The 43859-nt window shown below is 62.5% G+C and carries 44 protein-coding genes and 1 pseudogene; 26 read left to right on the top strand and 19 right to left on the bottom strand.

Annotated features, from left to right (window positions below; genetic code table 11):
- Positions 1–152: 152 nt before the first annotated feature.
- The 3 genes from ACSHZY_RS16860 to ACSHZY_RS16850 are packed head-to-tail and all read right to left on the bottom strand — an operon-like array spanning position 153 to position 4954.
- Entirely contained in the window at positions 153–611 is a 459-nt protein-coding gene (locus ACSHZY_RS16860) for a hypothetical protein (protein ID WP_435171119.1), read from the bottom strand.
- 56 nt (positions 612–667) lie between these two features.
- Entirely contained in the window at positions 668–3814 is a 3147-nt protein-coding gene (locus ACSHZY_RS16855) for an efflux RND transporter permease subunit (RefSeq protein WP_435171118.1), read from the bottom strand.
- Between the two features lie 3 nt (positions 3815–3817).
- Positions 3818–4954, bottom strand: a complete 1137-nt coding sequence (locus ACSHZY_RS16850) for an efflux RND transporter periplasmic adaptor subunit (RefSeq protein WP_435171115.1) — start codon at positions 4952–4954, stop codon at positions 3818–3820.
- Between the two features lie 93 nt (positions 4955–5047).
- Here ACSHZY_RS16850 and ACSHZY_RS16845 point away from each other — a divergent pair, with 93 nt between their 5' ends.
- Positions 5048–5311 carry a hypothetical protein gene (locus ACSHZY_RS16845; protein ID WP_435171114.1) on the top strand — a complete coding sequence of 88 codons (264 nt, stop codon included), beginning with the start codon at positions 5048–5050 and terminating at the stop codon, positions 5309–5311.
- On the opposite strand, the gene ACSHZY_RS16840 is transcribed toward ACSHZY_RS16845, so the two are convergent.
- Both ACSHZY_RS16840 and ACSHZY_RS16835 read right to left on the bottom strand, forming a co-directional pair.
- Positions 5289–5627, bottom strand: a complete 339-nt coding sequence (locus tag ACSHZY_RS16840) for a TetR family transcriptional regulator (protein ID WP_435171112.1) — start codon at positions 5625–5627, stop codon at positions 5289–5291. The two genes, ACSHZY_RS16845 and ACSHZY_RS16840, sit on opposite strands and share 23 nt — an antisense overlap.
- Before the next feature lie 117 nt (positions 5628–5744).
- On the bottom strand, positions 5745–6380 hold the full coding sequence (locus ACSHZY_RS16835) for a TetR/AcrR family transcriptional regulator (RefSeq protein WP_435171110.1): 636 nt from the start codon (positions 6378–6380) through the stop codon (positions 5745–5747).
- Between the two features lie 264 nt (positions 6381–6644).
- On the opposite strand from ACSHZY_RS16835, the gene ACSHZY_RS16830 reads away from it, so the two are divergent.
- From ACSHZY_RS16830 to ACSHZY_RS16810, 5 genes are all read left to right on the top strand, one after another.
- Positions 6645–7622, top strand: a complete 978-nt coding sequence (locus ACSHZY_RS16830; RefSeq protein WP_435171109.1) for an efflux RND transporter periplasmic adaptor subunit — start codon at positions 6645–6647, stop codon at positions 7620–7622.
- Positions 7619–8677 (top strand): efflux RND transporter periplasmic adaptor subunit, encoded by a 1059-nt coding sequence (locus ACSHZY_RS16825; RefSeq protein WP_435171107.1) that lies wholly within the window; start codon positions 7619–7621, stop codon positions 8675–8677. The genes ACSHZY_RS16830 and ACSHZY_RS16825 overlap by 4 nt, the downstream gene beginning before the upstream one ends.
- On the top strand, positions 8677–11748 hold the full coding sequence (locus ACSHZY_RS16820) for an efflux RND transporter permease subunit (RefSeq protein ID WP_435171105.1): 3072 nt from the start codon (positions 8677–8679) through the stop codon (positions 11746–11748). The genes ACSHZY_RS16825 and ACSHZY_RS16820 overlap by 1 nt, the downstream gene beginning before the upstream one ends.
- An 80-nt stretch (positions 11749–11828) precedes the next feature.
- Entirely contained in the window at positions 11829–12926 is a 1098-nt protein-coding gene (locus ACSHZY_RS16815) for an alpha/beta hydrolase (protein WP_435171103.1), read from the top strand.
- A 3-nt stretch (positions 12927–12929) separates the two neighbouring features.
- Positions 12930–13946: an Lnb N-terminal periplasmic domain-containing protein gene (locus ACSHZY_RS16810; RefSeq protein WP_435171102.1), complete on the top strand. Its 1017-nt coding sequence runs from the start codon at positions 12930–12932 to the stop codon at positions 13944–13946.
- 274 nt (positions 13947–14220) lie between these two features.
- On the opposite strand, the pseudogene ACSHZY_RS16805 reads toward ACSHZY_RS16810, so the two are convergent.
- Together ACSHZY_RS16805 and ACSHZY_RS16800 are read right to left on the bottom strand one after the other, a co-directional pair.
- A pseudogene (locus ACSHZY_RS16805) lies at positions 14221–14965 on the bottom strand (IS5 family transposase).
- A gap of 129 nt (positions 14966–15094) precedes the next feature.
- On the bottom strand, positions 15095–15988 hold the full coding sequence (locus ACSHZY_RS16800) for a LysR family transcriptional regulator ArgP (protein WP_435171100.1): 894 nt from the start codon (positions 15986–15988) through the stop codon (positions 15095–15097).
- A gap of 89 nt (positions 15989–16077) precedes the next feature.
- Between ACSHZY_RS16800 and ACSHZY_RS16795 the strand changes: the two genes are divergently transcribed.
- Positions 16078–16689, top strand: a complete 612-nt coding sequence (locus tag ACSHZY_RS16795; RefSeq protein ID WP_435171097.1) for a LysE/ArgO family amino acid transporter — start codon at positions 16078–16080, stop codon at positions 16687–16689.
- 668 nt (positions 16690–17357) lie between these two features.
- Positions 17358–17807 carry a hypothetical protein gene (locus tag ACSHZY_RS16790; RefSeq protein ID WP_435171122.1) on the top strand — a complete coding sequence of 150 codons (450 nt, stop codon included), beginning with the start codon at positions 17358–17360 and terminating at the stop codon, positions 17805–17807.
- Positions 17808–17939: 132 nt separating this feature from the next.
- On the opposite strand, the gene ACSHZY_RS16785 is transcribed toward ACSHZY_RS16790, so the two are convergent.
- Positions 17940–18860 carry a DMT family transporter gene (locus ACSHZY_RS16785; protein WP_435171094.1) on the bottom strand — a complete coding sequence of 307 codons (921 nt, stop codon included), beginning with the start codon at positions 18858–18860 and terminating at the stop codon, positions 17940–17942.
- Between the two features lie 168 nt (positions 18861–19028).
- Between ACSHZY_RS16785 and ACSHZY_RS16780 the strand changes: the two genes are divergently transcribed.
- Genes ACSHZY_RS16780 through ACSHZY_RS16755 form a run of 6 tightly spaced genes read left to right on the top strand, consistent with a single transcriptional unit; the run spans position 19029 to position 23552 of the window.
- A complete protein-coding gene (locus ACSHZY_RS16780; protein ID WP_435171093.1) occupies positions 19029–19415 on the top strand; it encodes an acetyl-CoA carboxylase biotin carboxyl carrier protein in 387 nt (128 codons plus the stop codon).
- On the top strand, positions 19412–20767 hold the full coding sequence (locus tag ACSHZY_RS16775) for an acetyl-CoA carboxylase biotin carboxylase subunit (RefSeq protein WP_435171090.1): 1356 nt from the start codon (positions 19412–19414) through the stop codon (positions 20765–20767). The genes ACSHZY_RS16780 and ACSHZY_RS16775 overlap by 4 nt, the downstream gene beginning before the upstream one ends.
- Positions 20764–21123, top strand: a complete 360-nt coding sequence (locus tag ACSHZY_RS16770) for a hypothetical protein (protein ID WP_435171088.1) — start codon at positions 20764–20766, stop codon at positions 21121–21123. Before ACSHZY_RS16775 ends, ACSHZY_RS16770 begins: the two co-directional genes overlap by 4 nt.
- On the top strand, positions 21120–21791 hold the full coding sequence (gene pxpB, locus ACSHZY_RS16765; protein WP_435171085.1) for a 5-oxoprolinase subunit PxpB: 672 nt from the start codon (positions 21120–21122) through the stop codon (positions 21789–21791). The genes ACSHZY_RS16770 and pxpB overlap by 4 nt, the downstream gene beginning before the upstream one ends.
- Positions 21788–22774, top strand: coding sequence for a biotin-dependent carboxyltransferase family protein (locus ACSHZY_RS16760; RefSeq protein WP_435171082.1), 987 nt, complete (start codon positions 21788–21790; stop codon positions 22772–22774). Before pxpB ends, ACSHZY_RS16760 begins: the two co-directional genes overlap by 4 nt.
- A 13-nt stretch (positions 22775–22787) precedes the next feature.
- A complete protein-coding gene (locus ACSHZY_RS16755; protein ID WP_435171080.1) occupies positions 22788–23552 on the top strand; it encodes a 5-oxoprolinase subunit PxpA in 765 nt (254 codons plus the stop codon).
- A gap of 105 nt (positions 23553–23657) precedes the next feature.
- Here ACSHZY_RS16755 and ACSHZY_RS16750 read toward each other — a convergent pair whose 3' ends face one another.
- From ACSHZY_RS16750 to ACSHZY_RS16735, 4 genes are read right to left on the bottom strand one after another with little or no spacing between them, the layout of a single operon-like run.
- Positions 23658–24767: an ABC transporter ATP-binding protein gene (locus ACSHZY_RS16750; protein ID WP_435171077.1), complete on the bottom strand. Its 1110-nt coding sequence runs from the start codon at positions 24765–24767 to the stop codon at positions 23658–23660.
- 9 nt (positions 24768–24776) lie between these two features.
- Positions 24777–25844, bottom strand: coding sequence for an ABC transporter substrate-binding protein (locus ACSHZY_RS16745; RefSeq protein WP_435171075.1), 1068 nt, complete (start codon positions 25842–25844; stop codon positions 24777–24779).
- A 22-nt stretch (positions 25845–25866) separates the two neighbouring features.
- Complete coding sequence (locus ACSHZY_RS16740; RefSeq protein ID WP_435171073.1) at positions 25867–26670, bottom strand: ABC transporter permease; 804 nt, start codon at positions 26668–26670, stop codon at positions 25867–25869.
- A complete protein-coding gene (locus ACSHZY_RS16735; protein ID WP_435171071.1) occupies positions 26667–27578 on the bottom strand; it encodes an ABC transporter permease in 912 nt (303 codons plus the stop codon). Before ACSHZY_RS16735 ends, ACSHZY_RS16740 begins: the two co-directional genes overlap by 4 nt.
- A gap of 407 nt (positions 27579–27985) precedes the next feature.
- Here ACSHZY_RS16735 and ACSHZY_RS16730 point away from each other — a divergent pair, with 407 nt between their 5' ends.
- Genes ACSHZY_RS16730 through ACSHZY_RS16720 form a run of 3 tightly spaced genes read left to right on the top strand, consistent with a single transcriptional unit; the run spans position 27986 to position 30638 of the window.
- Positions 27986–28732, top strand: a complete 747-nt coding sequence (locus tag ACSHZY_RS16730; protein WP_435171070.1) for an SDR family oxidoreductase — start codon at positions 27986–27988, stop codon at positions 28730–28732.
- Between the two features lie 11 nt (positions 28733–28743).
- Complete coding sequence (locus ACSHZY_RS16725) at positions 28744–29946, top strand: pyridoxal phosphate-dependent aminotransferase (protein ID WP_435171068.1); 1203 nt, start codon at positions 28744–28746, stop codon at positions 29944–29946.
- Complete coding sequence (locus tag ACSHZY_RS16720; protein ID WP_435171065.1) at positions 29946–30638, top strand: SDR family NAD(P)-dependent oxidoreductase; 693 nt, start codon at positions 29946–29948, stop codon at positions 30636–30638. The genes ACSHZY_RS16725 and ACSHZY_RS16720 overlap by 1 nt, the downstream gene beginning before the upstream one ends.
- Here ACSHZY_RS16720 and ACSHZY_RS16715 read toward each other — a convergent pair.
- Positions 30635–31537: a LysR substrate-binding domain-containing protein gene (locus ACSHZY_RS16715; protein ID WP_435171063.1), complete on the bottom strand. Its 903-nt coding sequence runs from the start codon at positions 31535–31537 to the stop codon at positions 30635–30637. The genes ACSHZY_RS16720 and ACSHZY_RS16715 overlap by 4 nt on opposite strands.
- Positions 31538–31698: 161 nt before the next feature.
- On the opposite strand from ACSHZY_RS16715, the gene ACSHZY_RS16710 reads away from it, so the two are divergent.
- The 6 genes from ACSHZY_RS16710 (at position 31699) to ACSHZY_RS16685 (ending at position 36720) form a co-directional block, all read left to right on the top strand.
- Positions 31699–32184: a LamB/YcsF family protein gene (locus ACSHZY_RS16710; RefSeq protein ID WP_435171061.1), complete on the top strand. Its 486-nt coding sequence runs from the start codon at positions 31699–31701 to the stop codon at positions 32182–32184.
- Positions 32181–32351, top strand: coding sequence for a hypothetical protein (locus ACSHZY_RS16705; RefSeq protein ID WP_435171060.1), 171 nt, complete (start codon positions 32181–32183; stop codon positions 32349–32351). The genes ACSHZY_RS16710 and ACSHZY_RS16705 overlap by 4 nt, the downstream gene beginning before the upstream one ends.
- 739 nt (positions 32352–33090) lie before the next feature.
- The gene (locus tag ACSHZY_RS16700) at positions 33091–33495 is read left to right on the top strand and encodes a hypothetical protein (protein WP_435171057.1); all 405 of its coding nucleotides are present in this window, start codon (positions 33091–33093) and stop codon (positions 33493–33495) included.
- Between the two features lie 509 nt (positions 33496–34004).
- Entirely contained in the window at positions 34005–34820 is an 816-nt protein-coding gene (locus ACSHZY_RS16695) for an NAD-dependent epimerase/dehydratase family protein (RefSeq protein ID WP_435171055.1), read from the top strand.
- Entirely contained in the window at positions 34817–35905 is a 1089-nt protein-coding gene (locus tag ACSHZY_RS16690) for a mandelate racemase/muconate lactonizing enzyme family protein (protein ID WP_435171054.1), read from the top strand. The genes ACSHZY_RS16695 and ACSHZY_RS16690 overlap by 4 nt, the downstream gene beginning before the upstream one ends.
- A complete protein-coding gene (locus tag ACSHZY_RS16685) occupies positions 35902–36720 on the top strand; it encodes a hypothetical protein (RefSeq protein WP_435171052.1) in 819 nt (272 codons plus the stop codon). Before ACSHZY_RS16690 ends, ACSHZY_RS16685 begins: the two co-directional genes overlap by 4 nt.
- On the opposite strand, the gene ACSHZY_RS16680 is transcribed toward ACSHZY_RS16685, so the two are convergent.
- Genes ACSHZY_RS16680 through ACSHZY_RS16655 form a run of 6 tightly spaced genes read right to left on the bottom strand, consistent with a single transcriptional unit; the run spans position 36717 to position 41996 of the window.
- Positions 36717–38309 (bottom strand): IclR family transcriptional regulator domain-containing protein, encoded by a 1593-nt coding sequence (locus ACSHZY_RS16680; RefSeq protein ID WP_435171050.1) that lies wholly within the window; start codon positions 38307–38309, stop codon positions 36717–36719. The genes ACSHZY_RS16685 and ACSHZY_RS16680 overlap by 4 nt on opposite strands.
- A gap of 26 nt (positions 38310–38335) precedes the next feature.
- Positions 38336–39100, bottom strand: coding sequence for an esterase (gene yjfP, locus ACSHZY_RS16675; RefSeq protein ID WP_435171049.1), 765 nt, complete (start codon positions 39098–39100; stop codon positions 38336–38338).
- Positions 39101–39113: 13 nt separating this feature from the next.
- Positions 39114–39917, bottom strand: a complete 804-nt coding sequence (locus ACSHZY_RS16670; protein WP_435171048.1) for a transporter substrate-binding domain-containing protein — start codon at positions 39915–39917, stop codon at positions 39114–39116.
- Between the two features lie 28 nt (positions 39918–39945).
- Positions 39946–40671 carry an amino acid ABC transporter ATP-binding protein gene (locus tag ACSHZY_RS16665; protein WP_435171046.1) on the bottom strand — a complete coding sequence of 242 codons (726 nt, stop codon included), beginning with the start codon at positions 40669–40671 and terminating at the stop codon, positions 39946–39948.
- Positions 40655–41302: an amino acid ABC transporter permease gene (locus tag ACSHZY_RS16660; protein WP_435171044.1), complete on the bottom strand. Its 648-nt coding sequence runs from the start codon at positions 41300–41302 to the stop codon at positions 40655–40657. Before ACSHZY_RS16660 ends, ACSHZY_RS16665 begins: the two co-directional genes overlap by 17 nt.
- 10 nt (positions 41303–41312) lie before the next feature.
- Positions 41313–41996, bottom strand: a complete 684-nt coding sequence (locus ACSHZY_RS16655) for an amino acid ABC transporter permease (protein ID WP_435171042.1) — start codon at positions 41994–41996, stop codon at positions 41313–41315.
- 293 nt (positions 41997–42289) lie between these two features.
- Between ACSHZY_RS16655 and ACSHZY_RS16650 the strand changes: the two genes are divergently transcribed.
- Genes ACSHZY_RS16650 through ACSHZY_RS16640 form a run of 3 tightly spaced genes read left to right on the top strand, consistent with a single transcriptional unit; the run spans position 42290 to position 43787 of the window.
- The gene (locus ACSHZY_RS16650) at positions 42290–43027 is read left to right on the top strand and encodes a ribonuclease activity regulator RraA (protein WP_435171041.1); all 738 of its coding nucleotides are present in this window, start codon (positions 42290–42292) and stop codon (positions 43025–43027) included.
- On the top strand, positions 43024–43482 hold the full coding sequence (locus ACSHZY_RS16645; protein WP_435171040.1) for a nuclear transport factor 2 family protein: 459 nt from the start codon (positions 43024–43026) through the stop codon (positions 43480–43482). The genes ACSHZY_RS16650 and ACSHZY_RS16645 overlap by 4 nt, the downstream gene beginning before the upstream one ends.
- A complete protein-coding gene (locus ACSHZY_RS16640; protein WP_435171038.1) occupies positions 43482–43787 on the top strand; it encodes a YciI family protein in 306 nt (101 codons plus the stop codon). The genes ACSHZY_RS16645 and ACSHZY_RS16640 overlap by 1 nt, the downstream gene beginning before the upstream one ends.
- The last annotated feature ends 72 nt before the right edge of the window (positions 43788–43859 follow it).

Here is a 43859-nt window from a genome sequence, read left to right as displayed (position 1 = left end):
CAGACGTGCCATCTGCTCATCCGTCAGCCAGAAAGGATCGCTCATGTCACCGCTCCGCTTTCGGAGCCGTGAATCACACAGCGCAACGCAAATCAATGCATCATGACCCTAGATCTGACCCACGCCTGAGAAGTCTCCGGTTTATATACCATCTAAACGCATATATCACGGCCCGATATGGCGCCTTCAACACCTTCAAGTTGCTGCGAATTGAAAGATGGTAATGAAAAGCCCATAAGAGAGAGGATGAAATATCCTTCATCAATGCAGAACTTCAGGCGATCATGTCGACCAGCGTCGGTATTCGGATCCATCGTTGCCAGCTTCGTCTCATACCAATCTTGGACCAACTTCCTCTCTACCGGTGGTTTAAGAAGGATGAGAGAAAATGCGACGCGTCGACGGTCAGCGTCGGATGTATCGGCTGTCAGCGCAGCAGCGCAGACAGCATCTATCATCCTCTCGCGTGTCTTGAATACGACCTGAACACGAGACTTGGTCGTATTGGCAGCGAGGGCGATGCTGTCAAACGTCAACGACATAGCGCCCCGGTCCTTAACGACGGTGATGGCCGCTTCGATCAATATGTCACGATCGATTAGAGCGCTCATTCCCACCTCCTTCTCAGATGCCCCCTCCGGCGAGCCGGAGGGAGTTCTGCAGAAGATCATCCTTCCAACGTCGCCGGTGCCGCGTTCATCTTCCGGCCTCGCCTAGAAAGCCGGTTGATCAACACGAAGAAAATCGGAACGAAAATCAGCGTCAGGGTCGTGCCGACGATGGTACCCATAAACGTAGCATAGCCGATCGCCTGTCGTGCCCCCGAACCCGCACCCGTGGACAGCACGAGTGGCACGACCCCCAGCCCGAATGCGAGAGAGGTCATGAGGATGGGGCGGAAGCGGAGGCGCAATGCCTCGCGAGCCGCATCCACGGCGCTCTCGCCCAGCGTCTGCATGCGTTCACGTGCGAACTCCACGATCAGGATACCGTTCTTGCCGGTCAGGCCGATTACGGTCAGCAGACCCACCTGGAAATACACGCCGTTGGATTGCCCCCCGATCAAGGCGCCCAAAAGGGCCCCCAAGGCACCCACTGGCATCGCGAGGATCACTGCCAGCGGGATGGACCAACTTTCGTAAAGCGCGGCAAGGCACAGGAACACCGCTGTCAACGCCAGTGCGTACAGCATCATCGCGCCCGATCCGGAATCTTTCTCCTCCAACGACATGCCCGTCCATTGCAGGCTGAAGCCGGAAGGCAACTGGGTTGCTAGCTTCTCCATCTCGGCAAGAGCTTCCCCGGAGGTATGGCCGGCGGCGGGACTTCCCTCCAGCGCCATGGCGGGCAAGGCGTTGTAGCGCGTCACCTGCTGTGGGCCGAATACCCATTCCTGCGTGGAGAAGGTGGAGAAATCCACAAAATCTCCGTTGCTGTTCTGAACCCGCCATTGCGAAAGATCCTCCGGGCCCGACCGCGCTGCCGGTTCGCCTTGCACCCAGACCTGTTTGATGCGGCCTTCGTAGATGAAGTCGTTGACATAGCTGCCCGACCAGATCGTGGACATGAAGTTGCCCACGGAATCTGCAGTCACCCCTACTGCACCGGCTTTGGCCCAATCGATGTTCAGCCGAAACTGAGCCGCATCCTCGACCCCGCTCGGACGCACTGCCGTGAGGATCGGGCTTTGGGCCGCCATCCCGAGCAATTGATTCCGCGCGTTCAGCAGATCCTCGTGGGTTTGACCTGCCGACGCTTGCAGGTAGGCCGTGAAACCATTGGAATTGCCAAGTTCCGTCACCGGAGGCGGCACGATGGGAATTACAATCCCTTCGCGGATGCCACCCATGAGCGGCCCGAAAGCCCGCGCCGCGATGCTCTGGGCGGTATTCTCGTCACCCTCGCGCTGTTCCCAGTCCTTCAGCTTGACGAACATCATCGCCATGTTCTGGCCCTGTCCCGCGAAGGAGAACCCGCTGACGGAAAAGATCGAGTCCACGTTCGCGGCTTCGGCGTTCTGGTAGTATTGCTCGACCTTGCGGATGACCTTGGTCGTCTGCTCAGCCGTGGTTCCCGATGGCGTCTGGATGATCGTGATGAGCGAGCCCTGATCTTCGTCCGGCAGGAACGAGGTTGGAGTGCGTTGATAGAGCACGATCATGGACGCAAGGATGACGGCGAAGATGATCATCATACGCAGCGGCCGGGTGATCAAACCACCAACGATACCTGTGAAGCCTCCGGTCACACGACCGAAGCGATCGTCGAACCAGACACCGAAGCGTGCAAGTAGTCCCTTGCGGCCGTCCTTCACTGGCGGCTTGAGCAGGGTGGCGCATAAGGCGGGCGTGAATATCAGCGCCACCATGACCGAGATGGCCATCGCCGAGACGATCGTCACCGCGAACTGCTTGTACATCTCCCCTGTGGATCCGCCGAAAAAGGCCATCGGAACGAACACAGCCGAGATGACGAGCCCGATGCCGACCAGCGCACCCGATATCTCTCCCATGGATTTGCGCGTGGCTTCCACTGGGCCGATATGTTCCTCGTGCATGATGCGCTCGACGTTTTCGACAACGACGATCGCATCGTCGACAAGCAGGCCGATCGCCAGCACCATGGCCAGCATGGTCAGCGTGTTGATGGTGAAACCTAGGGCCGCGATGACGCCGAGCGTGCCCAGAAGCACGACCGGAACCGCAAGCGTGGGGATCAGAGTTGCACGGATGTTGTGAAGGAACAGCAGCATCACGAAGAACACGAGGACGATGGCCTCTATGAGCGTATGCAGGACCGCCTCGATCGACAAAGACACGAAGGGAGTGGTGTCGTAGGGAACGACATAGCTCACGCCCGCAGGAAGGTTGGCACTCAACTCTTCCGTCTTTGCCTTGACCAATTCGGCCGTGTCCAGAGCGTTGGCTCCCGACGCGAGCTGGACCGCCAGGCCGCTGGCCGGCTTGCCGTTCATGAAGCTGGAAATTTCGTAGTTTTCGCTGCCCAGCTCGGCCCGAGCGACGTCGCGCAGCAGAACAAGGCCGCCATCAGTGTCGGCCCGCAGGACGATACTCTCGAAATCCTCAGGCGTCTTCAGCAAGGATTGGGCCGTGATGGTGGCGTTCAGCAACTGGCCCGCCGGCGCGGGGGCCGCACCGAAGCTGCCTGCGGAAATCTGTGCATTCTGCCCTTGGATCGCGGCGATCACCGCGTCCGGCGACAGGTCGTAATATTTCAGCTTCTGTGGATCCAGCCAGATGCGCATGGCGTATTCCGATCCGAAGACCTGCACCTTGCCGACACCCGCCAGCCGTGAAATGGGTTCCACCATGTAGGAGTTGAGGTAATCCGCCAGATCGACCGCCGTCCGTGATCCGTCGTCGGACACAAGCGCCACGACCATCAGGAAACCGACCGCGGATTTCTCCACCGTCACGCCCTGACGCGTCACTGCCGACGGAAGACCTGCCTCGGCTTGAGACAACTTGTTCTGGACCTGAACCTGCGCAATGTCGGGGTCAGTCCCGATCTGGAAGGTCAGAGTGATCGTCGCACTGCCGGTCGAGGTCGTGTCGGAGTCGATGTAGCGAAGGCCGTCAAGCCCTGTCATTTCCTTTTCGATGATCTGGACCACGGTGTCCGCGACGGTTTCCGCCGACGCTCCCGGATAGCGAGCCCCGATGACGATCGAAGGCCCCGCGATGGAGGGGTATTGCGAGATGGGCAGGCGCATGATCGACAGAGCGCCAATACCCATGATGATGATCGCGATGACCCATGCGAAGATGGGCCGGTCGATGAAGAAACGTGCCATGGATCAGTTGCCCTCGCCACCGGCCGCCGGCTGGGTGGGGGCCACCACCTCCACCGCAGCACCCGGCGCCGCTTTCTGGAAGCCGGACGTCACCACCGCGTCCCCCGCCTTCAGGCCGGAGGTGGTGATCCACTTCCCGTCGTCCGAGGTCAAGATGGTCAGCGGCCGCACGGCCACCTTGCCGTCTTCCACGACCCAAGCGCTGGCATTGCCCTGCGCGTCCCGCATCACAGCATCCTGCGGAACGGGGATCGCGTTCGGAGCCTTGGTCTGCGGCAGTTCCACCTCGACGTAAAGGCCGGGAAGAAGGGTCATGTCAGGATTGGGAAAGGTGATGCGGAGCGTGACCATCCCCGTGGTCGCCTCGACCTGGGGTTCGGCGGCCGTCAGCAGACCCTTCTCGGCGTAGGTTTCGCCATTGGGCAGGATCATCGACGCGACAGTCGAACGGATCTTATCCCGGCTTTCGGCGGAACTGTTCCACTTGAGCAGGTCAGCCGCCGACTGGGTCACGTCGACATAAACCGGATCAAGGGTCCGAATGATGGTGAGGATCGTCGTCTGCCCCGCACCGACCAGTGACCCGCTGGTGGCTTGGGATAGTCCGATAACTCCGGTGACGGGCGCACGGACAGTCGTGCGCTCCAGATCGATCTCCGCGCTTTTGAGCTGCGCTTGCGCGGCTTGGAGGGAGGCGGCGGCCGCGTCGCGGTTGGCGAGAGAAGTGTCCAGATTCGCTTGGGACCCAGTCTTGCTCGAAAAGAGGTTCTGCGCCCGGGTGGCGTCCACGACGGCCAGGTCGTAGTTGGCTCTGGCCTGCGCGACCGACGCCTGCGACGCTTGCACCTGCGCCGCGTATACTTCGTCCTCGATCTTGTAGAGGGGCTGCCCCGCCTGCACGATACTGCCTTCTTCGAAAAGCCGTTCGCGGATGATGCCCGACACCTGCGGTCGAACCTCTGCAACTGTGGAGGCTTTGATCCGGCCGGGAAGGCGGGCGGAAAGGACGAAATCCACCGGCGTGGCTGACATCGTGGTGACAGTAGGAGCCGGCTGGTCCTGCCCAAGGGCGGGCAGGCTTCCGGCAAGGCAGGCCGTCATCAGACCGAGCGCGGCGCCTTTCAAAGCAACTGGGGACATGGTCTTATCTTTCGAATGAGAGGAAACTGGAAGTACTGCAAAGATTCATCGACGTGGCTCGTCCATGCATGGACCGGCCCGAAGAAGACGAAGATGAAAGCGGAGGATCTTTCCGCCCATCGTTGCTGCCGGAAAGGCTTTGCCGGAGCGCAACCATTCGCTGATCAGACCGTTCATGGTGATAATCACAGGCAGCGACGCCTCTTCGGACGGGGAATCATTGGGCAAAACACCTTTGCTCGGTCCCTGCCCGGCAAGCCTAAGCAGAATGCCAAAAATTCACGGTTCGCGGCCTGCAACCACGCGTCGTTTGCCGCACCCAGCAAGTTACTGGTCATGATGCTGACCGTCCTCTGACTGCTGAGGTGCTGTTCGACATGGAGCAGTATCTCCGTACCCGCGTCCATGAGAAGCAACAGCGCATCGTCCGTGGACGGGCTGTTCGCCGCGGCGACGTGATACGGACTTGGGGAGGTTTGGAACGTTCCGGCAAAGCTGGAAGCAATTCAGATTTGTCCTTGAAATGCCAGTAGAAGGTCCCGCGCGTCACCCCCGCCGCATTGAAAACGCACTCAAGGGTTGTGGCGGAGCCGTCTCGTTCGCTGAAAACCTGCTCTTTGGTCGGGGGGATCGCAGAGCGTGCCGGTTCTGCATCTTCCTTCGTTCTACGCATGATTCACCCCCGTAAAGGCCCCATATACAAATATACATACGTGTATGTATACGGCAATCTTCAGCTTGCTACGCATTTCGCAGGCCTGCCCTCCGGGAAGCCAGGCGACCCCGTTGCTTATTCAAAAAGAGGGCGCAGAACCGGCTGAAGGACGGCCAGAATACGATCCACTCTCTGCCGTATGTTCTCTTGTGACGGGGGTGCGGAATGGCCCATGGCCACCATGAAGAACTCGTGTCCCAAAAGGCCCCCAACAAGAAAATCGACCAGATGATCCACCGCCCACTCGTCTGAATGCGCTGGCATCAATCGGCTGAGGATCCCGACGAGAGTGGTGTGCCCGTGGCGAACACTTTCTTCAAAGAAGATCGCCCCTAGTTCTGGCGACAGGGGGCTTTCGGATAGGACAAGACGCAGCAAGGCGATGTGGCGGGGCGAGAGGATGAAGGACGCCATGGCTTCCAGAACCGCCCGCAGCGATGCCTCGCCGTCCAGATCACTTTCCACTGAAACGCCAAAGTGAGGGAACTCTTGGATTGTGGCTCCTACGACCTCCGCGAAAAGCTGCTCCTTCGTTGCAAACACTTGGTAGACAGTTTTCTTCGACATTCCGCAGGCAGCGACAATGTCATTCATACTCGTAGCGGCATATTCTTTGGCCAGAAAGGCCGCTTCCGCTGCCGCCAAGATCCGGCTGCGGCGCTCTGCAGGTTCCAGCACCAAGGGTCGGCCGCGGGGGGCAGCAATGTCCATGGAAAATTCCCGGCTTGACTTAGGAAACTTTTGGGTTCCTTTAACATCGGCACTTGTGTGCCATTGGCAAGAGCAGACTACTTATTCAACCAAGACGCGGAATTCTGGTGCGAGGGTCGTATGATCCGAATCCAGATTGCAAAGGGGATCACGATGATAGCATCGAGCAAGATGTGCGGCGCGTGCCTCATTGCCGTTCTGGCGTTGTCTGGATGCCGGGAGAAGGAACAGGACGCCCCCCAAGCGACCCGGGCCCTTCAACTTGTGACTGCGCAACCCCGTCCGTTCGGGGAAGTGGTCACGCTGACCGGTTCGCTTGAGGCGCGGGTGGAAAGCAACCTGTCCTTCCGCACGGACGGAGAGATCGTGGAACGTCTCGTAGATACGGGCGACCGGGTGAAGAAAGGCGATCTTTTGGCTCGTCTCAACCAGCAGGTCCAAGCCGCCGAAGTGGAATCGGCGCAGGCGCAGGTGGCCTTGGCGAACGCGCGGATCAGCCAGACCTCCGCCGCGTTCACGCGCGCTCAGGCCCTTCTGGAACGCAATGCCGGTTCACAAAGCGACTTCGATGAAGCCGAACAGGATGTGAAGGTGGCCCGCGCCGACGCCTTGGCGGCGGAAGCCCAACTGGCCAGCGCCCGGGAGTCCTTGTCCTATACCGAGTTGCGGGCCGACTCCGACGGCATCATCGTCTCCCGCCAGCGGGACGTGGGTGAGGTCGCGGCGGCGGCGGCGACGATCTTCACGCTGGCCCATGACGGACCACGCGATGCCGTGTTCAACGTGTCAGAGAGCCTTCTGTTCGTGGACCAGACCCCACCAACGGTGAAGGTGCGCCTTGCCAGCGATTCCTCCGTTTCCGCCGAAGGTCCGATCCGGCAGATTTCGCCCGTGGTGGACGCCGAAACGGGCACCGTGCGCATCGAAATCGGCTTGGAAACCGTGCCGGAGGGCATGAATCTTGGCGCCGTGGTGACCGGAACCGCCACCCTCCCCCCGATTGACGTTTTCGAGGTTCCGGTGGCATCGCTGACCTCCAACAAGGGCCGCCCTGCCGTCTGGGTCGTCGATCCGGCCACAGATCAGCTGGAAGCGCGGACGATCGAGGTGTTTTCCTACAGCGATGATGCCATCATCGCCCGGGAAGGGCTGCGGGCCGGCGACCGGGTGGTGGTCCAAGGGACCAAGCTTCTTCGCGAGAGGCAGAAAATAGTGTTCGACAAGAAGGAGGGGGCGGAATGAGATGGCTTCATCTTGCGGCCGCGGGATTCCTGGCATTGGCACCGGCGAACCTCCTTTGGGCGCAGTCTTCGACACGTCCCGTCAAGACGATCGCCGTGCAACCCTTCGGGGACCAGCCAAGCATGTACTCCGGCACCGTCGAATCGCAGCTCAGCATCGATTACGGCTTCCAGATCCAAGGACGCCTGATCGATCGCGAGGTGGATGTCGGGGATGAGGTGGAGGCCGGCCAGGTTCTGGCCCGAATCGAATCCGCCGTGCAGGAGCAGGAGGTCCGCTCGGCCCAAGCAGCACTGATCGGAGCACAGGCCTCGCTGGCCAATGCGACCACCACAGAGGGCCGTCAGCGTGCGCTGCTTTCGGCCAACGCGGTCGCACGGTCGCGTGTGGAAGAGGCGGAGCTCTCTTTGCAATCAGCCCGATCGTCCGTCCGTCAGTCCGAAGCCTCGTTGGATCAGGCGCGACGGCAGCTCGATTATACACAACTCGTCGCCCGCTTTTCCGGGGCGGTCACGGCCGTGGGGGCTGAACCGGGGCAAGTCGTCTCGGCGGGCGATTCGGTGGTGACAGTCGCGCAGACCGGTGCCCGCGATGCCGTGGTGGATATCCCCGAAGCCGCGGCTTCCCTTCTGCGGATCGGCGTGGCCTTTCCCGTCCATCTCGCTTTGTCGCCCGACCTTCAAGTGAAGGGCACAGTGCGCGAAATCGGGCCGCTCGCCGATCGGGTCACGCGCACCCGGCGCGTGAAGCTGGCCATTCCGGACGCCCCCCCCAGCTATCGCCTCGGCTCCATCATCAGCGTGGCGCTGCCGGGCGGCGATACGGAAACGCTGGCGCTGCCGGCCGCGGCCGTATTGCAACGGGACGGCCAAACCTTCGTCTGGGTGCTGAAAGACGGACAGGACGTTCCTGAATTGCGGCCCGTCACCGTGCGCCAGACGCCGGATGGACAATGGTCCGTTGCCGAAGGATTGCAGGCCGGCGAACAGGTCATCGCCGCCGGAGTCAACAGCATCAAAGACGGACAGCACGTTCGCGTCCAGGGAGCATCTTAGTGAAATCCTTCAACCTGTCCGAATGGGCATTGGGCCACCGCTCCCTGCTGTGGTATTTCATGATCATCTTCTCGATCGCGGGCTTCTTCTCGTACCTGAACCTTGGCCGCGAGGAAGATCCCGCCTTCACCATCCGCACCATGATCATATCCGCGCAGTGGCCGGGCGCCACGGTGGACGACACGATGGAGCAGGTGACGGAGCGGATCGAGCGCAAGATCGAGGAACTTCCCGAGCTTGACTATACCCGAAGCATAACACTGCCGGGGCAGTCGACCATCCTTGTCAACCTGCTTGAGACGACGCCTGCCGACAGCGTCCCCGCAACCTGGACCCGCGTTCGCAACCTTGTCCGCGACATCCAAGGCGAGCTTCCCGACGGCGTGGTGGGGCCGGCCTTCAATGACGATTTCGGCGATGTCTACGGCAACATCTACGCCTTCACCTCGGATGGCTTTTCCCGCCGCGAACTGCGCGACTTCGTGGAGGACGCCCGCGGCAAGGTCCTCGGAGTGGAGAACATCGGCAAGGTCGATATCCTTGGCGCGGAGAACGAGGTCATCTATCTTGAATTTTCGCCACGTCGCCTGGCCGCCTACGGGATCGACCAGCAGGCCGTGATCGAGGCGCTCCAGCAGCAGAATGCTGTAACGCCATCGGGGGTGATCCAGACCGAAAGGGAGCGGATCAGCGTGCGCGTCAGCGGCCAGTTCTCGTCCGAGGAAAGTTTGCGCAACCTCAACCTGCGCGTGGACAACCGCTTCTTCCGGCTGAGCGATGTGGCTGACATTCGCCGCGGCTATACCGACCCGCCGGACTCGCTGTTCCGATACAACGGCGAGCCGGCCATCGGGCTTGCCATCGGCATGAAGCCCGGTGCCAACCTGATGAAGTTCGGCGAAGCCCTGCACGAGGAGATGGACCGCATCACCGCCGAGATGCCCGTGGGCGTCGGCATCCATCTTGTGTCGGATCAGCCGCTGGTGGTCGAGGAAGCCGTGTCCGGTTTCGTGCATGCCCTGGTGGAAGCGGTGGCCATCGTGCTGGCCGTCAGCTTCATCAGCCTTGGCTTGCGCGCCGGGCTGGTTGTGGCGATCTCCATCCCGCTCGTGCTGGCGATGACCTTCCTGGTGATGGAATATCTCGGTATCTCGTTGCAGCGCATTTCGCTGGGCGCCCTGATCATCGCCTTGGGCCTTCTGGTCGACGACGCCATGATCGCCGTGGAGATGATGGTGTCCAGGCTCGAAGCGGGCGATTCCCTGCCCGTGGCCGCCACCTCGGTCTGGACCGCCACGGCCTTTCCAATGCTGACGGGGACGCTGGTCACTGTGGCCGGCTTCATTCCCGTAGGCCTCAATTCCAGTTCTGCAGGTGAATTCACGTTCACGCTGTTTGTCGTCATCGCGACCGCCCTCATCCTGTCCTGGATCGTGGCTGTGCTGTTCACGCCGCTGATTGGCGTGATCGCCCTGCCCAAGAAGATGAAGAACACGCACGAGACGAAGGGCCGTTTCGCCCGTCTGTTCGCGCGGGTCCTGGGATTCTGCATGCGTCACCGGTGGCTGACGATCGGGACGACCGTGGCGGCCTTCGCCCTGTCGATGTTTGGAATGCAGTTCGTCCAGCAACAGTTCTTTCCCTCCTCGGACCGGACCGAACTGATCGTCGACTGGAGCCTGCCTCAGAACGCTTCCATTTACCGCACTTCGGCCGAGATGGCCCAATTCGAGAAGGAGCAGCTGGAAGGAAATCCCGACGTCGTGCGCTGGTCCAGCTATATCGGTCAGGGCGCACCGCGCTTCATCCTGTCACTGGATGTGCAGATCGCCACGCCTGCCTTCGGGCAGACCGTGATCGTCACCAAGGATCTTGAAGCGCGTGACCGGGTGCTGACCCGGTTCCGGGACTATCTGCTCAGGACCTTCCCCGACACCGACGCCTATGTGAAACTTCTGGACATCGGTCCGCCCGTAGGACGCCCTGTCGCATATCGTGTCAGCGGACCCGAGGTCCAGACCGTGCGTGAACTGTCCGAAAGTCTGGGCAACATCATTGGCACCAATCCCGATCTCGGCGAGGTGGTGTTCGACTGGAACGAGCCAGCCCGCGTGGTTAAGGTGGAGGTTCTGCAGGACCGCGCAAGGCAGTTGGGCGTGTCGTCGGAAACCATTGCCTCCACCATCAACAGCATCGTGGGCGGACAGACCGTGACGGAGGTAAGGGACGACATCTACCTGATCGACATCGTTGGACGGGCCATCGCCGCAGAGCGGGGATCCATTGACACCCTGCGCAACCTTCAGATCCTGACCGAAAGCGGTTCATCCGTCCCGCTTTCAGCCATGGCGACCTTCCATTACGAAGTGGAACAGCCGGTGATCTGGACACGGTCGCGCCTTCCGACCATCACCGTTCGGGCGGGCATCGACACCGACCTGCAACCTGCGACGGTGGTGAAGGAACTGACGCCTGCGGTGGACAAGTTCATCTCGGAACTGCCGGCCGGCTATAAGATCGAGATCGGCGGTTCGGTTGAGGAGAGCGGCAAGGGTCAGGCCCCAATCATCGCGGTTGTCCCTCTCATGCTGTTCGCGATGGCGACGATCCTGATGATCCAGCTGCAAAGCTTCAGCCGGTTGTTCCTCGTGTTCGCGGTGGCGCCGCTAGCCCTGATCGGGGTGGTGGCGGCCCTTCTACCCAGTGGCGCGCCGATGGGCTTCGTGGCCATTCTTGGGGTGCTGGCGCTGATCGGAATCCTCATAAGGAACTCTGTCATCCTGATCGACCAGATCGAGAAGCTGAGGCGCAGCGGGGTGGAAGCATGGCAGGCCGTCTTTGAAGCGACGGAACACCGGATGCGCCCGATCCTGCTGACCGCGGCGGCGGCCAGTCTGGCCCTGATCCCCATCGCCCGGCAAGTGTTCTGGGGCCCGATGGCGTTCGCGATGATGGGCGGGATCATCGTGGGCACGGTGCTGACGCTCCTCTTTCTGCCGGCCCTCTATGTGGCGTGCTTCCGAATCCATCCACCGGCCGGCACTTCAGGGCCCGACCGTCCGCACCACTGACGCAATCCGACGCTTCGGATGAGCCGACCGCCCGGCCAATCGGGCGGACCGGCCGTTTGCACATCGTCTTCTGGAATTCCATGCGCAATTTCCTTCTTTTTCACCTTCTCCCAGTGCTTCTTGCGGCAGGCTGTGCAGAGCGGCCGCAATCGGCAACCCTGTGGCCCGTGGCAGATCCACCGGCGGCGGGTAAGCAGTTGGAGCTGTTCGTCGCCACCACGCGAACGCCAGCACCGATGGCCGCGGACGGCTTCACCGACGGGCGCGCGCCAGCTCCCAGCTATGCCGAATTCACGCTGTCGCTGCCGCCGAACCACGTTCCTGGCACGATCGAATGGCCTGAAAAGGGGCATCCCGATCCCCGGACAGATTTTGCGGTTACGCGGCACCTGAAGCTGGACAAGAGCACGTTTGTCGACAGGATCGAGCGCGATGCGTCCAAGGAGACCATCGTCTTCGTGCATGGATTCAACTACAGCTTCCAGGAAACGCTGTTCCGGTTCGGGCAGCTCGTCTCCGATTCCGGGCTTGGGGGATCGGCTGTGCTCTTCTCATGGCCGTCCTCGGCCTCGGGGTACGGCAACGACAAGGAGGCGGCGACCTATTCCCGCGATGCCCTGGCCGATCTGTTGACAGAACTGGCACAACAGTCGGGCAAAGAGCCGATAACGGTATTCGGTCACTCCATGGGTGGCTGGCTGGTCATGGAAGCGCTGCGGCAGATGCGTATCGCGGGAAAGGATGAAGCGCTGTCGCGGCTGGCGGTCGTGCTGGCTGCACCCGACATCGACGTGAACGTGTTCCGGGCACAGATCTCCGTCATCGGGCCCATGAAAATTCCGTTGACCGTCTTGGTGTCTTCCGACGACCGGGCGCTACGCGCGTCTTCGGCCATCGCAGGCCGCCATCCCCGCCTCGGGTCCGTTGCGTTGGACGATCCGCTTGTGCAGGCGACAGCGGCAGAGAACAACGTCACGATGATCGACATCTCCTCCGTCTCCGCCACGAGCGGGATGAACCATGACCGGTACATCGAACTGGTGTCCTCTTATCCCGCTTTGGCGCGGGAAATGCGATCAGAACATCATATGACCCATGCAGGAACTTTCGTTCTGGATGCCGCTGGGGGCCTTCTGACAGCCCCGGTTCGCGCCGTCGAAGCGGCGATCGGAGACTGATCCATGGCCCGGTTGTCCATGATCCTTCTGGTGCTGACATATGTCGCGGTGATGGCCTGGACACTGGCTGCAATCCTATTCCAGACGCATGGGGACGTTTCCCGCTGGGCATTGATCTGCGGCGAAGCAATGGTCGCCGCGTTCATCGTCATGGCCATCCGGAAGAACCTCTGCCTTGGATGGTGCATGTTGCTGGCGACAATAGCCGCGATCGCCGTCATCTGGTCGACCGTTCTTCCCCAGGAGGATCTGGAATGGGCTCCGGATGTCATGCGCAATGTCACGGCGCAGATCGACGGGAACAAGGCTGTCATTCACAATATCCGCGCTTTTGACTGGTTAACGGAAGATGAAGCGGTCCCGCATTGGAAGGACGGGGTCTATCCGCTGGACGGCATCGTGGCGGTTGACCTCTTCACATCTGTCTGGGGCAGTCCGGCCATCGCCCATATCCTTGTCAGCTTTGGTTTCTTGGACGGTCGCCATCTCGTCTTCTCTGCTGAAACCCGCCGTGAGGCTAATGAGCCCTACTCATCCGTTGGCGGGTTCTTCAAGGCCTTTGAACTGGTCCTGATCGCCGCGGAAGAAAATGACATCATAAAGCTGCGCACCAACAGCCGGGGGGAAGACGTTTCCATGTTTCCATTGAAGCTGGGCCCGGAGCAGGCCCGCGCTCTCTTCATTTCCTATCTTGAGCGAGGAAACGGACTGTCGCAAACACCGGAATTCTACAACACCATCAGCGCCAACTGCACCACGGTGGTTTTCCGGCTCGCCCGTCTGCTTGACCCCGGCCTACCGATTGATTGGCGAATCCTCGCCTCCGGTTATCTGCCGTCCTATCTTCATGATCTGGGTGCGTTGAAAACCGACATGTCGCTCGAGGCTGTGCTGTCTGCGGCCCGGATCACCTCTCATGCCCGCGCGGTGCCGGGAGGTGTCGAGTACTCAGCATGGATCCGTACGCGACAAGTGAATCCTGCCGCGGAACGACGGACACGGAATCCTGGAAGCGAATGACCTTTCCGTCAGGTTGTTCCATGCCAGTTGCGGCCCTCCACCTGCTGCGGATTTTTTGAGCAGCGATCGGCGCCATTTCGACAAGAGGATGAAGGGTGACGGAGGCGAACTGGCTGATTATGTAGCAGTACAGGATGGCCGAAATGACTTTTGCCAGCTTGGTTGCTGTGCGACTGTCGTGAGTAGGACGAAACGTCACGTTTGGTGCACTTCGAGATTATGAACGGAATCTACATAGCAAGAGTTTGTGCCTTGGCTCCAGATTCATTGAGTTTCAGAGCCAGAACAAGACGGTGGCTGCGAGAGCAATGGCGGAGAAGAACGTCTCCGGGCCTCGGTCGTAACGGATGGCGACCCGCCGCTAATACTTGAGGCGTCCGAACATGATCTCCATTCGGTTGCGCCGCATGTCGTATTTCCCGGCCGTCTTGCGGGACTTCCGGCCGGGATGCAGACCTTTATTCCCTTGTCTTTTAGCGCATCCCTGATGCCAATCCGCATCATAGCCTCGATCCGCCAAAAGCCAATCCGCCTTCGGCAAACCGCCCAGCAGCGCCGCAGCGCCCGTGCAATCGCTCACCTGTCCGGCCGACATGCAGAACCCGATCGGCCGTCCCCTCGCGTCCGTGACGGCATGCAACTTGGTGTTCATGCCGCCTTTTGTGCAGCCGATCTGGCGATCACGCCCCCCTTTTGACCCGCAGGCTCGAGGCCGTGCGATGCGCCTTCAGATCGGTCGCATCGATCATGATTGCCTTGTGCTCGGCGCTCTCGGAGGCCAGGCCCATCATGATCCGGCCGAAAACCCGGTTGTCGCTCCAGCGGTTCCAACGATTGTAGAGGATCTTGTGCGGGCCATATTCCTTTGGCGCATCGCACCAGCGCAACCCGTTGCGATTGACGAAGATCATGCCGCTGAGCACCCGTCGATCATCGAGGCGCGGCTCGCCATGGCTTTTCGGAAAGAAGGGCTTCAAGCGCTTCATCTGCGCGTCGCTCAGCCAGCAAAGACTGTTCATCGATCAGGTCTCCTCGCGGAGCCTGAATCACGCCAACAGCCTGAAATCAATGGGTCTGAAGCCTAGAGATAGTGGATGACATAATTTCGGGCCTGCATTGATCTGACCGTTGCACCTCAAACATATCGATCAATCCAGCGTCTGCTTCGCCTGCTCGAGGATGGCGCGCGTCAGCGGTGCGATGCTGCTGGCCGCAAGATGGCTGGTCTGCCAGAACAAGGGCACATCCAGCTTGGCTTCCGGCACAAGTTCGACCAAGCGGCCCGATGCGAGATGCTCCTGCACCAGATGTGTGGGGTTCAGGCCCCAGCCCATGCCAGCCAGAGCCGCTTCAACGAAACCATGGGAAGAAGGCAGCCAGTGTGTCGGGAGTGAGACGTGCCGACCTGCATAGCGCCGCACCCATTGCTGCTGTAGGCGATCCTTCTGATTGAAGGTCAATGCCGGCGCCGTCGCAAGGGCTTGCGCCGTGACGCCTTTCGGAAAGTGGCGGCGGACGTAATCGGGGCTGGCCGCAGCACTGTAGCGCAACATGCCGAGCGTCTTGACCTGACAGCCTTGAACCGGCTTGCCGAGGGCGGTCACGGCCGCCATGACGCGCCCTCGCCGAAGCCATTCCGCGGTATGCTCTTCGTCATCAACGGCAATGTCGAGAAGGACGCCGCCGTTCTTTGCAAAGGACGCGATGGCCGGGAGAAACCAGGTCGCCAGACTGTCCGCATTCGTGGCGATGCGCAGGGTGACGGGCACGGCCCTGTTTTGAAGCCGGGCTTGCGGAAAGTGATCGATCAGCCGATCCTCCAGCATTCCGACATGTTCCATATGGCGGCACAGCCATGCGCCCTCGTCGGTCGCGATGCAGGGACTGCCGCGTTCGACAAGGATGACGCCGAGACGGTCTTCCAAGCCCCGAACCCGTTGCGAGACAGCCGACGGCGTGACGCCGAGCGCGGTGGCCGCGGCCTCGAAACTGCCGGTCTGCACGACAAGCATCACCGCCCGGGCTGCGGGATAATCCAGCATTAGCAATCCTAACAGGAGCTTAGTGTCTTTAATTTGGCTAATCCAAAAGGTTCGGCTATCGCAAGACTGAATCCAACGACGGGACGAACATGGACCTAACGACCTTCATCACCGGCATGACGATGGGACTCAGCCTGATCGTCGCTATCGGGGCGCAAAACGCGTTCGTCCTGCGGCAGGGCCTGAAGGGTCAGCATGTCTTCTGGATCTGCCTGACCTGTGCGCTGTCAGACGCGATCCTGATCATGTTGGGGGTCACGAGCTTCGGCAGGATCGCTACATGGCTGCCCTGGGTCGATCCTGTCATGCGTTATGGGGGAGCCGCCTTCCTTGCCTGGTATGGTGCGAAGAGCCTTCGCTCAGCCTTCAGATCCAATGAGATGCTCATGGCGTCCGCCAAGGAGGATCGCACCAGTCTGGCAAGCGCCTTGCTCACCTGTCTGGCCCTCACGTGGCTCAACCCGCACGTCTACCTGGACACCGTGGTGCTTTTGGGCACGATCTCGACGCAATTCGAGGGACAGAAGGCGGCCTTCGCAGCCGGAGCCATGACCGGCTCGTTCCTGTTCTTCTTCGCGTTGGGCTACGGGGCCACACGTTTGCGTCCGGTGTTTGCGCGCCCCTCGGCTTGGCGCATCCTCGAAGGGGGGATTGCATTGGTGATGTGGGGGATCGCGGTCAAGTTGGTGCTGGGATCGTGACGTGCACGCTCAACCGCAGGCCCCGCGAAGCGTCCCGCATATATCAGCTCAATATCAGGGTTCTGAGCGTCTCTGCCGACTAAGCCTGTCGCGCCGCATAACGGATGGAGATAGATCTTGTCGGTGGCGGAGTGGCGTTGCGCAGCGAGGCTTCGGTGATCCTTATGCGCCAAATCTGACGTCCATTGAGATAGCGGCGTCTAGGATGGTCTCGGGAACCCGCGACCTGGTGGGGTCAATATGCGGGTTCGCCGCGGGCACCTGACGTTGACGCCGAAGTGCGCTTATTCGATCGAACCGCGGTCGACCTTCCACGCGTCCTTTCGACTTGCAGACAATGTCCCGCCATATCGACATGACAAAGTCAAAGCTGCCGCCAAGACACCAGTGCGTCAACGACCTCAAAGCAAAAGTGCCGGATGTGGGGCGACCTGCTAAAATAGCGGTATTGCCCGCCATCGGCGGCCAGACTGCGTCTGGCTGTTCCCATACGAACGCCCTGCGAGCCCGGATATGCATGCGCCCAGCCGGCCCTTACGGGCACTTGTGATTCCGACTGTTGATTTTCGCCCGGACGTAACTCCGGTTCAGGGCATGACTGTTATCGAACCGACCCGTGTGATCCTCTCCCCGACGACACGAGTGATGGGGGCCAAAGAGAGATCCACATGCGACTTTTGAATGTCATCCGCCAGATGGCGCTGCGCGAAAAGCTTCCGATCCGCGAGATCACGCGGCGCACCGGTCTGTCGCGCAACACCAATTCACCGCGCGATCTGACGCGAGGAACGCGATCAGGCTGGCGATTTTCGCGGAGGTTGAGGGGGGTGCCTGTCGCGATGCCGCCGATCACGTCCGTGATCATGCGCTTGCTGCTGCAGCGGCATCGCGCTTTTCGTCGGTGCACGCCTGGGCCACTTCCTCTTTTTCAGATCGCAACAGGCTACGCCGCAATGTCCTCGGCTGTCTCGATACCGGTGATCGGCTTTAAGATAATGTGCGGCCGCGCGGGCAGCGGCGCAGCGTTTGCGAAAGGCTCCGCCCCAGAGGCGACAGCCGGAGGCTATGTCCACCGAGCCCAGGCGCATCTTCAAGCCCTACATGCGGTGAGTAGATAAGCTTCCAACGATATGTTCGTATCACACGGGTCCGATGGCATGTTGATCCGCTGCCTGCTCAAATCGCTCGGTTCTGAACGGAGTTATGGCAAGCCCAGCACGAAGTCTATTGGAGGCACCGGACCAAGAGGGTCATAGCGAGCGGTTTGCCGCTACCTTTACTCTGGCAGGGGATGAGGCGAGGCGGCTTTCTCTCCAGAAGGTGAACAGCCCCGCAGCCACGACGAAGGCTGCACCGATCAGCGTGGCCGAGGACGGGAACTGGTTCATAAAGACGATCCCGATGGTGACCGACCAGATCAGCGTCGTGTAGTCGAAAGGAGCCAGCAAGGATGCGTGCGCGTGCTTCAGGCTCAACGTCATCAGGATTTGGGCAAGGCCGCCAAAGATCCCACAACCTACCAGCAAGGCAAGCTGCGTCGGCGTCGGCATCACCCAGCCGAAGGCCGCCGTTGCAAGCCCGATCAGAGTGGTCATCAATGAGAAGTAGAGCACGATGGCCGCCGGATGCTCCTTCCCGTTCAGATGGCGGATCTGCACGGATGACGTGGCAGAACACAGCGCCGCCGTCAGCCCGCAGATGCCGCCGATCAGCATCGCGCGGTCCATGCTGCGCCCCCCGACCTCCAGATACGGCGACAGCATCACCAACACACCGAAAAAGCCCACTGCTACCGCCGACCAGCGATAGAGGCGCACCTTCTCGCCCAGAAGTGTCGCGGCCAGGATCACGGTGAACAAAGGGGCGGCATAGCTGAGGGCCGTCGCATCCGCCAGCGGGATGTAGGCCAGCGCGAGGTAGTTGAAGAACATCCCCCCCGTGCCCGACATCCCGCGCACCAGATGCCCACCCAGGTTCCGCGTCCGTAATGAGGCCAGGATGTTGCCCTGCAGCGTGACCCAGATTACCAGCGGCACCAGCGCCACGAAGGACCGGAAGAACACCACCTCGCCTGTGGGGATCTGGCCATCCAGACCCTTGACGCAGGCCAGCATCAGGGTCGCGCAAAGCGCCGCCAGAAGCTTGAAGGATATGCCGGCCGTCGCGTTCATGATGCTCTCCTTGCGCCCGATGCCTTTTCACCACCCCCGGCCGCGCCTGTGAACCGGGGAAACGGCTTCATCAGAATCCCGTCTGACCCTATCGCGGCAGCCTTTGTGCTAGCTCTTGCAAAGGGCGCAAGAAGGCGCCGGAACCCGAAGACCAGCAGGCCGGACCACATGGATCTTGAACATATCAGGCAACTTCTCGAACTGTTCGGCCGGTCGCGGCTTCAGGAACTGACGCTGACCGAGGGCGACACCACGATCCGCGTCCTGCGCGGCGAGGCGGCCGCCGCCGCACCCGCCGCGGTGCCGGCGCAGACGCAGGCCGGACATGCCGTCGCCTCGCCGATGTTCGGGATCGTGCACAAATCGCCGAACCCCGGTGCCGCGCCGTTCGTCAAGGTCGGTGACACGGTCGCCGAAGGCCAGCCCATCTGCACGATCGAGGCGATGAAGGTCTTCAACCTTGTTGCCGCCGACCGCGCGGGCACCGTCGCGCGCATCCTGTTCGAGGATGGCGGAGAGGTGGAGGCCGGCCAGCCGCTGGTGGAATTCGCATGAGCTTCGACACCGTCCTCATTGCCAACCGGGGCGAGATCGCGGAGCGCATCCGCCGCGCCTGCGCCGATCTGGGGCTTAAAAGCGTGGCCATCTGCTCCGAAGCCGACCGCGATGCGCCCTACGGTCCAAAGGCGGACCGGTTTGTCTGCATCGGCCCCGCCAATGCGGGCCAAAGCTACCTCAACGCCTCGGCGATCCTGCTGGCGGCACGGGCCACGGGCGCAGGCGCGATTCATCCCGGCTATGGCTTCCTGTCCGAAAACGCCGCCTTCGCCGAAGCGATCGAGCAGGCGGGCCTGATCTTCGTCGGCCCGCCTGCCTCGGCCATTCGGACGATGGGCGACAAGATCGCGGCGAAACGCGCGATGATCGAGGCGGGGGTGCCCTGCGTTCCCGGCCCTGACACCGCCCTGCCCGCCGACGACGCCGTCATAGCGGCCACGGCGGCCGAGATCGGTTATCCTGTGATCGTCAAGGCGGCCGGCGGCGGCGGCGGGCGCGGGATGCGGGTGGTGCACGATCCTGCGGCTCTGCTCGACGCCGTGTCGATCACGCGCGAGGAGGCCCGCCGCGCCTTCGGCACGCCCGAGCTTTACGTCGAGAAGTTCCTGCAACGCCCCCGCCATGTGGAGATCCAGGTGCTCTGCGACGCGCATGGCAACGCGGTGTGGCTGGGGCATCGCGACTGCTCGCAACAGCGCCGCCACCAGAAGGTGGTGGAGGAAGCCCCCGCCCCCGGCATCCCCGCCGACATCGCCGCCCGCGTCGGCGCCGCCTGCGTGGAGGCCTGTTTGCGTATCGGCTATCGCGGCGTCGGCACGTTCGAGTTCCTTTACGAGGATGGCGAGTTCTACTTCATCGAAATGAACACCCGCCTTCAGGTCGAACATCCGGTAACCGAGATGACGACGGGCATCGACATCGTTCAGGCGCAGCTGCGCGTCGCTATGGGCCTGCCGCTGGACGTGACGCAGGCCGGAATCGGCTGCGACGGCCACGCTTTCGAATGCCGCATCAACGCCGAACACCCCGAGACGCTGACCTCCGCCCCCGGCCGCATCACCGAGATCCACCTGCCCGAGGGCGAGGGCATCCGCGTCGATACCCATGTCGTGCCGGGCTACAAGGTGTCGCCGCATTATGATTCGCTGATCGCCAAGCTGATCGTGCACGGGCCGGACCGCGCAACGGCGCTTTTCCGCATGCAGGCCGCGCTGGAAGAGATGCGGATCGATGGCATCCACACCAACCTGCCCCTGCACCGCGCGATCTTCCGCGATCCGAACTTCCGTGCGGGGCAGACCGACATCCACCACCTTGAACACTGGCTGAAGACGCAGGGCGCCGCATGACCCTTTCCGATCCCAAAACGATCCGAGCGATCACCGGTTGGCTGGAGGCCTACGGCCTTTCTTCGATCGAGATCGAGCGTGGCGGCACGCGGGTCGCGATCCGCGTGCAGTCCGTGCAGACGGCGCATGCCGATGCCTCGGACGTCGGCGCCCCGATCGCGGGCCATGTCCTAGCCGCCCACCCCTCGCGGATATCGGCCGAAGTGGTGGCGGCAGGCGAGGCTGGCGCCTACCTGCGCGTCGGCCCGATGCTGGTCGCGGCGCTCGCGCCCGCGCCGGGGCGCATCACCGCCCGCCCCGCCGACGGCACGCTTCTGGGCTTCGGCGACATCGCATTCACGCTGGAGGCGCAATGAACAGCCACGTCAGCATCGACATCGCCAAGGTTTCCATGATCGGCAGCCGCGCCTTCCTGCTGGAAGCGCCGGGTGACTTCGACCTGCCCGCGCAACGCAGGATCTGGGCGCTGTCACAGACCCTTTCCACCCGCGACGACATTGACGAGATCGTGCCCGGCATGACCAACCTTCTGGTCCTGCTGAAGGCCACGCCCGCCGATCCCGCCGCCCACATGGCCACCCTGCGCGAGGCATGGCGTGCGACCGAAGAGTTGGCCCGTCCCGGCCGCCTGATCGAGATCCCGGTCCATTACGGTGGCGAACACGCCATCGACCTGCCCGCGATCTGCGACCGTTCGGGCCTGTCGGCAGCCGAGGTGATCGCCCGCCACCACGCTCGCACCTATACAGTTTTTGCGCTCGGATCGGCCCCCGGCTTCGGCTATCTGCACGGGCTGGACCCCGCGATCTACATGCCTCGAAAAACCGTGCCCTCGCTGAACATGGCCAAGGGCACCGTGACCATCGGCGGGATGCAGGCGGGCGTTTCCGTGCTGACCGGCCCGAACGGCTGGAACTCGCTGGGCTATGCCGAGGTGGAGGTGTTCGACCCCCATGCCGCAAACCCTGCCATCATGGCCCCCGGCGACACCGTGCGCTTCCTGCCCGAAAGGATCGACCTGTGATCGAGGTTACCGCAACCGGACCGCTGAACACTGTCCAGGACCTTGGCCGCCGCGGCTTCCGCAACATTGGCGTCACCTCGTGCGGGGCGATGGACCCGCTGGCGCTGCGCGTGGCGAACGTGCTTCTGGGCAATGACGAAGGCGCCGCCGGGATCGAGGTGCAGACTTTCCCCTTCCGCGCGACATTCGACGCCGACACGTCGGTCGCGCTGACGGGGGCGGATTGTCGCGCCACGCTGGACGGTCGCCTTCTGCCGCCGTGGTGGGCGATCACGGTCCGCGCGGGGCAGGAACTGGTGCTGTCGCCGCCGACCTCGGGTGCACGTGCCTATCTTGCCGTGGCGGGCGGGATCGACGTGCCGCTGGTCATGGGGTCGCGCGCGACCTCGCTGCGCGGCGACTTCGGCGGGCATGAGGGGCGCGACCTGCGCCGCGGCGATCGCTTCGCCACCGGCAGTGCCGTCTCCCTGCCCGAGGAGGGCTACGGCGTCCTTCCGCCGGAAACCGCGCTGGCCGACCACTTCCCCGCAGGCGACACGCTGACCCTGCGCGCCATCCCGGCGGGGGAGCATGACCTGTTCACCCGCGACGCCAACCGCTTTTGGGCGCAGGACTGGAAGATCTCGGCCCAAAGCAACCGCACGGGCTTCCGCCTGTCTGGCCCGCCCGTGACACCGGATGAGCCGGTGGAGATGCGCTCCCACGGTCTGGTTCCAGGCGTGGTGCAGGTGCCCCCGGCGGGCGAGCCAATCATCCAGATGGCCGATGCCAACACTGCCGGCGGCTATCCCAAGATCGCCGGCGTGATCGAGGTGGACCTCTGGCGGTTGGGTCAGGCGCGGATCGGCAGCCGCATCCGGCTGGAGCGGTCGGACACCGCCACCGCCATCGCCGCCGAACGCGCGGTGGACGCTTGGCTGAACGATATCCGGCGCACCGCGCCGATGGTGACGGACGCACTGGCGCGGATGGCGCAGCGCTGAAAAGGGACGGAACATGAAGATCGACCTCAACTCCGACATGGGCGAAGGCTTCGGCAACTGGCGCGTGACGGATGACGACGCGCTGATGGACGTCGTCTCCTCGGCCAACATAGCCTGCGGGTTCCATGCGGGCGACCCGCAGATCATGACGCGGATGGTGCGGCTGGCGAAGGCCAAGGGCGTTGGTATCGGCGCGCATCCGGGCCTGCCCGACATGCAAGGCTTCGGTCGGCGCGAGCTGCCGTTTTCGCCGGACGAGATCCGCCAGCAGATGCTGTACCAGATCGGCGCGATTACCGCGATCGCGAAGGCGGAGGGGACGCGGGTGGACCATGTCAGCTTCCACGCCGCAATGGGCAACATGATCAACCGTGACCCGGCGCTGGCCGCGATGTGCGTCGATGCGATCCGGATGGTGGACCCGACACTGATCGTCTTCTCCATGCCCGGCATGGCAGTAGAGGTTGCGGCGAAGGCTGCGGGGCTCAAGACGCTGGCGATCTTCCTTGCCGACCGCGCCTATGACGATGCGGGCAACCTGATCCCGCGCGGCAAGCCGAATTCGGTCATCAAGGACGAGCCCTCGGTCCGCGCCCGTGTGCGGCAGTTCCTGGAGACGGGAACCCTCACCACCTATGACGGCGGCACGCTGGCGGTGGAGGCGAAGTCGATCCTCGTGCACAGCGACACGCCCGGATCGCTGGACCTCGCAAAGATCGTCCGGAGCGAGATCGAAGCCTTCGGCGCCATCGTCGCCCCGGCCCGTGAAGTGGTGTGATCCACCCCCCCAACGCAGAAAGCCCGCCATGCTTGGCGGGCTTTCCGATTCAGGCGCATTGTATGCCGGATGTAATAAGCCCGCCGTTTCCGGCGGGATGTTCAGTCAGGCGGCCTGCGCCACTTCCAACGGGATGACGTGGTTGCTGTCCGCGGCCCAGCTGATCCGCACGCGGTCTCCCGTTCCGGCCACGGCACCCAGACCCTCGGTTTGCGTCTGGCGGTATGCGACCACTTCCGTGCCGTCCTTCAGGCGCAGGAAGTAGTGCAGCATGAAGCCGCGGTTCACCACTTGATGGACCACCGCCTCGGCCGCATTCGGCCCCGTGACCGCCACATCCTTCCCGATCGGCTGGACCGAGATCGCCTCGGGTCGGATCGTGACCATCACCCGTTTGTTGATCAGGCGCATGTTCGTCACCTCCAGCGGGATGCCGTGGGTCGTGACCAGCGTTGCGGCCGCACCGCTGCGCGACAATTCGGTCGCCTCGAAGAAGTTTGACGCGCCGATGAAGCCTGCCACAAACTGGGTCGTCGGGCGCTGGTAGATGTCGGCGGTGGCGCCCACCTGCTCCATCCGGCCGGCGCGCATGACCGCGATCTGGTCGGCCATGGTCAGCGCCTCGTCCTGGTCGTGGGTAACCATGATCGTGGTCAGGCCAAGACGCTTCTGCAGGCTGCGGATCTCCATCTGCATCTCCTCGCGCAGGGACTTGTCCAGCGCGCCGAGCGGTTCATCCAGAAGCAGCATCGCAGGCTCGATCACCAGCGCGCGGGCCAGTGCGACCCGCTGCTGCTGGCCGCCCGAAAGCTGGGCGGGAATGCGATCGGCCAGATGCGACAGCTGCACAAGATCCAGCGCGCGCTTCACCTTCGCTTCGCGATCGGACTTGCCGATCTTGCGCATCTCGAGGCCGAAGGCCACGTTTTCCGACACGCTCATGTGCGGGAACAGGGCATAGTTCTGGAACAGCATGCCCATGTTGCGGCGGTGCACCGGGGTCTTCGTGATCGGCCTTCCGCCGACAACTATTTCGCCCGATGTCGGATCGACCAGACCCGCGATCATCCGCAGGCAGGTCGTCTTGCCGCAGCCCGAAGGCCCCAGAAGCGCAAGGATCTCCCCCGCCTTCACGGTCAGGGTGACGTTATCCACCGCAGCGAACTGGTTATAGGTCTTGGTCAGATGCTCCAGCCGGACTTCTACGGATTCCATGTTAGCTCCTCAGCTGAAGGTGGTGTTGTATTTTTCCAGCCACGCGGCGCGGCGCGGAATGATGTAGTTCCAGTCGGGCGTGAAGAGGTTCAGCTCTTCCATCTGCTCCTGCGGATAGGCGAGGTATTTCAGCGAGTCGTCGCTGAACTCCACTCCGTTCACGGTCGGGGCGGACAGGGTTGCCTCGGCCAGCATCTTCTGCACCTCGGGCGACAGCAGGCGGTCGATCCAGGCAAGGCCCAGCTCGCGCTGCGGCGCGCCCTTGACCAGCGCAAGACCGTTGATGCCGGTGAAGGCGCCCTCTTTGGGAAAGGACATGTCGAGTGGAATGCCCTTGCGGGTGTGCGGATAGATCGCCTTCGAATACTCGATCCCGCCAATGGAAGCCTGGCCTTGGGCGACCATCATCACCTGCGCCTCGCCGTCATAGATGGTCAGGACGTTCGGCTTCAGGTCGGCCAGCTTCGTCCAGCCTTCATCCGTCATGTACTGCGCTTCCTGCAGCGACTTGCCGGTGGCCAGCGCCGACGCCACGATCAGCATCAGGACGCTTTGCGTGTTCTTTGGCGTGTTCAGCAGCATCTTGCGAGCATACTTGGGATCGAAGATCTCCTCGTAGCTCTGGATCGGCTGGGTCATCTGCGGGTTGATGAACAGCCCTGCGATGGAGACGGAGAAGCCGACCCCGTGATTGTCCTCGAACAGGTAACGCGGGAAGACGTTCTTGAGATTCGGGATCTCGTCCATGGGCAGGGGGTCGATCAGGCCTTCTGCCTTGGCCTGCGGCACGCCGACGTCATCCATCGACATGACGCTGTATATCGGGTTGTCGCGTGTCGCCCGCAGCGAGGCGAGGTTGGCGAGCGTGGCACCCTCGGTCGTCAGGACCTTGCAGCCGAACTCCTTCTCGAAGGCGGGCAGCACCTCTTTCTTGATAAGGCCGCCTTGGGCGGAGTTGTAGACGCCGACCTGCAGGACGCGGTCCTGCGCCGAGGCCCTGGTATAGAAGTAGGGGGTGGCCACAGTCGCCGCGGTGGCGGCAACAAAGGCGCGGCGGTTCAGGATCACTTTTGTCATTATTATTCCCTCTCTCTGTTGATTACATGGCCATCGCGCGGCGCAGGCCGACAAGGCGGTCGAGGCACAGGACCACCAGGGCGGCAAGCGCGATGATGATCGTGGACATGGTGGCCACCGACGGGTCGAAGACGGTGCCGATCTGGCGGTAGAGCACGACGGGAACCGGCGTGTTTTCACTGTCGGCCAGCCACATCGACACCGGATAATTGTCGAAGCTGACCATGAAGCAGAAGATGGAACCCGAGGCGATGCCGGGTGCGATCTGCGGGAAGATCACGCGGCGGAACGTCTGCCAGCGCGTGGCCCCCAACGTGCGGGCGGCCTCCTCCAGCGCAGGGTTCACCAGTTCCAGACTCGTGAGGACTGTGCGGATGACGTAGGGGGAGGTGACGACCGTGTGCGCGATCAAAAGGTTCAGCTTCACGTTCGACCAGCCGAAGCCGGAGAAAAGCTGCAAGAGCGCAAGGCCCGTGATCAGCACCGGAAAGATCAGCGGCGACAGCAGCAGGCCTTTGCACAGGTTACGCCCCGGAAACTCGCCGCGCACGATGGCGAAGGCGGCCGGAACCCCCAGAAGCAGCGACAGGATCGTCGTACCCACTGCCAGCACGAAGCTGAACAGCAGCGCGCCCGTGAACTCGGTGTTCTGGAAGACGCTGACATACCACGAGGTGGTGAAGCCCGTCGGCGGGAAGCTGACGAAATAGCCGTCCGAGAACGAGATGATCATGATCAGCACGATTGGCGACAGGACGAACACCATCATGGCGGCGGTGATCGCGTAAAGGATGACAGCGGAACTGCCGGTCAGCTTGTTGTTCATTTCACGCTCGCCCGGAAACGGCGCCCGCCAAGGATCTTCATGGACAGGGCGTTGATGGAGATGACGATGAAGACGAGGATAGAGGCGATGGTCGCACCGAAGGGCCAGTCGTAGACGGCGACGATCTGCTGTTCGGCCAGGTTGCCCAGCATCTGCGAACCGGGTCCGCCGATCAGCGCCGGAATGACGTAGGAGCCTGCGGCGAGCGAGAAGACCAGCGTCACCCCCGCCAGAAGCCCCGGAAGGCTGAGCGGAAGCGTGATGCGCCAGAAGACCTTCCACGCCGGTGCGCCGAGGGTGCGGCCCGCCTGTTCAAGGTTCGGGTCGATCTTGCCGAGCGCGGAGGCCAGCGGCAGCACCATCATCGGGAAGAAGATGTGCAGCGAACCAACGACGACGGCCGTGTCCGAGAACAGCAGCGCCAGCGGCTGCTGGATCAGACCAAGGTGCAGCAGGATGTAATTCAGCAGCCCCGTCGGCCCGTTGCCCAGGATCAGCTGCCAACCATAGGCCCGCACCACAACACTTACGGCCAGAGGCGCGATGATGATCAGCGTCACGATCCGCGTCACGGTCATGTTGCCGCGCACCAGCACCGTCGCCACCGGATAGGCGAGGACCGCCGCGATGACCGAGGTGATCAGCGCGATGCGGATCGTGGTCCACAGGATCTCTCCGTACAGCGCGACCTCGAAGAAGCGGACGTAATGGGCGATGGTTAGCGGCGCGCCGACCCGGCCCTGCGCGTCTTGCGTCATGATCGAGAACAGCATCAGCTTGATCGCGGGCATGAAGAAGAACACGAGCAGGAAGATCAGCAGCGGCAGGATCAGAAGGCTCGGCGACTGGAGTCGCTGAAGAAGGGGGCGCGGCGTCTCGGCAAGCGGCGCGGCGCGAGTGTCGGTCATGGTCACGGGCTTTCCTTCCATGCGGCATCGGGCGCGAACGAAGTCTCTCTTCGACGTGAATGGAGGGATGTCTCCAAGGACATTGGGGCGCATTTCAGCACGGCAGCTGCTCCATTCTCAGGGCGCACAAATGCGAGGCACATTTGATGCGCTTTTGCTTGACGACTGATCGCCTTGCGTTTTAGATTGATGGGAGACACGCGCTGGATTTCATCAGGCGGCCCCGTTTCATCCAGCATTATGGATGCTTGGGACGGGCGTATAATAGTTTCTGCTTCTGCCGCCATCGCGCTCTTTTATGGAGCGTCATTATCGTTTTCCGTTATGGCGTCACATCAAAGCGGTATTGGAACGTCCCCCCGATTTGTCGCTACGGTCCCAGGCAACAGCCGCCTGAAGGGATCGACATGGACTTCTCCGCCTATAAAACCGCGCTCGTTACCGGGGCATCCTCGGGGATCGGAGCACAGATCGTGCGCCGCCTGTCGGCGGAAGGCCTCGAGGTTCATGCCCTGGCCCGCAACGAGGAACGCCTGAAGGCGCTGTCCGCCGAAACGGGCTGCAAGATCCATACCATCAGCGTTGACGATTCCGCCGCGCTGGACAAGCTCGCGGCAGAGCTTGAGGTCGACGTGCTGATCAACAATGCGGGCCAGTCGCGCACCGGCGACATCCTGAACACCACCGCCGAGGATGTGGACGCCCTGCTGGACATCAACCTGAAATCGGTGATGCACATGGTCCGCCTGTTCGTTCCGGGCATGGTGGCACGTAATCGCGGGCATGTCGTCAACATCTCTTCCATCGCGGGGCATTACGCGTTCGCGGGCGGCAACACCGCCTATCACGCGTCGAAGGCCGGCGTACATTCGCTCTGCCAGCAGCTGCGTGTCCACCTTTACGGCAAGCAGGTTCGCGTCACGGAAATCTCCCCCGCGCGCTGCGAGACGGAGGTGTTCGGCCGTCTGCTGGGCGACATGGAGGAGGCGCAGCGCCGCTTCTTCGACGACTACGAGTCGCTGAAGCCCGAGGACATCGCCGACGCCATCGCCTTCTGCGTCGGTTCCCCGCAACGCATGAACGTGTCGTTCATGGAAGTGCTGCCGACCAAGCAGGTCCTCGGCGGCCTGAACTTCGCCAAACGCACCGCCTGAGAGCCAGACACATGCCCACCATCGCAGACCGCCTGAAGACTGTTTCCGTGTCCGCCTCCGTCGAGATGACGCAGAAGGCCCGCGACCTTGCCGCACAGGGTATCAAGGTCATCGGCCTGTCATCTGGAGAGCCGGACTTTCCCACCCCGCCCCACGCCATCGAGGCAGCCCATGCCGCAGCCTTGGCCGGCGACACGAAATACCCGCCCGTGGACGGCACCCCTGCCTTGCGCGCGGCCATCAAACGCAAGTTCAAGCGCGACAACAACCTCGATTACGAGGTCGGCCAGATCCTGACCGCAGGTGGGGGCAAGCAGATCATCTTCAACGCCCTGATGGCCACGATCAATCCTGGCGACGAGGTGGTAATTCCCTCACCGTCCTGGATCAGCTATGCCGACATCGTGCGCTTTGCGGGCGGCGTTCCGGTCGCCGTCGACTGCCCGCAGGAAAACGGCTTCAAGTTGCGCGCCGACGATCTTGATGCAGCGATCACGCCCAAAACCAAGTGGCTGCTGCTGAACTTCCCGAACAACCCCACGGGTGCGGCCTGCTCGCGCGCCGAGATGGCAGCCATCGGCGAGGTGATGCTGAAGCATGACCATGTATGGATCATGACCGACGACATGTATGAGCATCTGATCTATGACGGGTTCGAGTTCTGCACCATTGCCGAGGTCGAACCGCGCCTTTACGACCGCACGCTGACCGTGAACGGCGTGTCCAAGGCTTATGCGATGACGGGCTGGCGTCTGGGATTCTGTGGCGGCCCCGCCGACCTGATCAAGGCGATCAGCAATGTAAACACCCAGAACTCCGGCGGTGTGGCCACGGTCACGCAGGCGGCGGCCGTTGCCGTGCTGGACGGCCCGCAGGAGCTGCTGGCCGAACGCGCCGCCATCTACCGCAAGCGTCGCGATTTCGTGCAGGGTCGTCTGGATGCCATCGACGGCATGTCCTGCCACAAGCCCGAGGGTGCGTTCTACCTGTTCCCCAACATCGCGGGCTTCATCGGCAAGACCACCGCCGGCGGCCGCAAGATCGAGACGGACCGCGATTTCGTTCTGGCCCTGATTGAGGAGCAGCAGGTCGTGACCGTCCACGGCGCTGCCTACGGAATGAGCCCGTTCTTCCGCCTTTCCTATGCCACCAGCATGGAGACGCTGGAGGAGGGCTGCGACCGGATCGAAGCGTTCTGCAAGGGCATGCACTGATGCTGGAGCCCAAGGGCCGGGTGGTCATGGTCTCGGGTGCGGCCCGGGGCCTTGGCCTGCACATCACGAAGGCGCTGCTCACCTCGGGCTTCACGGTTTCGGCCGGGGTGCGCGATCCGTCGAAGCTGGCCGAGGCCGAACGGCTTGCCGTCACCGCCTATGACGCGGAAGCGGATGGCGCGGGTGAGGCATGGGTCGCGGCGACGATGCAGCATTACGACCGCATCGACGCCCTGGTGAACTGCGCGGGCATCAACCCCCGCGTCCGCGTTCTGGATCAGGGCGAGGATGACCTCGACGCCATGTGGCGCATCAACGTCAAGGGTCCGCTGCGTGTCACGCGGGCGGCGCTGCCGCACCTGACCGCCTCGGGGTCGGGGCGCGTGATCAACGTGGCCTCGCTCGCGGGCAAGCGGGTTGGCAGCAACGTGGGCTATGCGATGACCAAGTTCGCGGTGGTGGCGCTGACCCATGGCATCCGGCAGGAATGCTGGGACAGCGGCGTGCGCGCCACCGCCCTTTGCCCCGGCTATATCGCGACCGACATGACCGCAAAGGAAACCGAGGTCACGGCGGAGCAGATGAGCCAGCCCGAGGATATCGCCCAGACGGTCGATTTCCTGCTGCGCGCGCCCAACACCCTTTCGGTGGCCGAACTGATGGTGAACTGCCGCAAGGAAGCGATGCTTTAAAGATCGAGTTGCGCGGTCAGCTCCAGCAGCAGATCGCGCACGACGCAGGCCGGTTCCGACAGCGGCATCTGGTCGGAGACGCAGATCGCCAGCGTCTCCTCCATCGCGGGGCTGTGGACCTCGGTCACCGCGATGCCGTCGTTCTCCCCCTCGATCCGATGAGCGATGGCGCGCGGCATGATCGTGGCCCCCATGCCAAGGCCGACGGCGCGGGACAGGGTCTTCACCGACTCGAATTCCCCGATGACGTTCAGATCGGCCCGGGTGCGGCCGAAGGATATGTCGATCGCCCGCCGCACGAAGTTGTAGGACGGCGGCAGCAGCATTGGAACGCCGGACAGCCGCGCCACGGGAAGAGGGTCTGCACCCAGGTCGAAGGTGCCGCGTTTGTGGACTAGTACGAACCGCTCCGCCCCCAGGGATTGCAGCTTCACGCCCTTGATAGGGTTGGAGCCATGCAGGAGTGCCACCTCCAGCCTGCCGTTCATGATCAGCTGACTGTAGGCTTGCCCGGTACTTTCCACGATGTGTAGCAGGATGCCGGGATGCCGTTCGCGTACGATACGGAACAGATCGATCGACAGGGATGCCGCGGCGCTGAACGGTGCCAGCCCGACCGAGACGCGCCCCGTCAGCGTCTCGCCCGCCGTAAGCGCATCCGCTTGCGCCTGATCCATCTGGCGCAGCATGATCTGTGCATGCCGATAGACGACCCTTCCCGCCTCTGTAAGCACGACGCCCTGCTGGCTCCGGATCAGCAGCTTCTGCTTGAAATGTCCTTCAAGAAACGCGAGGTGCTGGCTCAAGGCCGGTTGCGCGATATGCAGCATGTCGGCGGCACGCGTGATGCTGCCCATGTCGACGATGGTAATGAAGGATTTGAGGCGCCGGATATCCATGGTGTCGGACTAGATCCCTGCATGGGCAGACGCAAGCCGACGCCCGCCACGACATCTTCGTCTTTTCCGACCGCCTGATCATTGGGCAACTTCCTAGCCTTGATGCATGACCTGCGGCGACCTTCGAATAAGGTCACATCGTCAAACCCATCAATGCGAAGGTGTTTTCCCGCTTGCCGACGGGAGGCACGCTCCGAAGCTTTCCTGAATTTGCAGGGCATAGGAGCAAACATAATCATCGATGTTATCACCAGCGTCAGCAAGGGCTTGCTCGCTGGAAGATGAGCCCGCACGAGGAGATGATGAAGGTCATCGCCTTGCCCAATGTCACCTGCGGGTTCCATGCTGATGATGCCGTCATCATGATGCGGATGCCGGGGCAATCCAGCAATGACGGAGGTTCCAGTTTTTGCTTCTGCCGGACTCTGCCCGAACCTCATGCCGCGGGAGAGTCTTTTGTTATCCTGGCCCTGCCGAACGACGCCCACTTTCCCCGACGGGAAGCCGAAGGCGCACGCTGCGAGATCGGCAACCTCACCTTGGCCGAGGATGTGCGCCGCGCGATGAAGGGTGCGACCTCCGTCTACACCACATGGCGGCTGTCAGTTCTTCCCAGCCGCAGGCGCGCGACCTTCTGTAGGACGTGAACGTCGTTGGCAACCGCAACCTCTTCCAGGCGGCGGCGGAACAGGCGGCAGAAGGCCCGATGCGCCTCGTGATGGCGTCCAGCGACCAACTCCATCCAACACGCTTCGCCCGCTATCGCCCCACGGACGGGACCACCCCAAAGACCCTTGGAGCCGGTACGGCCTGACGAAGGTGGTATGCGAAGATATGGCCGCCTTCTTCAACCGCACCATCAAAGGCTTGGAGTTGTCCAACAATCTTTCCCCACCCCAAGGCCGCATCCGAAATCATCGACCCGCAGGGTGGATATTCAGCGGCCGCCTTCTACGTGAACGGGCGCTTAAAAAGTCTTCGGGCAAGTGCCACGCACCATGCGGGCGCCAACTCCCGCGGCGACCTGCAAGGCATCATCGACCTGCTGACCCCGCTGATGGCCGATGACGAGCCGCTGTATCTCGGTCTCGACCAGGACGGAAACCGCACACGCAGGAACTCATCGACGTGCGCCATATCGTGGATGGGCTGTTCCTGATCCACAACAGCCCTTGGGCGAGACGTTCAATCTCGCTCCCAATACCCCGCCAGCCTAGGAAAGTTCATCCCGCATCTGGCTAAGGCCACGGGCCGCCGGATCGAGACAGCACAGATTCTGGTGGAACTGGGCCGCACGCATGGCAGCAACGCCAAGGCGCGCGTGATGCTCGGCGTCTCACGGAAATACTCCTTGTTTGACATGGTGGATGAAGCGGTGGCAGGGAAATGATCTCGCTAACCGGGAAGACGCAGGTCGGCTTCCTGATCGGCTCGCCCTTTTCACAGGTGCTTGCACCGTGGCGGCTGACGACCCTCATGCACAACCGGAAGGAGGATGCGATCCTCGTTACGCTGGAGGTTCGGCAGACGAGCTGGCCGACACCGTCGCCGTCTTGAAGGCCGCACTTAACGTGGACGCCATCCTCGTGACGCTGCCCGATAAGGCAGAGATGGCGAAGGTCTGCAACCGCCTGTCCAGTCGGGCCGAGGTGCTTGGGGCGGCGAACGCGGTGCGACGTGTCGGCACCGGCCCGGAAGGTGCCAACTTCGACGGAGGGGGCGTGGTCCACACATTGACCAATGGCGGCGACCGGATTGAAAGCGTGACAATCCAAATAGTAGGCGCGGGTCCGGCCGCTACGTCGATCACGGCCCACAGACTGGAAGCGGGAACTGCCCGGATGACTTTCAGCGACCTGTCCGAAGCCAACGCACAAAGGACGCTTGCGCTTCTTGGCACAGCCTATGGCGACAGCTCGTTGCGGCCCCAGAGGACACGGCGGCAGGTGCCGACATGATTGTCAACGCAGTTATTGGGGCCTGCACGCTAAGGCAGGCGATCCACTGCCGGTCCCGAAAACATGACGATTGGATGTCCGCCCGACTGGACGACGGTTTTCTGCCCATCTTTACGAGAGGGCCTTCAACCCCAAGCTGCCGACGCCATATTTCAGGCAATCTGAGGATGACGTATCTGGCAGTGCTCTGACCTGGCGGTGACGAGGGCCCACGTCCTGACCCTGTTCGAACCTCCAAGCCGGCTGATGCCAGTGGTTAAGACGTGACGCAGATCACATTGCGGGAATAAGGTTTAGGGCCGGACGGCTTAGGGAACATGGCGAGGTGCAAGCCAAGTGGCCCAATGGAGCCAAAAAACCCGCTCATTGCCTCATATTCGATCAATCTTGCCTGTATCAGCATGCTGCACTGCCACAGGATCCGCTGTCTTCCAAACAACATCGGTTCACATTGTGGTATTGATTGCCTGCCCCTGCAATCGTAAGAAAGGCAAGAAGAGGAGGCGAACATGGCACGATTGCTGATCACAGGCGCAGCGGGGCTTCTTGGGCAGGAGCTTGCAGAAAGACTGGCCCCTGACTGGAACTTGACGCTGTTCGACCTGGTGCGTGCGCCCGAAAGAGGCGGCGCACGTATCCTCGTAGGTGACATGGGCGACCCCGCCGATGTGACGGCTGCCGTGCAGGGGGCCGACGCAATCCTTCACCTTGCCTGCCGCCATGGCGAAAACGTGACCTTCGAGGAAACGCTCGACGCCAACTATCGTGGCAGCATCGCGCTGATGGACGCAGCCGTTGCGAACGGCGTGTCTCATGTCGTCTTTGCCAGCTCCAACCACGGCTGGGGGCTCTATCCGCGAACGGCCGCGCCGCTGGCCGCTGACGCGCCGCCCCGCCCCGACGGCTGGTATGGCATCAACAAGATCTGGACCGAGGCGATGCTCAGCTTCTACGCCGATACGCGCGGCCTGACCGCGACGAGCTTGCGGATTGGCAACTGCGGCGCTTCCGTCCCGGACGAGCGGCGGACCCATATGTGGATCAGCTTCGATGATCTTGCCGCGCTGACGACACTGGCCCTGACCCGCCAGGGGCCGGGCCACCGCGCCGTCTTCGCCACGGCGGATTGCGCCGCGCCCTTCTTCGACAATTCGGGCGCAAAAGCCATCGGGTTCACGCCCCAGCACCACCCCGAGGATCACCTGGATCATCCCGGAGTCGCCAGTGAGGCCGCCGGAACCGACATCTTCGGTCGCTCCATCGGCGGCAGCTATGCCGCCGCCAATTTCCGCGCCGACATCGACATCTGGGAGCGGGCTGAATGAAGATCGCAAAGATCGACACCATCCGCCTCGATATCCCGTTCGACGATGGCGGCACCGGACTTGGCATGACGCCCTCGGCGTGGAACCAGCTCGACATGGTGCTGGTGCGGATCGAGACGGATACTGGTCTTGTCGGCTGGGGTGAGGCGTTCAGCTATTTCTGCCCCGGCGCGGTGAAGTCGATGCTGGACGATACGATCATCCCCATGCTGATCGGCAAGGATGCATCCGACCCGCAGGCGATCTCGTTACTGCTTCAGCAGAAGCTGGTGCTGTTCGGACGCTACGGCATCACGATCTTCGCGCTATCGGGGATCGACATCGCCTTGTGGGACCTGAAGGCCAAGGCGGCGGGCAAGCCGCTGGCGGAACTGATCGGCGGGATGCGCCGCGACAGCGTACCGGCCTATGCATCACTTGTCCGCTACGGCTCTCCCGAGGTAGCGGCCAGCTTTACTGCGCGTGCCAGGGCCGAAGGCTACGGCCACATCAAGCTGCACGAGGTCACGCGTGAAGCCATCGGCGCATGCAAGGCCGTTCTCGACGGTGCCGAACTGATGGTCGACGTGAACTGCAACTGGCCGGAACCCGAGGCTCGGGACATGGCCAAATGGCTAGCGGAGATCGGCACGATGTGGCTGGAGGAGCCGACCTTCCCCCCGGAGGATTTCGCGCAAATGGGTCGCGTGGCCACAACCATCGCCATCTCGGCGGGCGAGAATCTTTGCACGTCGTGGCAGTTCGAGGCGCTGATCGCCTCAGGTGCGGTCCGCTATCCGCAACCGTCCGTTACCAAGGTCGGCGGGATCTCGGAGATGCTCAAGATCATGGCGGCGGCCGAGGCGGCCGATCACGTCCGCCTGATGCCGCATTCGCCGTACTTCGGGCCCGGTTATCTTGCGACGTTGCAGGTCGCCGCCGCGCTGCGCGACGAGCCGCTGTTCGAATACCTTTATATCTGGCCCGAAGGCTGGCTTTACTCCGAGATCCCACACCCCGGCAATGGCCGCGTGGCCGTACCGCAGGGGCCGGGCCTCGGCTTCGACCCTGACCCCGCGATCATCGATCGTTTTCGTGTCGCATGACCGACCTGACCCTGCGCAGCGGTCCCCTTTCGGCAAGCATCCGTCCTGCGGCCGGCGGGCGTATCGCTGCCCTGCGCCACGACGTTCTGGGCGACCTGATCGTGCCGATGGACGCAGCCCCCTTTGATCCCGAGTTCTGGCCCAAGGCCGGCGCCTACCCCCTGATCCCGTTCCATAACCGCATCCGCGACGGACGCTTCACTTGGCAAGGGCAAGTCCATCGGCTGCCCCTGCACCCCGCCGAACCTAATGCCTTGCACGGCTTTGCCAGCCGCCGTGAATGGCGGGCGGCGAAGGAGGGTTCGAGTATCCACATGGTACTGGAACATGCGGCGGACGAGCACTGGCCTTGGGCCATTTCGGCAACGCAGGTGATCAGCCTAATCGCGACCGGTATGACGATCGGACTCTCGGTAACAAACCTGTCCGACGCGGTGATGCCTGCGGGCCTTGGCTGGCACCCATTCTTCCCCCCGTGTCGGGTGACAGAGGACGCCGCCCGGCGCTGGCCCATGGACGAAAGGCAGATCCCTGAGGGCACCAGCACTTCCGACACCGGCACAGAGGCCACCCGCCACCTTTCGGGCTGGACGCAGGTCGAAATCATACTGGACAACGGCGCCAGGATGCGGCTGACGGCCAGCTCCGTCATGTCACATCTGGTCGTTCATCAAACTGCCCAATATGCGTGCGTGGAGCCTGTCAGCCACCTTGCCGGGGCGCTGGCTCTTTCTCTGGAAACCTCGGCGGATCGCCTGCGCCCCCTCGCGCCGAACGAGACGCTCAGCGCGGAGATCCGGCTCGATATCCTCTAGACGGAAGTGTCGATCCGGAAGATTCCGCCTGAAAGCGGCGCCAGGCGCAGCTGGTTCGATGTCAGCGACAGGCGATCCGAACCGGCGTAGAGGATCGAGGGTGTTTCACCCCCCGTCATCGACGCCACGTTAGGCACCGGCAGGGTGCAGGATCGCAGCACCCGCCCCTGCGCGTCGTATTGCCAAACCGCCCAGCCATCGCGCTGCGACAGGCTGATCCCTCCGTCGGCCGCCAGATGCAGCGCCACGACTCCCCGCGCCGGCCGGTCAAGGTGCACCGCCATCCGGTCCACGACCCGCGCATCTGGACCCAGCTGCAGGATTGCAATCTCAGTTCCTTCCTCGGTCGAAGTGGCGATGCGCCCATCCTCTGTCACGCCGGAGCTGTGGAACCGCCCGTCACACGTGGTCAGTATTTCGGTCCGTCCGTCTGGCGTCAGCAGCATCAGCCCTTCCGGCAAGGTCAGCAAGAAGCTGGAGCCGACGCGATGCATCCGCAAGACGCGGCCAAGCGCGGGATGAGCCACGATCTCAGCACGCTCCGTGCCATTCATACGCCAAAGACGGCCGTCACTGGCGGCGTGGATAACGCCTGCCTCCGGCTGGCTGATCGCATTGATGGGACGGTCGAACACCGCCAGCGTTTCCCGCTTGCCGCCATTCTGGCGGTTGATGGTGCCGCCGGCCCGGTCAATCCAATAAAGTGAGGCCGTGGCCGCATCCCATCGCAGATTGCGAGCCTGAAAAGCCTTCACGTCCGCCACCCGCAACTGCGAGGACAGCTGCCGATCGTCCTGCGGAGCGGCTTGCGGGGTCAGATCTTCGCCGATGCGGCGGGCCACGTCCTGAAGCACCGAAGCCAGTTCCGCCCGCCGCGCCATGTCCATTCTGTGCGCGGGGACGTTGAAGGATGCCGCCGCCGCAACCTTGCCGTCGGTTCCGAAGATCGGAGCGGCCACACAGACCACACCTTCGATGATCTCGTTGTCGTCTTGGGCGTAGCCGCGCGCCCGGCTGATGTTGAGGTCGGCCATCAGTGCTTCGGGCGAAACAATCGTGTGATCAGTGTAGCGGGTGTAATCCACACGCCGCAGCAGTTCGGTCCGTGCTTCCTCGTCAGCGAAGGCCAGCAGGGCCTTGCCGACGCTGGTTGCGTGCAGCGGCTTCTTTTCCCCGAGCGCTGTCGAGAACGGCTGCGCCCCCGCTCCCTGCCAGCGCGCCACGGTGACGGGCACGGTGCCGCTCATCACGGCGAGGTTGACGTTCTCGCCATAGATGTCGGCCAGGTCGGCCAAGGGACCGGACGCACGCGCGATCAGATCGGAGTTCTGGTTGATGGATCCAGCCATAGCCGTGAACTTGGGGCCAAGGATGTAGCTCTGGTCGCGCTGGTCCACGTCCAGCATCCCCCGAGACGTGAGCGCGGCCAAGATACGATAAAGGGTGGATCGCGTGTGCCCGGTATGTTCGGCGATGTCCTTGAACTTCAGCCTTCGGTCTCCCTCGGCCACGAATTCGAGGATATCGAGCGCCTTGGTCAGCAATGCGGTGCCGCGCACGGTGTCGGAGGCTTGGCTTCGGCTGTTCATGTAGCGTCTCCTGTCATGACGCTCTTTTAGGAAGAACGGGATCCGACGTCGAGTTCCCGCGACAAGAATGCCACCCCGCTGCGCGCGGCGGTGTCTGTCACGCGATGCGATCCAGTCGGATCGAGCGACACTTCCAGACGCCCCGCGCCGTCCATGGCACGCAGATCCGCCTGCAGATCAAGCGCGTTTGAGAAGTGGACAACATCGTCCCGCTGTCCATGCCAAAGCCATATCGGCCGATCAGCCAGTCGGCACAAAGTGGCGGACGGGTCCGGAATGGTGCGCATCGCGCTGTCGTGGGCGTCGGCCGTGTTGACGTCATATGATCCGAGCGGCGGAAACAGCGCGCGGGAGCTTCGATGGAAATATGCGCTGCCCATGAAGGAAGCTGTGGCCGCAACCCAGTCGTAACGCGCCGTGGCGGCGATCGCCGCGAAGCCGCCCATGGAGGTTCCTGTCACACCGATCCGGTCGGGATCCGCGATCAACGGCCGGAACGCGTCCCGCAGCGCCTCCGCTTCGTCCACATACGTTGTGCAGATATTCCAGAAGGCCCGTTGTCGGAGGACCGCATCGCCATCGAAGCGTTCGCCATGAAAGGGCGCCTCGGGCATCAGGCAGCGCATCCCGGCCGCTGCGAGCATGTAGCCAAGAAAGCTCACAACCTCCTTTGACACGCCGAAGGAATGGAACAGGATCACAGTCGGCAATGGCCTGCCCGTCATTTCCAACGGGCAGGCATGTAGGAGCGCGATGCCCTTGGAACGCTCTGCGGTGATCCGGACGGACATCGCGGCGCTCTCGCTACTGCGCTGATGCGGGGGCGACATCCTCAACCACGAAATCGGGCATGGGCGAACCGTGGGCCTTCTCGAAGAAGCCCTGCAAAGTGCCGTCCTTCATGTTGGCGATGATCCAGGCGTCGATTTCCGCCTTCAGCGCATCATCTCCCTTACGCAGGCCGATGCCGTGGCGGCTGGTCCCAAGAACGACCTTAGGCTCCAGCACAATGCTAGGGTCGCGCTGCATGATCGTGTGGTTGAGGCTGGTGGCCTGCGCCACCAGGTCTGTCTGCCCCGAAAGGATCGAGGTCAGGGTCGTCGCCTCATCCTCGAAGCGCACGATATTGGTACCCGCGGGCGCCAACGCCGTCAGCTGGTTGTCCATAACCGTGCCGCGCGCGACGGCAATCGTCTGACCCACCAGATCGTCAGGCGTGCTGATCGGGACATCCGGCGGACCGGAAACGGCTGTCTGCGTGCCCCCATAGGGGATGGAGAAGTCGATCACCTTCTTGCGCTCGTCGGTGATCGACATCGCCGCGACGACGATGTCAACCTGTCCCGTCATCAGCAGCGGGATGCGGTTGGCACCGTTCGTCTCCACAACCTTCAGCGTCCATCCGTTATCCGCCGCCAGCTTCGACGCGACCATCCACTCGTACCCGGCATAATCCAGCTTTTCGTCCTTATACGACCACGGCGGCACACCTGGATCGAACGCGATTGTCAGCGTCTTGCTGCTTTCGATCTTGTCCAAAGTGTCCGCCGACGCAACTGCTGGAACCAGTGCCACGGCGGCCGCGGCCAGGATGTTGATAAATTTCATGTTTTCCCTCCCTTACGACGGCAAGCCGTCATTCCTCTGCGATGAAGTCGGCCAGTTCCGGTGTCGAAGGCGCCGACAAGATTCCGGGACCGCCCATTTCGTGCACGCGCCCGTCGCGCATGTAGATGACCTTGTGGGCCACGTTGCGGGCGAACTGCATCTCGTGTGTGACGAGGATCATGGTCATCCCCTCCAATGCCAGCTTCTCCATTACGCGGAGGACCTCGCCGGTCAGCTTCGGATCCAGCGCGGACGTCACTTCGTCGAAGAGCATGAGCTTGGGCTGCATGGCGAGGCTGCGCGCGATCGCGACGCGCTGCTGCTGACCGCCTGAAAGCTGTTCGGGATAGGCATCCCACTTGTCAGTGAGGCCCACCTTCGCGATCATCTCGCGCCCGATCTCCGCTACTTCCTTGCGGGACTTGCCGTGGACAAGGCGCGGCGCCATCATGATGTTCTGCCCGACCGTCAGGTGCGGGAACAGGTTGTAGCCTTGGAACACGATGCCCACATCCCGTCGCAAGGCTTTCAAGTCGGGCTTGTCTGTGTGCAATGCATGGCCACAAACGACCAATTCGCCTCCGTTGATCTTTTCCAGGTGGTCGATGCAGCGGAGAGCTGTCGACTTTCCTGATCCCGACTGGCCAATGATGGCTGCGACCTGCCCGCGTTCGACGTCGAATGTCACGCCCTTCAGCACTTCGATAGCCCCGAAAGATTTGCGCAGCTCGCGCAGTTCAACGATTGGCGACATTGAGTTTCCTTTCCAGAGCGCGCGCCTGAACCGAAAGCGGATAGCAGACGAGGAAGTACAGAAGGCCGGCCAGTCCGAAGTATAGGAACGGCTCGAAGCTTGAGTTGTTGATGACTTTGGCGTTGTAGCTCAGCTCCGCGTAGCCCACGACGAGCGAGGAGATCGACGTGTTCTTGACGATGATCACCATGAAGCCGACGGTCGGCGGAATGGCCAAGCGTAGCGCCTGCGGCAGGATCACCCGCGACATCCGCTGCCAACGCGAAAGCCCGAGGCACTCGGCCGCCTCCCATTGGGGTTTGTTCACGGACCGCAGGCAGCCATACCAGATCTCGCCCAGATAGGCTGAGGCCCAGATCGCCATTGCGATCGTCGCTGCGATTAGCGGAGCGACCGAGAAGATGCCGTAGATCGCCGGGCCGAAGTAGACGATCCCCATCACGACCAGCAACGGGATCCCCTGCACCAACTGCGTCCAGAGTTGGGCCGCGACCCGGACAGCGCGGATCGGAGACAGGCGCGCCAGGGCGACGATGAAACCTGCCGAGCCACCGACAAGGAAGGTCAGGATCGACAGGATGACTGTGCCCTTCAGACCATCCAGCAGCAGCAGAAGGAAGTTCATGTTCATGACGTGGCCCTCACAACGCTGTGCCGAGCTTGCGCTGGCGTGGGAAAAGCAGAAGACCAAGCGCCCAGAACATCAGCCGCATCAGAACGGTCAGCCCCAGATAGAAGCCGCCCAGCACGATGAAGGTCTCGAAGTTGCGGTAGGTCATGGACTGAACGCGGTTAGAGGTGCCGAACAACTCCTCCACCCCTACGGCTGACAGGACCGACGACCCAAGCATCAGCAACACGAAAAGCGAGGCGAGCGAGGGATACACCCGCTCCATTGCTGGGCGCAGAATGATGTTCAGGAAAATCTGCAAGCGAGACAGGCCCAGGCATTCGGCTGCCTCGAGTTGACCATGGCGAACGCTCTCGATGCCAGCGCGCATGACCTCGGCCGTATAGGCGGTGACATTGACGACCAGTGCTATGACCGCACCTACGATGATGGGCAAGCGAACGCCGGCACTGGCGAGACCGAAGATCAGGAAATACGACTGGATCAGCAGGGGCGTGTTTCGCGCCACCTCCACATAAGCGATCAGGATGGGCCGCAGCCAGCGCGGTCCGCTCGTCATACCGACGGCACAAAGCGTGCCCATCAGGAACCCTGAAATCGTTGCCCAGAATGCCAGGACCAGTGTGGTCCAAGCGCCGTCAAGCAGCAGGTCGCTGTGCTGCAGGACAGCGCCAAAGTCGAATGTGTAATTCACGCGCTCCTCCGTCCGATCGTCCCATCACCGCAAGACCCTCAGGTCCCTCCCCCGGCACCGGGCGCCTTCTTCCCAACCAGTGGCACGCGACCACCACTATGTAAAGGTATTTCTATATTGTGGGACATTGTGGCGAGCGAAACCTAGAGCACCTACCCTTAAACCTAGAATTACGGGAGTCCAGTCGACAATATGCCGTTAATATGGTTGCGTTATCGCATTGTGGGACGCATAACGTCTCATATAGTGGCGCATCTTTGTTGCCGCTGCTCATGCAAAATGGGAGGCACCCTTTGAAGGACATCATCAAAATCTCACCGGAAACGTTGGAAACACTGAAAAAGTGTGGGCAAGGGACGCTGACGACTCAGCTGTTCCGGCGCGGCTATCGCCAGCAGTTCCTCGTCGGTCTTGCGCCGTTGTCCAAGACAACCGGCCCCTTTGCAGGCGAAGCGTTCACCCTGCGCTTCATTCCCTCGCGCGAAGACAAGGACTGGGATCTGGGCGACCTTAAAAAGCGCGGTGAGGACAACGTGCAATGGGAAGCGGTGGAGGCGATCGAGGCCGGCCAGGTGCTGGTCATCGACAGCCGCAATGACCCGCGTGCGGCTTCGGCCGGCAACATGCTGATGACGCGGATGATGCGCAAGGGCGTCGCGGCGGCCATCACCGACGGCGCCTTCCGTGACGGGACCGAAATCGGGGGTATGGATTTCCCGGCCTATTGCCGCGCCAACGTCGCCTCCACACGCCCCGCCTATCACCGCGCCATCGCCATGCAGGAACCGATCGGATGCGCTGAAGTCGCAGTCTATCCCGGTGACATCATTGTCGGCGACTCTGACGGGGTGACCGTCATACCTCGTGCTATCGCCGCTGAGGTGGCGCGCGACAGTTACGAGCAGGAACTGCGCGAGAAGTTCCTGTTCACCAAGATTGACGCCGGCGCCTCGCTGTTCGGTACCTATCCGGCCGGCCCCGAAACGTTGGCCGAATTCGAAGCTTGGAAAGCGGAAGGGAACACGCTGTGAGTGCCGCCAAAGCCGAAGCGCTGATCCGCCACTATTTCGACATGTGCAACGCCGGCGACCGGCAGGGCCTGATCGACTGCTTCACCCCCGACGGCGTTCACTACTTCCCGCCGGGACTGCCGGGCGCGCCTTGGCGAGGAGCCGAGGCCATCGCAGACGGCTGGGTCTGGTGCGTCGAGACCATGGGGTCGAAGTGGTCCATCGAGAAGGTGCTATGCTCCGCAGACGGCCGGGAGGGAGTGATCGAATGGACCCACTGGAAGACCGCCATCGGCGAGGCACTTCGTGGTGATGAGTGGTATATCTTCAATGACGACGTGACGAAGATCCGCGAAATCCGCGCTTACTACGCCAGCCCGGTCAACAAGGCCGAGCCGGTGAACAAACTTCACGACTTCGACTACGCGGGTCGTGGCTTCCACATGGAACCGCCCGCCGTTCCGGGGAGGGACTGATGGACTTCGCACTCATCTGCCGTGACGGGGAGGGCACGCTGGAGCAACGCCTCGCCGCACGCGCCGAGCACATGGCCGGGCTGAAAACTGGCAAGGCCGCAGGCACGATCGTCGATGGCGGTGCAATGCTGGACGCCGACGGCAACATGGTTGGATCGGTCGTGCTGTGCCGCTTCCCCGACCGGGCGGCATTAGACGAATATCTCGGCACCGAACCCTATGCACGCGATGGCATCTGGAAGGATGTCGAGATCATCGAGATGCGTTTTGTCGACTGGCCGAAATTGATGGGAGAAACGGCATGACCTTCACCCCCCACGGCAAACACCTGATCGCCGGCGAATGGATTGCGACGGACGCCACCTTCGCCTCCGAAC

The sequence above is a fragment of the Falsirhodobacter sp. 1013 genome, from assembly GCF_051195255.1.
GTDB lineage: Bacteria > Pseudomonadota > Alphaproteobacteria > Rhodobacterales > Rhodobacteraceae > Falsirhodobacter.
The sequence above is the reverse complement of the archived record's forward strand: the minus strand, read 5'-3'. Positions and strand labels throughout refer to the sequence as shown.

Excerpts from the sequence above, each read along its gene's own strand:
- ACSHZY_RS16860 (WP_435171119.1), bottom strand. The coding sequence starts at position 611 with ATGAGCGCTCTAATCGATCGTGACATATTGATCGAAGCGGCCATCACC.
- ACSHZY_RS16855 (WP_435171118.1), bottom strand. The coding sequence starts at position 3,814 with ATGGCACGTTTCTTCATCGACCGGCCCATCTTCGCATGGGTCATCGCG.
- ACSHZY_RS16850 (WP_435171115.1), bottom strand. The coding sequence starts at position 4,954 with ATGTCCCCAGTTGCTTTGAAAGGCGCCGCGCTCGGTCTGATGACGGCC.
- ACSHZY_RS16845 (WP_435171114.1), top strand. The coding sequence starts at position 5,048 with ATGAAAGCGGAGGATCTTTCCGCCCATCGTTGCTGCCGGAAAGGCTTT.
- ACSHZY_RS16840 (WP_435171112.1), bottom strand. The coding sequence starts at position 5,627 with ATGCGTAGAACGAAGGAAGATGCAGAACCGGCACGCTCTGCGATCCCC.
- ACSHZY_RS16835 (WP_435171110.1), bottom strand. The coding sequence starts at position 6,380 with ATGGACATTGCTGCCCCCCGCGGCCGACCCTTGGTGCTGGAACCTGCA.
- ACSHZY_RS16825 (WP_435171107.1), top strand. The coding sequence starts at position 7,619 with ATGAGATGGCTTCATCTTGCGGCCGCGGGATTCCTGGCATTGGCACCG.
- ACSHZY_RS16815 (WP_435171103.1), top strand. The coding sequence starts at position 11,829 with ATGCGCAATTTCCTTCTTTTTCACCTTCTCCCAGTGCTTCTTGCGGCA.
- ACSHZY_RS16810 (WP_435171102.1), top strand. The coding sequence starts at position 12,930 with ATGGCCCGGTTGTCCATGATCCTTCTGGTGCTGACATATGTCGCGGTG.
- ACSHZY_RS16800 (WP_435171100.1), bottom strand. The coding sequence starts at position 15,988 with ATGCTGGATTATCCCGCAGCCCGGGCGGTGATGCTTGTCGTGCAGACC.
- ACSHZY_RS16795 (WP_435171097.1), top strand. The coding sequence starts at position 16,078 with ATGGACCTAACGACCTTCATCACCGGCATGACGATGGGACTCAGCCTG.
- ACSHZY_RS16790 (WP_435171122.1), top strand. The coding sequence starts at position 17,358 with ATGCGACTTTTGAATGTCATCCGCCAGATGGCGCTGCGCGAAAAGCTT.
- ACSHZY_RS16785 (WP_435171094.1), bottom strand. The coding sequence starts at position 18,860 with ATGAACGCGACGGCCGGCATATCCTTCAAGCTTCTGGCGGCGCTTTGC.
- ACSHZY_RS16780 (WP_435171093.1), top strand. The coding sequence starts at position 19,029 with ATGGATCTTGAACATATCAGGCAACTTCTCGAACTGTTCGGCCGGTCG.
- ACSHZY_RS16775 (WP_435171090.1), top strand. The coding sequence starts at position 19,412 with ATGAGCTTCGACACCGTCCTCATTGCCAACCGGGGCGAGATCGCGGAG.
- ACSHZY_RS16770 (WP_435171088.1), top strand. The coding sequence starts at position 20,764 with ATGACCCTTTCCGATCCCAAAACGATCCGAGCGATCACCGGTTGGCTG.
- pxpB (WP_435171085.1), top strand. The coding sequence starts at position 21,120 with ATGAACAGCCACGTCAGCATCGACATCGCCAAGGTTTCCATGATCGGC.
- ACSHZY_RS16755 (WP_435171080.1), top strand. The coding sequence starts at position 22,788 with ATGAAGATCGACCTCAACTCCGACATGGGCGAAGGCTTCGGCAACTGG.
- ACSHZY_RS16750 (WP_435171077.1), bottom strand. The coding sequence starts at position 24,767 with ATGGAATCCGTAGAAGTCCGGCTGGAGCATCTGACCAAGACCTATAAC.
- ACSHZY_RS16745 (WP_435171075.1), bottom strand. The coding sequence starts at position 25,844 with ATGACAAAAGTGATCCTGAACCGCCGCGCCTTTGTTGCCGCCACCGCG.
- ACSHZY_RS16740 (WP_435171073.1), bottom strand. The coding sequence starts at position 26,670 with ATGAACAACAAGCTGACCGGCAGTTCCGCTGTCATCCTTTACGCGATC.
- ACSHZY_RS16735 (WP_435171071.1), bottom strand. The coding sequence starts at position 27,578 with ATGACCGACACTCGCGCCGCGCCGCTTGCCGAGACGCCGCGCCCCCTT.
- ACSHZY_RS16730 (WP_435171070.1), top strand. The coding sequence starts at position 27,986 with ATGGACTTCTCCGCCTATAAAACCGCGCTCGTTACCGGGGCATCCTCG.
- ACSHZY_RS16725 (WP_435171068.1), top strand. The coding sequence starts at position 28,744 with ATGCCCACCATCGCAGACCGCCTGAAGACTGTTTCCGTGTCCGCCTCC.
- ACSHZY_RS16720 (WP_435171065.1), top strand. The coding sequence starts at position 29,946 with ATGCTGGAGCCCAAGGGCCGGGTGGTCATGGTCTCGGGTGCGGCCCGG.
- ACSHZY_RS16715 (WP_435171063.1), bottom strand. The coding sequence starts at position 31,537 with ATGGATATCCGGCGCCTCAAATCCTTCATTACCATCGTCGACATGGGC.
- ACSHZY_RS16695 (WP_435171055.1), top strand. The coding sequence starts at position 34,005 with ATGGCACGATTGCTGATCACAGGCGCAGCGGGGCTTCTTGGGCAGGAG.
- ACSHZY_RS16690 (WP_435171054.1), top strand. The coding sequence starts at position 34,817 with ATGAAGATCGCAAAGATCGACACCATCCGCCTCGATATCCCGTTCGAC.
- ACSHZY_RS16685 (WP_435171052.1), top strand. The coding sequence starts at position 35,902 with ATGACCGACCTGACCCTGCGCAGCGGTCCCCTTTCGGCAAGCATCCGT.
- ACSHZY_RS16680 (WP_435171050.1), bottom strand. The coding sequence starts at position 38,309 with ATGAACAGCCGAAGCCAAGCCTCCGACACCGTGCGCGGCACCGCATTG.
- yjfP (WP_435171049.1), bottom strand. The coding sequence starts at position 39,100 with ATGTCCGTCCGGATCACCGCAGAGCGTTCCAAGGGCATCGCGCTCCTA.
- ACSHZY_RS16670 (WP_435171048.1), bottom strand. The coding sequence starts at position 39,917 with ATGAAATTTATCAACATCCTGGCCGCGGCCGCCGTGGCACTGGTTCCA.
- ACSHZY_RS16665 (WP_435171046.1), bottom strand. The coding sequence starts at position 40,671 with ATGTCGCCAATCGTTGAACTGCGCGAGCTGCGCAAATCTTTCGGGGCT.
- ACSHZY_RS16660 (WP_435171044.1), bottom strand. The coding sequence starts at position 41,302 with ATGAACATGAACTTCCTTCTGCTGCTGCTGGATGGTCTGAAGGGCACA.
- ACSHZY_RS16640 (WP_435171038.1), top strand. The coding sequence starts at position 43,482 with ATGGACTTCGCACTCATCTGCCGTGACGGGGAGGGCACGCTGGAGCAA.